General features: G+C 39.5%; 53 protein-coding genes. 47 read left to right on the top strand and 6 right to left on the bottom strand.

Going from position 1 to position 57,671, the window contains the following annotated elements:
* Nucleotides 1–32: 32 nt before the first annotated feature.
* Together LIZ98_RS02925 and argS are read left to right on the top strand one after the other, a co-directional pair.
* Nucleotides 33–479 carry a YwiB family protein gene (locus tag LIZ98_RS02925; protein WP_227138928.1) on the top strand — a complete coding sequence of 149 codons (447 nt, stop codon included), beginning with the start codon at nt 33–35 and terminating at the stop codon, nt 477–479.
* Nucleotides 476–2,149, top strand: a complete 1,674-nt coding sequence (gene argS / locus LIZ98_RS02920) for an arginine--tRNA ligase (RefSeq protein WP_227138929.1) — start codon at nt 476–478, stop codon at nt 2,147–2,149. The genes LIZ98_RS02925 and argS overlap by 4 nt, the downstream gene beginning before the upstream one ends.
* A 120-nt stretch (nt 2,150–2,269) precedes the next feature.
* On the opposite strand, the gene LIZ98_RS02915 is transcribed toward argS, so the two are convergent.
* Both LIZ98_RS02915 and cls read right to left on the bottom strand, forming a co-directional pair.
* Nucleotides 2,270–2,737 carry a hypothetical protein gene (locus LIZ98_RS02915; RefSeq protein WP_227138930.1) on the bottom strand — a complete coding sequence of 156 codons (468 nt, stop codon included), beginning with the start codon at nt 2,735–2,737 and terminating at the stop codon, nt 2,270–2,272.
* Nucleotides 2,738–2,843: 106 nt separating this feature from the next.
* Complete coding sequence (cls, locus tag LIZ98_RS02910) at nt 2,844–4,043, bottom strand: cardiolipin synthase (protein ID WP_227138931.1); 1,200 nt, start codon at nt 4,041–4,043, stop codon at nt 2,844–2,846.
* 370 nt (nt 4,044–4,413) lie between these two features.
* Here cls and LIZ98_RS02905 point away from each other — a divergent pair, with 370 nt between their 5' ends.
* The 9 genes from LIZ98_RS02905 (at nt 4,414) to LIZ98_RS02865 (ending at nt 18,741) form a co-directional block, all read left to right on the top strand.
* Complete coding sequence (locus LIZ98_RS02905) at nt 4,414–6,528, top strand: (Fe-S)-binding protein (RefSeq protein ID WP_227091892.1); 2,115 nt, start codon at nt 4,414–4,416, stop codon at nt 6,526–6,528.
* Between the two features lie 414 nt (nt 6,529–6,942).
* Nucleotides 6,943–8,130: an acetyl-CoA C-acetyltransferase gene (locus LIZ98_RS02900; RefSeq protein ID WP_227138932.1), complete on the top strand. Its 1,188-nt coding sequence runs from the start codon at nt 6,943–6,945 to the stop codon at nt 8,128–8,130.
* Nucleotides 8,131–8,353: 223 nt separating this feature from the next.
* Entirely contained in the window at nt 8,354–9,205 is an 852-nt protein-coding gene (locus tag LIZ98_RS02895) for a 3-hydroxybutyryl-CoA dehydrogenase (RefSeq protein ID WP_227138933.1), read from the top strand.
* Between the two features lie 54 nt (nt 9,206–9,259).
* Nucleotides 9,260–10,390 carry an acyl-CoA dehydrogenase gene (locus LIZ98_RS02890; protein WP_227138934.1) on the top strand — a complete coding sequence of 377 codons (1,131 nt, stop codon included), beginning with the start codon at nt 9,260–9,262 and terminating at the stop codon, nt 10,388–10,390.
* Between the two features lie 47 nt (nt 10,391–10,437).
* Nucleotides 10,438–11,571: an acyl-CoA dehydrogenase gene (locus LIZ98_RS02885; protein ID WP_041844998.1), complete on the top strand. Its 1,134-nt coding sequence runs from the start codon at nt 10,438–10,440 to the stop codon at nt 11,569–11,571.
* Nucleotides 11,572–11,604: 33 nt separating this feature from the next.
* The gene (locus LIZ98_RS02880; RefSeq protein ID WP_227138935.1) at nt 11,605–12,267 is read left to right on the top strand and encodes a TetR/AcrR family transcriptional regulator; all 663 of its coding nucleotides are present in this window, start codon (nt 11,605–11,607) and stop codon (nt 12,265–12,267) included.
* Between the two features lie 148 nt (nt 12,268–12,415).
* The gene (gene icmF, locus LIZ98_RS02875) at nt 12,416–15,694 is read left to right on the top strand and encodes a fused isobutyryl-CoA mutase/GTPase IcmF (RefSeq protein WP_227138936.1); all 3,279 of its coding nucleotides are present in this window, start codon (nt 12,416–12,418) and stop codon (nt 15,692–15,694) included.
* Between the two features lie 653 nt (nt 15,695–16,347).
* Nucleotides 16,348–16,938, top strand: a complete 591-nt coding sequence (gene rpoE, locus LIZ98_RS02870; protein WP_227138937.1) for a DNA-directed RNA polymerase subunit delta — start codon at nt 16,348–16,350, stop codon at nt 16,936–16,938.
* A gap of 195 nt (nt 16,939–17,133) precedes the next feature.
* Complete coding sequence (locus tag LIZ98_RS02865; RefSeq protein ID WP_227138938.1) at nt 17,134–18,741, top strand: CTP synthase; 1,608 nt, start codon at nt 17,134–17,136, stop codon at nt 18,739–18,741.
* A 215-nt stretch (nt 18,742–18,956) separates the two neighbouring features.
* Here the strand turns inward: LIZ98_RS02865 and LIZ98_RS02860 are convergent, their stop codons facing one another.
* Nucleotides 18,957–19,490: a DUF2529 family protein gene (locus tag LIZ98_RS02860; protein ID WP_034773253.1), complete on the bottom strand. Its 534-nt coding sequence runs from the start codon at nt 19,488–19,490 to the stop codon at nt 18,957–18,959.
* A 156-nt stretch (nt 19,491–19,646) separates the two neighbouring features.
* On the opposite strand from LIZ98_RS02860, the gene LIZ98_RS02855 reads away from it, so the two are divergent.
* The 11 genes from LIZ98_RS02855 to prmC all read left to right on the top strand — a co-directional run bounded on the left by LIZ98_RS02855 (nt 19,647) and on the right by prmC (nt 30,477).
* Nucleotides 19,647–20,030, top strand: coding sequence for a response regulator (locus tag LIZ98_RS02855; RefSeq protein WP_108899161.1), 384 nt, complete (start codon nt 19,647–19,649; stop codon nt 20,028–20,030).
* A gap of 174 nt (nt 20,031–20,204) precedes the next feature.
* Nucleotides 20,205–21,062 (top strand): class II fructose-bisphosphate aldolase, encoded by an 858-nt coding sequence (locus LIZ98_RS02850; RefSeq protein WP_034773236.1) that lies wholly within the window; start codon nt 20,205–20,207, stop codon nt 21,060–21,062.
* A gap of 357 nt (nt 21,063–21,419) precedes the next feature.
* The gene (locus tag LIZ98_RS02845) at nt 21,420–22,706 is read left to right on the top strand and encodes a UDP-N-acetylglucosamine 1-carboxyvinyltransferase (protein WP_227138939.1); all 1,287 of its coding nucleotides are present in this window, start codon (nt 21,420–21,422) and stop codon (nt 22,704–22,706) included.
* A gap of 286 nt (nt 22,707–22,992) precedes the next feature.
* A complete protein-coding gene (locus LIZ98_RS02840) occupies nt 22,993–23,874 on the top strand; it encodes a helix-turn-helix transcriptional regulator (protein WP_095141847.1) in 882 nt (293 codons plus the stop codon).
* 14 nt (nt 23,875–23,888) lie between these two features.
* On the top strand, nt 23,889–24,038 hold the full coding sequence (locus LIZ98_RS02835) for a hypothetical protein (RefSeq protein WP_176458919.1): 150 nt from the start codon (nt 23,889–23,891) through the stop codon (nt 24,036–24,038).
* 328 nt (nt 24,039–24,366) lie between these two features.
* Nucleotides 24,367–25,329: a class II fructose-bisphosphatase gene (gene glpX / locus LIZ98_RS02830; protein WP_034773232.1), complete on the top strand. Its 963-nt coding sequence runs from the start codon at nt 24,367–24,369 to the stop codon at nt 25,327–25,329.
* A gap of 528 nt (nt 25,330–25,857) precedes the next feature.
* Nucleotides 25,858–27,156 carry a transcription termination factor Rho gene (gene rho, locus LIZ98_RS02825; RefSeq protein ID WP_082026129.1) on the top strand — a complete coding sequence of 433 codons (1,299 nt, stop codon included), beginning with the start codon at nt 25,858–25,860 and terminating at the stop codon, nt 27,154–27,156.
* Between the two features lie 204 nt (nt 27,157–27,360).
* A complete protein-coding gene (gene rpmE, locus LIZ98_RS02820; protein ID WP_034773224.1) occupies nt 27,361–27,564 on the top strand; it encodes a 50S ribosomal protein L31 in 204 nt (67 codons plus the stop codon).
* A 346-nt stretch (nt 27,565–27,910) separates the two neighbouring features.
* Complete coding sequence (locus LIZ98_RS02815) at nt 27,911–28,558, top strand: thymidine kinase (protein ID WP_034773223.1); 648 nt, start codon at nt 27,911–27,913, stop codon at nt 28,556–28,558.
* Entirely contained in the window at nt 28,551–29,621 is a 1,071-nt protein-coding gene (gene prfA, locus LIZ98_RS02810; protein ID WP_227138954.1) for a peptide chain release factor 1, read from the top strand. Before LIZ98_RS02815 ends, prfA begins: the two co-directional genes overlap by 8 nt.
* Nucleotides 29,608–30,477, top strand: coding sequence for a peptide chain release factor N(5)-glutamine methyltransferase (prmC, locus tag LIZ98_RS02805; protein WP_227138941.1), 870 nt, complete (start codon nt 29,608–29,610; stop codon nt 30,475–30,477). The genes prfA and prmC overlap by 14 nt, the downstream gene beginning before the upstream one ends.
* An 84-nt stretch (nt 30,478–30,561) precedes the next feature.
* Here prmC and spoIIR read toward each other — a convergent pair whose 3' ends face one another.
* Complete coding sequence (gene spoIIR, locus LIZ98_RS02800) at nt 30,562–31,287, bottom strand: stage II sporulation protein R (RefSeq protein ID WP_227091905.1); 726 nt, start codon at nt 31,285–31,287, stop codon at nt 30,562–30,564.
* Between the two features lie 345 nt (nt 31,288–31,632).
* On the opposite strand from spoIIR, the gene LIZ98_RS02795 reads away from it, so the two are divergent.
* The 8 genes from LIZ98_RS02795 to upp all read left to right on the top strand — a co-directional run bounded on the left by LIZ98_RS02795 (nt 31,633) and on the right by upp (nt 39,221).
* Nucleotides 31,633–32,691: an L-threonylcarbamoyladenylate synthase gene (locus tag LIZ98_RS02795; RefSeq protein ID WP_227138942.1), complete on the top strand. Its 1,059-nt coding sequence runs from the start codon at nt 31,633–31,635 to the stop codon at nt 32,689–32,691.
* Between the two features lie 197 nt (nt 32,692–32,888).
* Nucleotides 32,889–33,443, top strand: coding sequence for a manganese efflux pump MntP (locus tag LIZ98_RS02790; RefSeq protein ID WP_227138943.1), 555 nt, complete (start codon nt 32,889–32,891; stop codon nt 33,441–33,443).
* Nucleotides 33,444–33,531: 88 nt separating this feature from the next.
* Nucleotides 33,532–33,963: a low molecular weight protein arginine phosphatase gene (locus LIZ98_RS02785; protein WP_034773215.1), complete on the top strand. Its 432-nt coding sequence runs from the start codon at nt 33,532–33,534 to the stop codon at nt 33,961–33,963.
* Nucleotides 33,964–34,006: 43 nt separating this feature from the next.
* Nucleotides 34,007–35,299 (top strand): methyl-accepting chemotaxis protein, encoded by a 1,293-nt coding sequence (locus LIZ98_RS02780; protein WP_227138944.1) that lies wholly within the window; start codon nt 34,007–34,009, stop codon nt 35,297–35,299.
* Between the two features lie 282 nt (nt 35,300–35,581).
* Nucleotides 35,582–36,022: a ribose 5-phosphate isomerase B gene (rpiB, locus tag LIZ98_RS02775; RefSeq protein WP_034773212.1), complete on the top strand. Its 441-nt coding sequence runs from the start codon at nt 35,582–35,584 to the stop codon at nt 36,020–36,022.
* A gap of 92 nt (nt 36,023–36,114) precedes the next feature.
* A complete protein-coding gene (locus tag LIZ98_RS02770) occupies nt 36,115–36,690 on the top strand; it encodes a TIGR01440 family protein (RefSeq protein ID WP_227138945.1) in 576 nt (191 codons plus the stop codon).
* A gap of 345 nt (nt 36,691–37,035) precedes the next feature.
* On the top strand, nt 37,036–38,295 hold the full coding sequence (locus tag LIZ98_RS02765; RefSeq protein ID WP_227138955.1) for a serine hydroxymethyltransferase: 1,260 nt from the start codon (nt 37,036–37,038) through the stop codon (nt 38,293–38,295).
* A 296-nt stretch (nt 38,296–38,591) separates the two neighbouring features.
* Nucleotides 38,592–39,221 (top strand): uracil phosphoribosyltransferase, encoded by a 630-nt coding sequence (upp, locus tag LIZ98_RS02760; RefSeq protein ID WP_034773209.1) that lies wholly within the window; start codon nt 38,592–38,594, stop codon nt 39,219–39,221.
* Nucleotides 39,222–39,361: 140 nt separating this feature from the next.
* Here upp and LIZ98_RS02755 read toward each other — a convergent pair whose 3' ends face one another.
* Nucleotides 39,362–39,811: an Lrp/AsnC family transcriptional regulator gene (locus LIZ98_RS02755; protein ID WP_216407167.1), complete on the bottom strand. Its 450-nt coding sequence runs from the start codon at nt 39,809–39,811 to the stop codon at nt 39,362–39,364.
* A 249-nt stretch (nt 39,812–40,060) separates the two neighbouring features.
* Between LIZ98_RS02755 and ggt the strand changes: the two genes are divergently transcribed.
* The 17 genes from ggt (at nt 40,061) to murA (ending at nt 57,254) form a co-directional block, all read left to right on the top strand.
* Entirely contained in the window at nt 40,061–41,674 is a 1,614-nt protein-coding gene (gene ggt, locus LIZ98_RS02750; protein WP_375293563.1) for a gamma-glutamyltransferase, read from the top strand.
* A 238-nt stretch (nt 41,675–41,912) separates the two neighbouring features.
* The gene (locus tag LIZ98_RS02745; RefSeq protein ID WP_227138946.1) at nt 41,913–42,488 is read left to right on the top strand and encodes a chromate transporter; all 576 of its coding nucleotides are present in this window, start codon (nt 41,913–41,915) and stop codon (nt 42,486–42,488) included.
* Nucleotides 42,485–43,015 (top strand): chromate transporter, encoded by a 531-nt coding sequence (locus LIZ98_RS02740; protein WP_034773198.1) that lies wholly within the window; start codon nt 42,485–42,487, stop codon nt 43,013–43,015. Before LIZ98_RS02745 ends, LIZ98_RS02740 begins: the two co-directional genes overlap by 4 nt.
* Before the next feature lie 238 nt (nt 43,016–43,253).
* The gene (locus LIZ98_RS02735; RefSeq protein ID WP_227202927.1) at nt 43,254–43,676 is read left to right on the top strand and encodes a hypothetical protein; all 423 of its coding nucleotides are present in this window, start codon (nt 43,254–43,256) and stop codon (nt 43,674–43,676) included.
* A 255-nt stretch (nt 43,677–43,931) separates the two neighbouring features.
* On the top strand, nt 43,932–46,193 hold the full coding sequence (locus LIZ98_RS02730; protein WP_227138950.1) for a S8 family serine peptidase: 2,262 nt from the start codon (nt 43,932–43,934) through the stop codon (nt 46,191–46,193).
* Nucleotides 46,194–46,796: 603 nt separating this feature from the next.
* Nucleotides 46,797–47,186: an ATP synthase subunit I gene (locus tag LIZ98_RS02725; RefSeq protein WP_227138951.1), complete on the top strand. Its 390-nt coding sequence runs from the start codon at nt 46,797–46,799 to the stop codon at nt 47,184–47,186.
* Between the two features lies 1 nt (nt 47,187).
* On the top strand, nt 47,188–47,901 hold the full coding sequence (gene atpB / locus LIZ98_RS02720) for a F0F1 ATP synthase subunit A (protein WP_034773190.1): 714 nt from the start codon (nt 47,188–47,190) through the stop codon (nt 47,899–47,901).
* 269 nt (nt 47,902–48,170) lie between these two features.
* Entirely contained in the window at nt 48,171–48,383 is a 213-nt protein-coding gene (atpE, locus tag LIZ98_RS02715) for a F0F1 ATP synthase subunit C (RefSeq protein WP_034773189.1), read from the top strand.
* Nucleotides 48,384–48,662: 279 nt separating this feature from the next.
* Entirely contained in the window at nt 48,663–49,181 is a 519-nt protein-coding gene (gene atpF / locus LIZ98_RS02710) for a F0F1 ATP synthase subunit B (protein WP_227138952.1), read from the top strand.
* On the top strand, nt 49,181–49,717 hold the full coding sequence (locus LIZ98_RS02705; RefSeq protein ID WP_227091913.1) for a F0F1 ATP synthase subunit delta: 537 nt from the start codon (nt 49,181–49,183) through the stop codon (nt 49,715–49,717). Before atpF ends, LIZ98_RS02705 begins: the two co-directional genes overlap by 1 nt.
* A gap of 22 nt (nt 49,718–49,739) precedes the next feature.
* A complete protein-coding gene (gene atpA, locus LIZ98_RS02700; protein ID WP_108898930.1) occupies nt 49,740–51,254 on the top strand; it encodes a F0F1 ATP synthase subunit alpha in 1,515 nt (504 codons plus the stop codon).
* Between the two features lie 80 nt (nt 51,255–51,334).
* Entirely contained in the window at nt 51,335–52,192 is an 858-nt protein-coding gene (gene atpG / locus LIZ98_RS02695; RefSeq protein ID WP_034773183.1) for an ATP synthase F1 subunit gamma, read from the top strand.
* Nucleotides 52,193–52,263: 71 nt separating this feature from the next.
* Nucleotides 52,264–53,685 (top strand): F0F1 ATP synthase subunit beta, encoded by a 1,422-nt coding sequence (gene atpD, locus LIZ98_RS02690; RefSeq protein ID WP_034773182.1) that lies wholly within the window; start codon nt 52,264–52,266, stop codon nt 53,683–53,685.
* A gap of 24 nt (nt 53,686–53,709) precedes the next feature.
* Nucleotides 53,710–54,117 (top strand): F0F1 ATP synthase subunit epsilon, encoded by a 408-nt coding sequence (locus LIZ98_RS02685; RefSeq protein WP_227091914.1) that lies wholly within the window; start codon nt 53,710–53,712, stop codon nt 54,115–54,117.
* A 653-nt stretch (nt 54,118–54,770) separates the two neighbouring features.
* Nucleotides 54,771–55,028, top strand: a complete 258-nt coding sequence (locus tag LIZ98_RS02680) for a DUF1146 family protein (protein ID WP_034773180.1) — start codon at nt 54,771–54,773, stop codon at nt 55,026–55,028.
* A gap of 129 nt (nt 55,029–55,157) precedes the next feature.
* A complete protein-coding gene (locus tag LIZ98_RS02675; protein ID WP_216407183.1) occupies nt 55,158–55,910 on the top strand; it encodes a YwmB family TATA-box binding protein in 753 nt (250 codons plus the stop codon).
* 33 nt (nt 55,911–55,943) lie between these two features.
* Nucleotides 55,944–57,254 (top strand): UDP-N-acetylglucosamine 1-carboxyvinyltransferase, encoded by a 1,311-nt coding sequence (gene murA / locus LIZ98_RS02670; RefSeq protein WP_041845027.1) that lies wholly within the window; start codon nt 55,944–55,946, stop codon nt 57,252–57,254.
* A 24-nt stretch (nt 57,255–57,278) separates the two neighbouring features.
* On the opposite strand, the gene LIZ98_RS02665 is transcribed toward murA, so the two are convergent.
* Nucleotides 57,279–57,422 carry a hypothetical protein gene (locus LIZ98_RS02665; RefSeq protein WP_227138953.1) on the bottom strand — a complete coding sequence of 48 codons (144 nt, stop codon included), beginning with the start codon at nt 57,420–57,422 and terminating at the stop codon, nt 57,279–57,281.
* Between the last annotated feature and the right edge of the window lie 249 nt (nt 57,423–57,671).

Raw genomic sequence — 57,671 nt, 5'->3', positions numbered from 1 at the left:
GGTATGTCGGCTCCGGTTAAGGATGTGGAAATGTGAAAACATCTGGAACACCAGTGAAAATTACATTGGATATACATATCAATCGAGATGGTCATCATGAGGATTTTGAATTTATTGTATTTGGTCATTATTATAAAAGAAATGCGACCTCTTATTACATTTATGATGAAGTTTGGGAAAATGGAAAAACGCATACGATTGTCAAATATATCGATGGCAAAGTCCCTGAGATACAAATATTACGAACAGGGACTTTGAACATGAGACTCTTTTTTAAAGAAAATGAAGTCATGAAAGGTTCATATAAAACAAATATCGGTACGTTTAAAGTTGAAACAAGTACAAAAGACCTTGAATATGATTGGGATAAACAAATGAAACAAGGAAAGATGAACATAAATTATCATTTTTTTATTGAACAAATTGAAGTGGGTACATATCAACTTCAATTTACATTTAAGGAGGAAAAAGGATTATGAGCATCGTATCGCAGATTCAACAAAATCTGAAGGAAGAAATCAAACATGCTGTTCTCCGGGCGGGATTAGCCGAAGAAAACCAATTACCTGCTATCATTCTTGAAAAACCAAAGGAAAAGGCACATGGTGATTATTCAACAAATATTGCCATGCAGTTAGCACGGATTGCCAAAAAAGCTCCGCGGCAGATTGCAGAGGAAATCATCCATCATGTGAATAAGGAAAATGTATCGGTTCAAAAAATTGATATTGCCGGTCCCGGATTTATTAACTTTTTTATGGACAATCATTATTTAACGCAATTGATCCCGACCATTATTCATGAAGGGGAAAATTATGGGAAGTCCGATTTTGGTAAAGGTGAGAAAATTCAAGTAGAATTTGTTTCGGCTAATCCGACCGGTGACCTCCATCTCGGGCATGCGCGGGGAGCGGCTGTCGGTGATTCGTTATGCAATATTTTAGCTGCTGCAGGATACGATGTGACTCGAGAATATTACATTAATGATGCAGGGAATCAAATCCATAACTTGGCATTGTCCGTTGAAGCCCGCTATTTCCAGGCACTCGGATTAGAAAAGGAAATGCCGGCTGACGGATACCACGGTCAAGATATCATTGAAATCGGGAAAAGTCTTGCCAACGAATATGGTGACAAATTTGTCCATGCCCCTGAAGAAGAACGTTATGAATTTTTCAGGACCTATGCTTTGAATAAAGAAATGGAGAAGTTGAAAAAGGACTTGGAAGATTTCCGTGTGAAATTCGATGTTTGGTACAGTGAAACTTCTTTGTATAAAAACGGAAAAATTGACGAGGCTTTAAAGGCTTTGCAAGAAAAAGGGCAGATTTACGAAAAGGATGGTGCCATTTGGCTGAAAACCGAGGCACTGGGCGATGATAAAGACCGTGTATTAAGGAAATCGGACGGAAGTTATACCTATTTTACCCCTGACCTTGCTTACCATAAAGATAAATTTGAACGAGGCTTTTCTAAAGTGATTAATATTTGGGGAGCCGACCATCATGGCTATATTCCGCGGATGAAAGCAGCCATGGAAGCACTTGGATTCGACCGTAATGCATTGGAAGTAAAAATTATTCAAATGGTGCAATTATATAAAAACGGCGAAAAAATGAAAATGAGTAAAAGAACCGGAAAAGCAGTCACGATGCGGGAGCTTGTGGAAGAAGTCGGCTTGGACGCAACCCGTTACTTTTTTGTCATGAGAAGCTCGGATACGCATCTTGATTTTGATTTGGACTTAGCCGTATCCCAATCGAATGAAAATCCGGTTTATTATGTTCAATATGCGCATGCTCGGATTTGCAGTATTTTACGTCAAAGTGAAGAATTGGGAATCTCGTTCAGTGCGGATAACATAGACTTATCACTGATTACTGAAGAAAAGGAATATGATGTACTAAAAAAATTAGGAGAGTTCCCGCAAGTCATTATTGAGGCTGCGGAAAAGCGGGCACCACATCGAGTTACGAATTATATTCATGACTTGGCGTCGACCTTCCATAGTTTTTACAATGCAATAAAGGTACTTGATCAGGATAACTTGGAACAGACGAAAGCTCGGTTAGCCCTAGTAAAGGCCGTTCAGTTAACGTTGAAAAACGCTCTAACTTTAATTGGTGTTCATGCACCGGAGAAAATGTGATGGAGCAAAAATGACTATACCAAAAAACTTGAAGGAGTGGGACCGGATGTGGTTTCACTTCTTTTTTTCAAAAAAAACAAGGGCGAGCCCTTTGAATAGAAATAACATTGGATTATTTGATTATCTACTCATGATTGCGTTAATGTCCATCTCTACTTTTTTAAACTTTTCGGAGACAATATTAAACACTTGTCGTTGTTCATCCAGCTTGCTGTTCGTATAACTAAAGTTACTCCGAAGTTCTGTACCGAGATTGTTAATTTTAACTTCAAGTTCACTTTGATTTTTTTCGAGATTGCCCATCCGGGTTCCCAGCTTATTCATATTCATTGCCAACTGTTCCTGATTATGTTCAAGCTTATCCATTCGGGATTCAAGCTTGTCCATTCGGGATTCAAGTTTGTCCATTCGGGATTCAAGCTTGTCCATCCGGGATTCAAGTTTGTCCATCCGGGATTCAAGTTTGTCCATTCTTAAAACTAACTGTTCTTGGTTTTGCTCAAGCTTGTCCATCCTTGTTTCGAGTCGGACTTGTCCCTGCTTAATTTCTTTTACCTCGTGTAAAATTTGATTCAAGAGTTCTTCCACGACACCACCTCCCAGCAGTTTTTAATAATTATACCAAATGGATTTACTTTTTTCAGCAAAATTACAGATGTATTTTATGGATTCCGCTTCAAGCAATAAGGGCTGTTTACAACAAAGGTGAAAGAACAAAGGCGATCCATTCTTTTAACACAACATGAAATTTTTGCCTTTCGAGTTTTCGAAAATGAAGCGGGGTTGATTTCGATAAGTCAATTTCAGCAATTTCCAACATGCGCAAAACCAATTCTCGATCGTAAAAAATGCTGTTCATTTCATAATTATAATAAAAACTTCTTTTATCAAAATTTGCTGTCCCGATTGAACAAATATCATCATCAATAATAAAAACTTTGGCGTGATAAAATCCGCTTCGGTACTGATAAACTTTACATCCAAGTTTTAAAAGTTGCCGTAAATACCGATAAGATGCTTCCTTGATAAACGGATGATCACTAATTTCCGGAACAACCAAGGTAATGTCTACACATCTTTTAAGAGATTGTTTTAATTCGGAAAAGGCTTTTTTCCCCGGTATAAAATACGGTGTTCCGATAACAATTTTTCGTTTTGCTGATCGTAACAATTCGCAAATTTTTTCCTCAAGATCCTTGCCCTCAAAAGAATAAAAGCGATGTTTGATATCCCCCTTTGGTAAGACAGGGAAATAGTTCGATTTTTTCATTTTAACATTCGTTGCCGTTTTCCAATCAGTTAAAAACTGTGTTTGTAAATCTTGAACACCTTCTCCGGTAAAACGAACATGGCAGTCTCGCCAAGGATTTAACACTTCATCTCGGTTCACATATTCCTTACCAATATTAAAACCGCCAAGAAAACCAATTTTCCCGTCAATGACAATAATTTTTCGATGATTGCGGCTTTGGGATGTATATAGAAAAAATGGGAACTTCGGCACATGACAAAAGGCGATTTCAATTCCCTTCTTACGCAATTCCTTCATCCGTCTACGGGGAAATTGTAAACTTCCGAGCCAATCAATTAAAAGCCTGACCTCAATCCCCTCATTAACCTTTTTTTCCATTAATTCGAGAACAAGGGTGCCAAACGGGTCATCACGAAAAATATAAAACTGTACGTGAATATGATGCCGGGCTGTTTTCATATCTTGAACCATTTGTCTAAAAAGCTCTGTCCCATTGATAAAAATATCAATATTACTGTGGCGTATTGGAAATTGGTATATATGCATATTCTGTAAGTGTTGCTTCCTTCCAAAATAAAAGTCAACAAAAAGCAAAACAATCACTAGGAAAGGAATGATAAAAAACAGAAAGATAATATGCAAGGGGGCACCCTCCCGTAACGAACAATTTAAATTGAACTTTTGAACTAAAAGGATAGTTTCCCCAAACCGCATTAGGTTATACAATCAAGGGTGAGCCTTAAGAAGTTTTCCTAAAAAACAAATGCCAAAACTAAAAGAATTGTGGTATTATAAATAAAAATCATACTATTTTTTGTGTAAAATCTTCAAAAAACCTTTTTTGGTCCTTAACAAGTCAATTACATAGCAGTTCGTATAAATAATTTTTAAAAAAAACAAACAAAATTATTGACTGAATGCTCATTCATTATATAATAGAAGTAAGTGAATAAGGACTGTTGTTTAAAAAAATCATCATGGGGATTGGGATTACGAAAAAGGGGGAAACATAATGAGCCAATCATTGCTGGCGGTTAACTGGATTGCAACAATTGCTGTAATCGCTTACGGGGTATATTTATTTATCTATCTCATAAAAACAAGACTCTCCTATATTAAATTAGGGAAGAAAGAAGAATTTGACCGTAAATTTAAAGAACGCTTTCAGAAAATATGGGTTTATGTATTTGGTCAAAAGAAATTGCTGAAAGATAAAAAAAGTGGTGCCATTCATGTCATGTTTTTCTATGGATTCATTCTTGTCCAATTTGGTGCCATCGATTTCATTGTGAAGGGGTTAATTCCCGGCGCCCACTTGCCTTTTGGACCATTGTATCCGGGATTCACCTTCTTCCAAGAAATTGTTACGTTCATTATTTTAGTTGCGGTTGTTTGGGCATTTTATCGGCGGTATATTGAGAAACTGGTTCGTTTGAAACGCGGTCTAAAAAACGGACTCGTTCTTATATTTATTGGAAGTTTGATGATATCCGTTTTAGTCGGAAACGGAATGGCGCAAATTTGGCACGGCCATGAACCTACTTGGACAGAACCGATAGCTTCATTAATTGCTACTGGATTTTCCTGGATTGGTGAAACAGCAAGTATTGTTGTATTTTACATAGCTTGGTGGATTCACTTACTCGTTTTACTAACATTCTTAGTTTATGTACCGCAATCCAAACATGCGCACTTAATTGCAGGTCCGGCTAACGTGTTCTTAAATCGGTTAGATAATCCCGGTAAACTCCGGCCGATTGATTTTGAAGATGAAACACAAGAATCCTTTGGTGCCGGGAAAATAACGGATTTCACCCAATACCAATTGGTGGATCTATATGCATGCGTTGAGTGCGGGCGCTGTACCAATATGTGTCCGGCAACTGGTACGGGGAAAATGTTGTCGCCGATGGACTTAATTGTAAAGATGCGTGACCATTTGACCAATTATGGAGCGGCCGTCACATCAAAAACACCTTGGGTACCCGGATTCCTATTTTCGAATTCAGTAGGCAATCAATTGGCCCTGCAAGCAAGAGGCCTCGGGGCACAAGAATCGGCAGCAACATCAATTTATGATAAAAATTTAATCGGTGATATTATTACCGAAGAAGAAATTTGGGCTTGTACAACTTGTCGGAACTGTGAAGATCAATGTCCGGTTATGAATGAACATGTGGATAAAATTATTGACCTTCGTCGTTATCTTGTTTTAACGGAAGGAAAAATGAAACCTGATGCCCAGCGTGCCATTCAAAATATTGAAAAACAAGGCAATCCGTGGGGCTTGAACAAGAAAGATCGGGAAAATTGGCGTGACCTTCGTGATGATGTGGAAATCCCAACGGTAAAAGAACTGAAGAAAAAAGGGGAAGAATTCGAATACTTATTCTGGGTTGGTTCCATGGGGTCCTATGATAACCGAAGCCAAAAAATTGCCCTATCCTTTGCCAGATTGCTAAATGAAGCAGGCGTGAAATTTGCGATTTTAGGAAATAAAGAAAGAAATTCCGGGGATACGGCTCGTCGTCTCGGTAACGAATTTCTCTTCCAAGAACTGGCAACAAAAAATATTGAGGAATTTGAGAAAAATGATGTAAAGAAAATTATCACGATTGACCCGCACGCATACAATATTTTTAAAAATGAGTATCCGGACTTTGGTTTAAAAGCTGAAGTTTACCACCATACCGAAATATTGTATGATCTTGTGAAAAAAGGAAAATTAAAACCAATTTATGAAGTTAATGAAACGATTACCTTCCATGACTCATGTTATCTCGGTCGTTACAATGAAGTGTATGATCCGCCGCGGGAAATTTTGAAAGCCATCAAAGGTGTGAAATTGGTGGAAATGGAAAGAAACCGTGAAACAGGCATGTGCTGTGGTGCCGGCGGTGGTCTCATGTGGACGGAAGAAGATACCGGTCATCGGATTAATGTTGCCAGAACCGAACAAGCGTTAAAAGTAAATCCGGATATTATCAGTTCCGGCTGCCCGTATTGTTTAACAATGTTATCAGACGGAACGAAGGCAAAAGAAGTAGAAGAAACCGTAAAAACATACGATGTGGCTGAAATATTGGAAAAAGCCGTTTGCGGTGAAAGAAAAGAATTAGTTTCGTAAATTTGTCATGAGCAAAAAATAAATTTATTATATTAATAGATAGTGGAGGGGATGGATTAGATTTCCCCTCTACCTTTAGATACATCATCGAGCGAGCGTTCAGTCAATGTGTTTCAAGAGCTTTTCTATCATCTGCATAATTTTGTAACCGTTAACAATAGGGGTGAACGGGCTTTGGAATTGTTTTAGAAGTACAAGAATCTGGGTAGAAAGGAAATTTGTTCAATTTTAAAGAAAACTCGGGCGTCCGAGCCTTTAGGCGATGGCAAAGCCGCAAGAGCACTTATACTTAATTCTTAAAATTTCCAACTACGTCGAATTCGCTTCTTTGCTGGAAATTTATACTTTCTTAACGTATTAAAAAAACTATATACATAGTTTTTAAGATACTTATATTTTATAAGGGGGATTTTTATGGGAAAAACGGTTATTTTAGAAGGGGCAAGAACACCGTTTGGGAAATTAAACGGCAGTTTAAGCGGTTTATCCGCAACGGAATTGGGCGGAGTAGCCATTAAAGGGGCGCTAGAAAGAGCAAACGTTCAACCGGAAGAAGTGGAACATGTTTTGCTTGGTACGGTTTTACAAGGCGGTCAAGGTCAATTACCATCAAGGCAGGCAGCACGGAACGCCAATATCCCGTGGCAAACAAGTACAGAGACGATTAATAAAGTTTGTGCTTCAGGGATGAGAAGTGTTGCTTTGGCTGATTTGCTTATTCGTGCCGGCGAAAAAGAGATAATTGTTGCCGGTGGAATGGAATCGATGTCCAATGCCCCGTATATTTTACCAAAGGCAAGAAACGGTTACCGGATGGGCCATGGACAGCTTATCGACTTAATGATTTATGACGGTCTCACCTGCAGTTTTACCGGTGTTCATATGGGAACATACGGAAACAGTACTGCCGAGGAATTGGGACTGACCCGGGAAGCACAGGATCAATGGGCATTACGCAGTCATGAGCGGGCATGTGCCGCAATCGAGTCCGGAACGCTTCAAGAAGAAATTGTTCCGGTTGAAATTGTGCAGAGGAAGGGGCAGCCGATTGTTGTATCAACAGATGAAGCACCAAGGAAAGATACGTCATTGGAAAAATTAGCCAATCTCAAACCTGCCTTTGATAAAAATGGAACCATCACCGCAGGAAATGCACCGGGGGTTAACGATGGTGCTTGTGCATTAGTTTTAATGAGTGAAGAAAAAGCGGAAAAACAAGGGAAAAAACCGCTGGCAAAAATTCTTGCCAATGCGACGGTAGCGGTAGAGGCAAAAGATTTCCCGAAGACTCCAGGACTGGTTATTAATCTATTGTTGGAAAAAGTCGGTAAAACTGCGAAAGACATTGATCTGTTTGAAATTAATGAGGCATTTTCAGCGGTTACACTTGCGTCCGCACAAATTGCCGGATTGGATTTGGAAAAGGTGAATGTAAATGGCGGTGCCGTTGCTTTAGGACATCCAATCGGAGCAAGCGGGGCGAGAATTATTTTAACATTAGCCTATGAATTGAGAAGAAGAGGCGGTGGCCTTGGAATAGCAGCTATTTGTTCCGGCGGCGGTCAAGGGGATGCTATTTTAATTGAAGTCCCGAAACAATAAGTGGAAGGGTGCTATTTTAAAAACGAACATCGAGGCACGAGTCATTTCTAAAACATGCTGACAGTTGGGTTTTATCAAATACTAGTGGCATATGACCATTCATTATCGAAATCGAAATTTCATATTTTGAAAGCCAACCGGTAACAATGAGCGATATTGCCGGTGGATTTAAATACTAAATGGGACTTAATATAGAAAAATTTTTCAACAGGAGGTAGAACAGATGGATGTACAAAAAATTATGGTTGTAGGTAGTGGCCAAATGGGTTCAGGGATTGCCCAAGTTTGTGCACAAGCAGGCTATGAAGTCATATTACATGACATCAATCAAGAGGCAGTGGACAAAGGGATGGCTGGTATATACGGGCGACTTACAAAACAGGTAGCGAAAGGAAAAATGACCGAAGAGGAAAAGACATCTACCATTAACCGGATGAGTTCATCAACCAATCTTGAGGACGGCTCAACATGCGATGTTGTCATTGAAGCCGTCATAGAAAATATGGAGACGAAAAAGAGTATTTTCCGACAGCTGGATGAAATCACTCCAAAAGATACGATTTTAGCTACAAATACATCATCTTTGCCGATAACAGAGATCGCTTCGGTAACAAGTCGGCCGGAAAAGGTAATCGGTATGCATTTTATGAATCCGGTGCCGGTTATGAAACTGGTTGAAGTTATCCGCGGGCTGGCAACGAGTGATGAAACATATAAAACAATTTATACGATTGCAAGAAATTTGAATAAAGAACCGGTTGAGGTAAATGACTTTCCCGGTTTTGTCTCAAACCGCATTTTAATTCCGATGATCAATGAAGCCATTTATACATTATATGAGGGTGTTGCCTCAAAAGAAGCCATTGACAGTGTCATGAAACTCGGTATGAACCATCCGATGGGTCCGCTAACATTGGCGGATATGATCGGGCTGGATACATGTCTGTTTATAATGGAGACATTGTTTGAAGGTTTAGGTGATGATAAGTACCGGCCATGTCCATTATTACGGAAATATGTAAGTGCCGGTTGGTTAGGCAGAAAAACCGGCCGCGGGTTTTACGTATATAAGTAAACGAAACAAATATTTTCTATTTTTCAAAGACAACACTGAAAGGGGCAAACATATATGCATCTGCAATTTACCGAAGAACAATTGTTGCTCCAGAAAATGGTTCGAGATTTTGCTGAAAAAGAGATTGCGCCCTTTGTTTCAAACATGGAAGCGGGACAGTTTCCCCGACAGCTCATAAAAAAAATGGGGGAACTCGGTTTAATGGGAATCCCGATTCCAATCGAATATGGCGGTACCGGAATGGATTTCACCGCCTATATGATGGCAATTCATGAAATAGCCAAAGTGAGTCCGACACTTGCAGTTATTTTATCCGTGCATACCTCGGTCGGTACCTATCCGATTTTGAACTTTGGGACAGAAGAGCAAAAGCAGCAATATATCCCAAAATTGGCAAACGGAAAGTACCTAGGTGCCTTTTGCTTAACTGAACCGAATGCCGGCTCGGATGTAGGCAGTCTTTCAACAAGGGCGGTTAAAGATGGCGATCATTATGTCATTAACGGCAGTAAGATATTTATAACAAACGGCGGGGAAGCGGATGTATATATTGTCTTCGTAAAAACAAATCCCGCCCTCGGTTCTAAAGGAATTAGCGCATTTATTGTCGAAAAAAATACACCGGGTTTTATCATCGGTAAAAATGAACAAAAGATGGGCTTGCATGGTTCCAAAACAGTCCAAATTATGTTTGATCATCTTCGTGTCCATGAAAGTCAACGGCTCGGCAAAGAAGGAGAAGGCTATAAAATTGCCATGGCCAACCTTGATGCGGGACGAATTGGAATTGCCGCCCAAGCTTTAGGTATTGCAGAAGGGGCATTTTTACAAGCCAACGCTTATGCAAAAGAGCGGAGGCAATTCGGGGTTCCGATTATTGAAAACCAAGGCATTAGTTTTAAATTAGCTGAGATGGCGACACAGATTGAAGCGGCGAAATTACTCGTTTATCGAGCTACCTACTTGAAAGGGACAGGAATAAACTGTTCAAAAGAAGCTTCCATGGCGAAAATGTTTGCTTCCAATACGGCAATGGAGGTAACGACCGAAGCGATCCAAATTTTTGGCGGCTATGGGTATATAAAAGAGTATGATGTGGAGCGCTATTTTCGTGATGCAAAAATAACCCAAATATACGAAGGAACAAATGAAATTCAAAAAGTCGTGATTACAAAATATTTATAATTTTCCATTCATAATCGTATCAGTTTTTAAAAAAAAGGGGGATATCTATGCAATTTACATTATCTGAAGAACATGAAATGATTCGAAAAATGGTCCGTGATTTTGCCATCAATGAAGTAGCACCTACCGCCAGTGAACGGGATGAAGAGGAACGATTTGATCGGGAAATATTTGATCAAATGGCCGAGCTTGGTTTAACCGGAATTCCATGGCCGGAAGAATACGGCGGTATTGGCAGCGACTTTTTAGCCTATGCCATTGCGGTAGAGGAATTATCCCGGGTTTGTGCTTCGACGGGCGTTACATTATCTGCACATACATCGCTTGCAGGTTGGCCGATTTTTAAATTTGGAACAGAAGAACAGAAACAAAAATATTTAAAACCGATGGCGCAAGGGAAGAAAATCGGAGCTTACTGTCTGACGGAATCCGGCTCGGGGTCAGATGCAGGCGGGATGAAAACAATGGCAAGAAAAGAAGGGGATCATTACGTTTTAAACGGTTCGAAAATATTTATTACCAATGGCGGAGTTGCTGAAATTTATGTCGTTTTTGCCACCACGGACCCTGAGTCAAAACATAAAGGGACGACTGCATTTATTGTAGAAAGCAACTTTTCCGGATTTAAAGTAGGGAAAAAGGAAAAGAAAATGGGCATTCGTTCATCCCCGACAACGGAAATCATTTTTGAAGATTGCATTGTCCCGCAAGAAAATGTTTTAGGTGAAGAAGGTCAAGGCTTCAAAATTGCAATGATGACATTAGATGGAGGAAGAAACGGGATTGCGGCTCAAGCAGTCGGTATTGCCCAAGGCGCATTAGATGCTGCCGTTAGTTATGCAAAAGAACGGGTCCAATTTGGGAAACCGATTATCGCCAATCAAGGGATATCGTTTAAATTAGCAGATATGGCAACAAATATTGAAGCGGCAAGATTACTAACATATCAAGCAGCTTGGTTGGAATCGGCCGGACTGCCGTATGGAAAAGCGTCTGCCATGGCTAAATTATTTGCCGGAGATACAGCCATGAAGGTAACGACCGAAGCTGTTCAAGTTTTCGGCGGTTATGGATATACAAAAGAATATCCGGTGGAAAGATTTATGCGTGATGCAAAAATAACTCAAATTTATGAAGGTACCCAAGAAATTCAGCGTTTAGTCATTTCCCGGATGCTCTAATTAAGAAAGTCTTAATGGAAAGCAGGTGGTCCTTTGGCAGAAAAACAAAAAGTCTACGCTTCCGTAAAAGATGAGCGATTGATTAATATTCGCCGGGAGCAAATGGTTAAAGGGGCCATCTCTCTTTTTAAGGAGAAGGGATTTCATCGTACGACGACAAGGGAGATTGCCCGCAAAGCCGGTTTCAGTATTGGAACCCTTTATGAATACATTCGTTCCAAGGAAGATATTTTATATTTAGTTTGTGATCAAATATATGATGAAGTTCAGTCGAAAATTCAGGACGCACTTGATTTGAAAAAAGTCACCATTGAAACGATTCGGGAAGGAATTACTTCATATTTCCTGGTGATTGATGAATTGCAGGATGAGGTTTTGGTGTTATATCAAGAGGCGAAATCATTGACAAAAGAATCGTTGCCATATGTTTTGAAAAAGGAAATGCAAATGGTGGCTATGTTTGAACAGTTGATTCAATTGTTTAGTGAAAACTACGGCCTGCTTTTAAAGGATAAAGAAATAAAATTGTTGGCTCATAATATTTTTGTTCATGGGCAAATGTGGAGCTTCCGCCGGTGGGCATTACAAAAAATATACACACTAGATGAATATACCAATATGCAGGTTGAACTGTTTATCCAAGGGGTGCAAACTTTCTCCGGGAAAAAGGGTGATCATCCATTTAAGCCAGCTTAAACGCAAGGCAAAAAGCATTTTTCGTGTTGCGGGTATAAATCTGACCAGAAAACAATTTTTGACACGTAGTTCAAAAAGTATTCGTTACTACGAGTTACGGGTTTTAATTAAGAACATTTTTTCATGTAAGGGGATAGGGGGAGAAAGCATGGAGACAAAGGTTTACCAAGCAAAACATCCGATTCGCTTTGTGACAGCATCCAGTCTGTTTGATGGTCATGATGCGACCATTAATATTATGCGGCGGATTCTTCAAGTGAGTGGAGCCGAGGTCATCCATCTGGGACATAACCGCTCTGTTGAGGAAATTGTTAACGCCGCCATCCAAGAAGATGTTCAAGGAATTGCGGTTACTTCTTATCAGGGTGGACACATGGAATTTTTTAAATATATGTATGATCTCCTTCATGAAAAGGGTGCCGGACAAATCCGGATTTTTGGCGGTGGTGGCGGTGTAATTCTGCCAAAAGAAATAAAAGAATTACATGAATATGGAATCGCTCACATTTTTTCACCGGAAGATGGACGTGTGCTCGGGTTGCAGGGAATGATTAACCTCATGCTCGAACAATGTGATTTTCCAACAATCAATGAGGAAGTAGCCAACCAAGTTGTGAATTTACAAAACCAAAACCAATATGCAATTGCCAAAATGATTACATTGGCGGAATATTTATCAGACAAACGGATCGCAACAAATGTTGGTGAATTGGCTCCAGGACTTGAAACGATTTTAGAAAAGGTCAAGGAAGCGGAAAAAGCGGTACCGGTTCTTGGTATTACCGGTACAGGCGGGGCCGGAAAGAGTTCCCTAATAGATGAATTGGTCCTTCGTTTTTTAAGTGAATTTCCCGAAAAAAAATTGGCCATTTTGTCGGTTGATCCTACGAAACAAAAAACCGGCGGTGCGCTTCTTGGTGACCGCATTCGAATGAACGCCATTTTTTCACCGCGTGTATTTATGCGTTCTTTGGCTACCCGTGACTCCAAAAGTGAATTGTCACTCGCCATTCGAGATGCTTTAGCAATTACAAAAGCATCCGGATTTGATTTTGTCATTGTTGAAACAAGCGGGATCGGCCAAGGTGATGCCGAAATTCGCGCAATTAGCGATGTCGCCCTCTATGTCATGACAAGTGAGTTTGGAGCACCGTCCCAATTAGAAAAGATCGATATGATTGACTATGCTGATCTTATCGCCATTAACAAATTTGAAAAAACAGGATCAGAGGATGCAAGAAGGCAAGTACAAAAACAGTATCAACGCAGTCATGAACTTTTCCATGAAGCGCCCGAAAAAATGCCTGTTTATGGAACCATCGCCAGTCAATTCAACGATCCGGGAACAAACGCATTATTTGCAGCTATCATTGAGAAATTTAATGAGGTGCTGCACTTGGGCTGGTCAACAACCTACTCCAAAAAAGAGGTTGTTGAAAAACATGATATTATCATCCCAAACAGTAGACGGTATTATTTACGGGAGATTGCTGATAGTGTCAGAAATTATCATAAAAGGGTTGAAGAACAAGTTGAATATGCCCGAAAACTTTTCCAAATCGAAGGTACCATCGAGCTAACTAAAGGAAATGAAACAGAAGGGGCGCTCATTGATTCATTAGAAGCTTGGAAAAACAAGATGGCCGACAAGCTGAATGATACTTCGAAAAAAATTATTGAAAACTGGGATCAAACAAAAGAAACATACGCAAAAGACCGGCTGGTGACTATAGTCCGTGATAAAGAAATAACGACTGAATTACGAACAAAAAGTCTTTCAGGTTTATGGATACCGAAAGTCGCTTTACCGAAATACAAGGATTATGGGGAAATTCTACGTTGGGTATATAAAGAAAATGTTCCGGGTGCATTTCCTTTTACGGCTGGAGTGTTCCCGTTTAAGCGGAAAGAAGAAGACCCGAAACGTCAATTTGCCGGAGAAGGGACACCGGAGCGAACCAATAGGCGCTTCCATTATTTGTCAAAAGATGACCCGGCCAAACGACTAAGTACGGCGTTTGATTCCGTTACATTGTACGGTGAGGATCCGGATTATCGACCTGACATTTATGGAAAGGTTGGCGAGAGCGGTGTCAGTGTTTGTACCTTAGATGATATGAAAAAATTGTATCAAGGATTTGACTTATGCCACCCGTTAACATCCGTTTCGATGACCATTAATGGACCGGCGCCGATTATTCTTGCTATGTTCATGAATACCGCCATTGAACAGCAAGTTGAACTTAAGGAAAAAGAATTAGGGCGACCATTAACCGAAGAAGAATATGAAAAAGTTAAAGCCTACACATTGTCAACCGTTCGGGGTACGGTACAAGCGGATATTTTAAAAGAAGACCAAGGGCAAAATACATGTATTTTTTCGACTGAATTTGCCTTACGTATGATGGGGGATATTCAACAATATTTTATCAATCATCATATCAGAAACTATTACTCGGTATCCATTTCCGGTTACCATATTGCCGAGGCCGGTGCCAATCCGATCACCCAGTTGGCCTTCACCTTGGCGAACGGCTTTACGTATGTAGAATATTATTTAAGCCGTGGCATGCATATTGATGACTTTGCTCCAAACTTGTCATTCTTTTTCTCAAACGGGCTCGATCCGGAATATAGTGTTATCGGCCGTGTAGCAAGGAGAATTTGGGCGATTGTCATGAAAGAAAAATATGGGGCCAATGAACGGAGTCAAAAATTGAAATATCATGTCCAAACATCCGGTCGCTCCCTACATGCCCAAGAGATTGATTTTAATGATATTCGCACCACTTTACAGGCATTAATGGCGATTTATGACAATTGCAATTCACTCCATACAAACGCCTATGATGAAGCAATTACAACGCCGACAGAAGAATCCGTACGTCGGGCGATGGCCATTCAAATGATTATTACAAAAGAATATGGGCTAGCCAAAAATGAAAACCTGTTGCAAGGTTCCTTCATCATTGAGGAATTAACAGATCTTGTTGAAGAAGCAGTATTACAGGAATTTGAGCGGCTGAATGATCGCGGTGGTGTCCTCGGGGCGATGGAGAGTCAATATCAACGCGGAAAAATTCAAGATGAATCACTTTATTATGAGACGAAAAAGCATTCGGGGGAAATGCCGATCATTGGTGTGAACACATATTTAAATCCGAATCCGCCAAAAGAAGAAGAAATAAATAATATCCAAGTAGCCCGGGCCTCAAAAGAAGAAAAAGAAACTCAAATTAAAAACTTAATGAAATTTAAAGAACGAAATCAAGATAAAGTGGAAGATGCATTGCGGAAACTAAAACAGGTGGCCCTTTCCGGGGGGAATATTTTTGAAGAATTGATGGAAACGGTAAAAGTCGCCAGCCTCGGGCAAATTACCAATGCCCTGTACGAAGTCGGCGGTCAGTATCGAAGGAATGTATAAACCGGATACGGCAAAAAATGATAACTAAAATAAGATATTAAAAGGGGAGTACCGACTCATATGATGCAAAGTCGGAATCCCCTGCTTTCATTTTTCAGTTTTTCAGGTGTGAAGCCAACGCTTTTCAGAGTCAGTTTAGCCGGGTATAATTAAAGAAGTGAACTTTAAAACTAACTTTAATGTTTCACCATACGAATAAAAATATTTTCGCCGGACATCTAAAAATTGACAATAAATTGTTGTATAATAAAATTGGTAGGAAAGAAGGAAATAGGGATTTTATAAATAAGATTATCTCTACCCCAAGATGTCGTTATTGGGAAGTGAAATGAACTTGAAATATCTTCTAATCGTCGTTATAATTATTCTCTCTATATATGGAATATCTTTTTTCTATGATATGCAGCTGGGTGCTATTCCATTTTTAATTCTCTCTATATTTTTTATCTATATTGCCTGGCAAGAATATAAAAAAGGAGACTAATTCCACGCCATAAAATATCATTATTTGACGAATGACACAGACTAGCATAAACAGATAACTTTTGTTTATAATGAATAATATGCATGAAGAGTGGGTATCCAGTTTTTATAGCAATCATTCCATAAAGAAATCTTTTCTGTTTTTTTTAAGAGAGAAAGGACGTGCACAAGTGAGTTTAGAAAATTTAACCCAAGAACAATTACAGGAAATGTCATTAATCGAAATCGCATATGAACTTTTGTATGACAGAAAACAACCTATGCACCTAAATGATTTAGTAGATGAGGTTGCTAAATTATTGGGTGCAACAAAGGAAGAAGTCCAGGAAAATATTGCTCAATTTTATACGGATTTGAACATTGACGGTCGGTTTTTAAATGTCGGCGGTAATATTTGGGGATATAAAGGATGGTATCCGGTAGAACAATATGAAGATGATTTTGTTCCGACAGTCCGTTCGAAAAAGAAAAAGGCAAAAGTTGATGAAGTGGAAGACGATTTTGAGGAATTGGAAGAGGATCTTTTTGAATACGAAGAAGATTTAGATGAATTCATCGATGAGGATGAAGATGAAGATGAGGATGAATTTGTAGAAGAAGATGACCTTGAAGATATTGATGATGTATTTGAAGATGACGAAGATATTGTTGAGGAAGAAGATGAGGAACTAATCATCGATGAGGAATTTGAGGAAGAGTTGGACGATGAAGAAGATATAGATGAAGATGAATACATTGATGAAGAAGACGAAGAATTGTGAGCACCTTCTTGACATTTTAACTTTTCCTATGTATTATTCTATTTGGGCTCAATAAAAATATATTTGTTCATTTTAAAAAAGCAAATAGCTCCCTTACATCAGTAAGTGGGGCTTTTTTGTTTTTTCTTTTTTTTATAAAGTAACCACTGGTTTTGTAAACTATGATTAGAAAAAATAGTAAGGAGAGATTTCATTATGACAAAATATGTATTTGTCACAGGCGGGGTTGTTTCATCTTTAGGAAAAGGGATTGTTGCAGCATCACTCGGCCGCTTACTAAAAAATCGCGGTTTAAAAGTAACCATTCAAAAATTTGACCCATATATCAATGTGGACCCGGGAACCATGAGTCCGTATCAACATGGTGAAGTGTTTGTTACCGATGATGGTGCAGAAACAGACCTCGATTTAGGCCATTATGAACGTTTTATCGATATTGATTTAAATAAATATTCTAATGTTACGACAGGAAAAATTTATTCACGGGTAATAAAAAAGGAACGTCGCGGGGATTATCTTGGGGCTACTGTTCAAGTCATTCCGCATATTACGAATGAAATCAAAGACCAAGTTTATCGTGCCGGAAAAGAAACAAATGCTGATGTTGTCATTACAGAAATTGGCGGGACCGTCGGAGATATTGAATCATTACCATTTTTGGAAGCCATTCGCCAGTTAAAGAGCGATCTTGGTTCATCTAATGTTATGTATATTCACTGCACGCTTGTTCCATATATTAAAGCAGCCGGTGAAATGAAAACAAAACCAACACAACATAGTGTAAAAGAGTTACGCAGTCTCGGGATTCAACCAAATGTCATCGTTGTACGAACAGAAATGCCAATTTCCCAAGAGATGAAAGATAAAATCGCTTTATTCTGTGACATCGATTCGCAAGCAGTAATTGAATCAAGGGATGCGGATACTTTATATGAAATTCCCCTTTCTATGCAGTCCCAAGGTTTGGATACCATTGTTTGCAATTATTTAAAAATCGTCAGCCATGAACCGAATATGTCCGAATGGGAAGCATTGGTAAATAAAGTTCGAAACTTGTCCAAAACGGTCAAAATTGCCTTGGTCGGTAAATATGTTGAATTACAAGATGCCTATATATCGGTTGTAGAGTCATTAAAGCATGCCGGTTATGTATTTGACTCGGATATAGATATTCATTGGATTAATGCTGAACATGTGACTGAAGAAAACGTGGCGGAATTACTTGGTGATGCAGACGGTATTTTGGTACCGGGCGGTTTTGGTGATCGCGGAATTGAAGGGAAGATTACAGCAATTCAATACGCTCGTGAAAACAAAGTTCCTTTCCTTGGGATATGCTTAGGAATGCAATTAGCTTCCATTGAATTTGCTCGTCATGTCGTTGGATTAAACGGTGCTCATAGTTCTGAAATTAATCCGGACACAAAACATCCGATTATAGCACTTTTACCGGAACAAGAAGATGTAGAAGATATGGGAGGAACATTACGCCTTGGCCTTTACCCATGTAAAATTGTAGAAGGAACGAAGGCATTTAATGCCTATGAAGATGAACTCATTTATGAACGTCATCGTCATCGCTATGAGTTTAATAACCAATACCGTCAAATAATGGAAGAAAAAGGTTTTGTTTTTTCAGGAGTTAGTCCGGACGGCCGTTTAGTTGAAATTATTGAGTTAAAAGATCATCCATGGTTCGTCGCATCGCAATTTCATCCGGAGTTTAAATCGAGACCGACAAAACCACATCCATTGTTCAGAGAGTTTATCCGTTCATCTTTAAATAATCGGGAAGGAAAATAAGTTTGTTCATTCGGCATCCTTCGCCAATTCTAAATTAGAAAGAGAATTGTTCGAAAAAATAATGAAACTACCATAGGTTCGCACCCAAAAAGCTTATTCACTACATTTAGTGAAATTTTTCTTTAAGCCTTTTTGGGTGTTTTTTAATAGAGGGGCTATTATGGACAAAATGCGAAATCATCAAGCGAAAACTGTCCAATAAACCGGTTATTATGTTAAGAACCAAATGCATAATCTTCCATTATTTCATCAATTCGGAATTTTAACGAATGATAAACATATAATGCGGCTATCGCATGCGGATACATCGTTCTGCCACCCCGCTCATCCGGAACAAGGCCGGTGTCAATATGGAGATTGATACATACATCAGCTAAATTTTCTACTGGATTTACGTCTTTCACAGATATTGAACCGACAACAACAAACGGCACCTGAAGCGAACGCAGTTTTTTAGCCAGCACCACAACTTGCTCATTAGCAATATTTCGTGAAAAAATTAACACACGATCCGCCGTCGATAGCTGTTCAAATGTATCACCGGTCCATTCTTGCACTCTTTGCAAAGGCTCTTGTCCATATTTAGCCTCCAAAAAAACACTTCTCAAATCATTTTCACCAAAAATATAAATCGAACCTTCACCAACTAATGCCTGAGCCAACAATCTGGCTGCATCCTCTATATCAAGTTCTTGTTCACTAATTTTTTGTAAACGCCCAATCAATTGCGTAGTAAATATTTTCGACAAACCGCTTCACTCCTTTCACCCCATTTTAACAAAAACACCTTCTTTAAAAAAGAATAAATCTATAACGAAGAAGGAATAGTTAAGTTTTTGTCGAATATAAATGAGGGGGAATCAGGTTCGATGAAGGGAATTTTAAAGGATAGGGGAGAAGCGAAAATGGATAATGGAAAAATTTTAATCGTGGATGATCAGTTTGGCATTCGCTTATTACTTAATGAGGTATTTAAAAAGGAAGGTTATCAAACTTATCAAGCGGAAAACGGCCAAATTGCTTTGAAACTTGCGGGTATGCATTTACCTGACCTAGTTGTTTTGGATATAAAAATTCCGGGAATGGATGGAATTGAAATTTTGAAACGAATGAAAGAAATAGATCCATCCATTCATGTAATTATTATGACCGCATACGGAGATCTGAAAATGATTCATAAGGCAAAGGAATTAGGGGCACTTACCCATATTGCAAAGCCTTTTGATATAGAAGAATTGGCTAAAACAGTTAAGGAAATTTTATCGGATAAAATATTAGAAAAGATATAAAATATAAATGGTGTTCACTAAATTTTTTATTTTGTAGTTTTAATCACATGGTAAAATGTTTGTGATTTTGGTATCATAATAATTGTATGAAATAAGAGCCATTTTCTATTGAACATTTACATATTTTTTCATGGATATGGAAATTGGTAATTTGATGTAGGAGGAGATTGCATTATGCCGTTAGTATCAATGACCGAAATGTTGGAAAAAGCAAAAGCAGGCAAATATGCTGTAGGTCAATTCAATATCAATAATCTGGAATATACACAAGCAATTCTACAGGCTGCTGAAGAAGAAAAATCCCCGGTTATTCTGGGTGTTTCTGAAGGTGCCGCACGTTATATGGGCGGATTCAAGCTAGTAACAGCAATGGTAAAAGCTTTAATGGAAGAGTATAAAATTACGGTTCCTGTTGCCATCCATCTTGACCATGGTTCCAGCTTTGAATCATGTGCAAGAGCAATTCACGCAGGTTTCACATCGGTAATGATCGATGCAAGTCATCACCCATTTGAAGAAAATATTCAAATCACTTCAAAAGTTGTTGAATTGGCTCATTTGCACGGGATATCTGTTGAAGCTGAGTTAGGAACTGTCGGCGGTCAGGAAGATGATGTTGTTGGCGAAGGAATTATCTATGCGGATCCGAACGAATGTGTTGAACTGGTTAATCGTACCGGTATTGATGCTCTAGCACCGGCTTTAGGTTCTGTACACGGTCCTTACCATGGTGAACCAAACTTAGGTTTCAAGGAAATGGAAGAAATTGCAAAATTAACTGGAAAACCACTTGTTCTTCATGGCGGAACCGGTATTCCAACACATGATATCCAAAAAGCTATCTCACTTGGAACTGCAAAAATCAATGTGAACACAGAAAACCAAATCGCTTCTGCAAAAACAGTTCGTGAAGTACTAGCGAAAAACGCTGATCTTTACGACCCAAGAAAATATCTTGGACCGGCAAGAGAAACCATTAAAGACACGGTAAAAGGTAAAATGAAAGAATTTGGCTCTGTCGGTAAAGCTTAAGTTGTTGAATTGGCTTTAGCACTGACCAATCGAATCATAAATTTTAAGGCTATCCGTATAACGGGAGTACAACGTCCCGATCAGGATAGCCTTTTTTATAGTACTGGCAAATATTTTGAAAGCTGCTAGTAGTTGCGTGTATAATTAATACTTATCTACTCTATTTATATATATTTAATATCAAAAAAATAATATAGTTGAACTAGTCATGCAGAAATGTTATAACGTAGACAGAACTGTGTTAATAAATCCTAATTTGGATAATATGTAATTAATTGATAAAATAGAAGCAGTGGAGAAAACGATTACTTGATTATAAATGAATCTGTCATACCTATAGTAGGAAGGGAGATAACCATGGATAAAATAAAAGTCATTGGTGGAAAAACATTAAAAGGATCTGTCAAAATAAGCGGTGCAAAAAATAGTGCCGTTGCATTAATCCCGGCAAGTATTCTCGCTGAATCTCCTGTAACCATCGAAGGATTACCGGAAATTTCAGATGTTGAAATCTTGAAAAAATTGTTAGAAGAAATCGGTGGTGTTGTACACTTAGAAGATCAAGATATAACAATCGATCCATCAATGATGACATCAATGCCGCTCCCGAATGGCAAGGTGAAAAAACTGCGCGCTTCCTATTATTTAATGGGTGCCATGCTCGGACGTTTCAAAAAAGCTGTCATTGGTTTGCCGGGCGGCTGTCATTTAGGTCCCCGTCCAATTGATCAACATATTAAAGGCTTCGAAGCGCTTGGTGCAAAAGTAACGAATGAACAGGGCGCCATCTATTTACGTGCCGATGAATTGAAAGGAGCACGCATTTATCTTGATGTAGTCAGTGTCGGGGCGACGATCAATATTATGTTGGCAGCAGTTCGGGCAAAAGGAAAGACAGTAATTGAAAATGCTGCAAAAGAACCGGAAATTATTGATGTTGCTACATTGTTAACCAATATGGGGGCAAAAATTAAAGGTGCCGGTACCGATATTATCCGGATTGAAGGAGTAGACCATTTACACGGATGCCGCCATACGATCATTCCCGATCGTATTGAGGCGGGTACATATATGATTTTAGCCTCGGCAATGGGTAGAGGAGTTCTTGTCGACAATGTTATTCCCTACCATCTGGAGTCGCTCATTGCAAAATTAAGAGAAATGGGTGTGTCTGTTGAAACATCAGATGATCAAGTCTATATCTCAAAGGCGAAAAAGCTCGTTGCCGCTGATATAAAGACATTGGTATATCCCGGATTTCCTACCGATCTTCAGCAGCCGATGACAGCATTACTAACTAATGCGGAAGGAACTAGTGTGGTGACAGATACGATCTATTCTGCCCGATTCAAACATATTGACGAATTAAGAAGAATGAATGCAAATATTAAAGTGGAGGGCAGATCAGCCATTATTACTGGTCCCGTCCAATTAAACGGAGCGAAAGTAAAAGCGACTGATTTACGTGCCGGTGCATCACTTTTAATAGCCGGTTTAATGGCACGGGGGTTGACGGAAATAACCGGTGTCGAACATATTGATCGCGGATACAGTCATGTTGTCGAAAAGCTTCAAGGTTTAGGGGCCAACATTTGGAGGGAAACACTGACGGAAGAAGAAATGGAGCAGGTGAAAAACTCCTGATGTTTGTCATAGCTAGGGGTTGACCGAGGCGATTGAAAAAATACTTGACCATGTCCTTCTCAAAAAATTCATAGTAAGAGGTTAGTTGAACATCCCGGTTCTCCTTTCACTCAGAAGTCGCTTGACATCATGACCCGTCCAATCTTCTTTATCCCCGAACCGGAAAGAATATAGTGCGACAAAAACCCGATTATCCCGGGTTTTTTTGCATTTTTAAGAAAGAAAGCAATTTATATCAAAAAGTCTTTTGTTCTTTTTGTTATCTTATAGTCAAGGAGGTCCGGAGATGAGCTACAGTCCCATTATTCAAAAAACGATTCAATATATCGAGAATCATTTGCAGACAGATTTATCGTTGGACGGGGTTGCCAAACAGGCCGGTTTTTCAAAGTATCACTATCACCGGATCTTTCAACGTGAAGTAGGAGTTTCCATTTCTGAGTATATTCGCTATCGGCGGATTGCCAATGCGGCTAACTTGTTGCTTTACACGGATAAAAAGATTATAGACATTGCTCTACTCTATTGTTTTGAATCACAAGAGGCTTTTACCCGTTCCTTTAAACAGTATTACCGTCTGCCCCCGGGTCAATATCGGAAAATCATGAGTAAATTGCTATTTCAAAAGGAGGAAATAAAGTTGAAAAATGATCAATTATTAAAAGGATGGATATTAAGCGGCTCTCATCCATCTCATTATGAAATGGGCATTGACAGGGAAGTATTCCATAAAGGGAATGCATCGGGATATTTAAAATCTGTCACAGTAGAAGAAATAGGAGAGTTTGCAACGATGATGCAGGAATTCAAAGCAGATAAATATTTGGGAAAAAGATTAAAGCTTTCCGGTTTTATCAAAACAAAAGGAGTGGAAGGGTTCTGCGGGTTATGGATGCGGGTAGATGATCATCTTCATGACGTCCTGCAATTTGATAATATGAGTAATCGTCCGATAAAGGGAGACAACGAATGGAACCATTACGCCATTGTCCTGGACGTTCCGGAAAATAGTGCTGTAATTGCTTTTGGCGTGCTTCTTTCAGGGAAAGGGCATGTATGGGTGGATGAAATCGCATTTGAAGAAGTTGACAATCATACACCTACAACCAATATCGATTTCACCAGCGAGTTATTGGATGAACCCGTCAATTTATCGTTTGAAGAGTAAGGGAGGGCACAAGAATGGTCAAAACAAGGAAGCAAGAAATAAGTTTGTTAGTGGGATCGATTGTTGTAATGACCATAATAGCTTTAAAATTTCTTGTGGGAGATGTTATTTTTAGCTTAGTAAAAGAATGGGTTCTTAGCTTTGTAAACGAATGGATTTTTTAGCTTCATATCAAGGGTGTTCATCAAGTCGATAATTCGATAATGAGACACCCTTTTCATGTTAAATTTATTATGATCCACGATTGGGATTAACTTACCTTGAATTCTTTACGGTGATAAAGAAAAATACATGAAATAATCGGATAAAAGAGTCTTAAGATGGGGGCCAATCAATAATTAATAGCATTTGAAGATATGACTGAATCTTAGTCGCCAGATAGACACCTCATTCTTCTTTATATATTTTTTACAAATGTGTCCTACAAAATAAAAAATGTGCTATAATATATTGGACATATGTTTAAAAAATAGTTTTCAGGGGGATTACCGGATGGAAAGAAGTTTGTCAATGGAATTAGTTCGAGTGACGGAAGCCGCCGCATTAGCATCAGCCAGATGGATGGGACGGGGAAAGAAAAATGAAGCGGATGATGCTGCAACTCAAGCAATGCGACAAGTTTTAAACACAGTCCCTATGAAAGGAACCGTAGTCATTGGCGAAGGGGAAATGGATGAGGCCCCAATGCTTTATATAGGTGAGAAACTTGGTACAGGAAATGGCCCGTGTGTTGATATTGCCGTTGATCCGATTGAAGGAACAAATATCGTAGCCTCCGGGAGCTGGAATGCGCTTGCAGTTCTTGCCATTGCCGATGAAGGGAATTTGTTACATGCGCCTGACATGTATATGGATAAAATTGCCGTCGGTCCCGAAGCTGTCGGACAAATCGATATTAATGCACCGGTTATCGATAATTTACGTGCGGTAGCAAAAGCAAAAAATAAAGATATTGAAGACGTTGTTGCAACAATTTTGAATCGACCGCGTCACGAAAAAATTATCCACGAAATCAGGGAAGCCGGTGCACGAATTAAACTTATTAATGAGGGAGATGTTGCCGCAGCGATTAACACCGCGTTTGATCATACCGGTGTCGATATCCTGTTTGGAATTGGCGGCGCACCGGAAGGAGTTATTGCTGCGGTTGCTTTGAAATGTCTGGGCGGAGAGTTACAAGGTCGACTCCAGCCGCAAAATGATTCAGAAGTTGAGAGATGTAAACAAATGGGTGTCGATTATAACAAGACATTACTAATGGATGATTTAGTTTGCGGGGATGATGCAATTTTTGCGGCAACAGGAATTACCGATGGAGAATTGCTCAAAGGTGTTCAATTAAAAGGTGCTTACGGATTAACTCATTCTGTCGTTATGAGGGCAAAATCAGGAACCGTTCGTTTTATTGACGGAAGACATAGCTTTAAGAAAAAACCGGACCTTGTTATGCAATAAAGAAAATTGGGCGTCTATACGACTTTGAAACTTTTTTCGGTAGTTGATTAATCAGGGTGTTAAGCGATTTTGAAACCTTTTCAGTAATAAAAGACGTAAATGCTTGTTGCGAAAAAAACTTGGACGACAAAATGCGTGTTGAACTTTTTTCGGTTGGAAAAGCACGAATAAAACTCATTTTAGCTTGCTTTCATCCAGTATGTGATAAATCCCAATCATGTAAATTAAACCATGGTTGGGTATTTTTAAGAATTTTGTCAAAAAAAGTAAAAAAATTTTCTCGACTTAAGGCATATTACTACTTTAGCTTCTTAAAAGAATATGGTAATATAGTTTTGGACTATTTGCCAAACAGTAGAGAAAATAATTTCCCTTTGAATACCAATAATTCTATGAAGAAGTAAACAAGCTGCCCCAACAGCTTACCAAATCATCACTTCTTTATTCCCTTCAAAAGAACAACCCAATTTATTAACAAACAGAAATAAATAAACATTCTATGTAAATTTGAAAAGCGTGGTGTAGATTTTGGAAGAAGTAAATGTAAATGTAAATATTGCTCAGTTGGAGAATATGAAACTGAAAGAGTTGTACGAGCTTGCACGGAAATATCAAGTTTCTTATTACAGTAAATTGACCAAAAAAGAACTGATTTTTTCAATTCTTAAGGCACGTGCAGAGCAAGAAGGTTTCTTTTTCATGGAAGGTGTTTTGGACATTATCCAGTCAGAGGGCTTCGGTTTTTTACGTCCGATCAATTATACGCCAAGCTCAGAAGACATATATATTTCCGCATCGCAAATTCGCCGTTTTGATCTCAGAAACGGGGATAAAGTATCCGGAAAAGTACGGCCGCCAAAGGAGAATGAACGGTATTTCGGACTTTTACATGTAGAAGCGGTAAACGGCGAAAATCCTGAAACTGCGAAAGAACGGGTTCATTTCCCGGCACTTACTCCGCTATATCCGGACCGGCAAATCAAGTTGGAAACCGAACCTCATATCTTGTCGACACGGATTATGGACTTAGTTACACCGGTTGGTTTTGGACAACGGGGTTTGATTGTTGCTCCGCCTAAAGCAGGGAAAACCGTTCTATTAAAACAAATTGCCAATAGTATTACAAGAAACCATCCGGAAGCAGAGTTGATCGTTTTACTGATTGACGAACGACCGGAAGAAGTAACCGATATTGAGCGCTCCGTAAAAGCAGAAGTCGTCAGTTCAACCTTTGATGAAGTTCCGGAAAATCATATTAAGGTTGCTGAGCTTGTGCTTGATCGGGCTATGCGTTTAGTTGAACATAAACGGGATGTTATCATTTTACTGGATAGTATCACAAGACTTGCCCGTGCCTATAACTTAGTAATTCCGCCAAGTGGACGGACACTTTCCGGGGGAATTGACCCGGCAGCTTTCCATCGTCCAAAACGATTTTTCGGAGCTGCTAGGAATATTGAAGAGGGTGGCAGTTTGACTATTTTGGCAACGGCATTAATCGATACCGGTTCTCGTATGGATGATGTTATTTATGAAGAATTCAAAGGAACCGGTAATATGGAGCTACATCTTGACCGGGCACTCGCAGAAAGAAGAATCTTCCCGGCAATTGATATTCGGCGATCCGGCACACGGAAAGAAGAATTGTTATTACCGAAATCCCAACTGGAAATCTTATGGGCACTTCGCAAATCATTATCCGATACGCCTGATTTTGCTGAGAAATTTATAAGAAAATTGCAGCAATCGAAAACAAACGAGGAATTCATTACAACATTAACGGATGAATTAAAAAATAATGGAGTTTCGAAACGGGCATTATCATAGAAGATTTTCCTTGTTTTAAAACGAGCATTATCATAGTAAGTGGACTTTGAGCAAAAAGATCAAATGGTATTGTTTTACAGCAAACGATTATTGCTTTTTAGGAGGCAACTTGCTATAATAGTAATAGTGTTTTTTTAACGATACCTTTATGGATGAGAAATAACTCTGTTTCAGAATGATTCAGGGCAAAAGGAGTGAAATAGGATGAAAGCAGGAATCCATCCAAATTACAAACGTGTAATGGTAAAATGTGCTTGCGGTAATGAATTTGAAAGTGGATCAGTTAAAGATGAAGTACGTGTAGAAATTTGTTCTGAATGTCACCCATTCTATACTGGTCGTCAAAAATTTGCTACTGCAGATGGTCGTGTTGAACGCTTCAACAAAAAATACGGTCTTAAACAATAGACGGTATGGTCCATTTGTGTGGCTATATGTTTCGGATATAAAACAGGCAAGAAGTTCTGATCACTTGCCTGTTTTTTTATACGTCCATTAGTGAAAATTCCATCAGCGGAGGGTTTCTTCATTCCCTCATGATGGTTAGTTGAACGAATCGGACGAATGCCGGCAGTTCAATCAGCACCTATTTTTTTGTAAATTAGAATCATAAGGTGGGAGTCTTACTACCCGTTAAAAGTGGGATAAAGCGAAAAAGGGGTTTCCATCAACGAATGTATCGATTATTATATAGATTGGGAACCAATAATAAGAAATAGACTCGTCAATTGTGATGGAAGGAGCAGCAATCAGCATGTATGTAATGAAGCAATCAGGATGGGTAGAGGTCATTTGTGGCAGCATGTTTTCCGGAAAATCCGAGGAATTAATCCGAAGAGTCCGTCGCTGTCAGTTTGCCAAACAAAAAGTAGAAGTTTTTAAACCGAAATTAGATGATCGCTACAGTAAAATAGAGGTCGTTTCCCATAACGGAGATGCCATTCATGCTCATCCGGTGAGTGATGCTGATGATATATTTGACTTTATAACAAAAGATACCGATGTTGTCGCCATTGATGAAGTACAATTTTTTGATGATCGGATTGTAGACATTGTCCAGGAATTAGCGAATGAGGGCTATCGGGTCATCGTAGCCGGACTGGATTTAGATTTTCGCGGGGAACCTTTTGGACCAATGCCGAAGTTGTTAAGTATCGCTGAACAAATAACTAAATTGCAGGCAGTTTGTACAATTTGCGGATCACCGGCCAGTCGTACACAACGATTAATTAACGGAAAGCCGGCATCTTATTACGATCCGGTCATTATGGTAGGAGCAACAGAAAGTTATGAGCCACGTTGTCGTCATCATCATGAAATCCCGGATCTCCCGAGAGAAAAATTAAGAGTGCGGCCGATAAAAATATATGGAAGGGGTGAAGTAACGGATGTCGATGTTTGATCGATTAGCTGCTGTGGAAGACCGTTATGAAAAATTAAATGAATTACTTAGTGATCCGGATGTAGTTAGTGATCCGAAGAAACTGCGGGAGTATTCAAAAGAACAGTCAGCTATTCAGGAAACCGTGCAAACCTATCGTGAATATAAACAAGTTAAAGAAGAACTCCAAGATGCAAAATTGTTGTTGGAAGATAAACTGGATGCGGAAATGCGTGAAATGGTCAAAGAAGAGGTTGCCAGCCTGGAGGAACGTGCTGAACAACTGGAGGAACAATTAAAAATTTTATTGATTCCAAAAGACTCGAATGATGATAAAAATGTCATTATGGAAATCCGTGGTGCAGCCGGTGGTGAGGAAGCGGCGTTATTTGCCGGAGATCTGTTCCGTATGTACAGTCGTTATGCTGAGAGTCAAGGTTGGAAAATTGATGTTATCGAAGCCAATTCCACCGGTTTAGGCGGATATAAAGAGATTATTTTTATGATCAATGGCCATGGTGCCTATTCGAAATTAAAATATGAAAATGGCGCTCATCGTGTCCAACGCGTGCCAACAACAGAATCAGGCGGCCGCATTCATACATCGACGGCTACAGTCGCTGTTCTGCCGGAAATGGAAGATGTCGATGTGGAAATAAATGAAAAAGATATTCGCTTTGATACGTTTGCTTCAACGGGCGCCGGTGGGCAAAGTGTTAACACGACGATGTCCGCAGTCCGTTTAACGCACATTCCAACCGGCATTGTTGTTACTTGCCAAGATGAGCGTTCCCAAATTAAAAACCGCGAAAAAGCCATGAAGGTATTACGTGCCCGGATTTATGATAAATACCAACAAGAAGCGCAAGCCGAATATGATGCAAACCGGAAATCTGCAGTCGGAACCGGCGATCGTTCTGAGCGGATTCGTACCTATAATTTTCCGCAAAACCGTGTAACGGACCATCGAATTGGTTTAACTATCCAAAAACTCGATCAAATTTTGGAAGGCAAATTGGAAGAAATTATTGAAGCATTAATTTTAAATGAACAGGCGGAAAGATTAAAAAATGAAGCAAGCTGATGGAAAGTATATTTTTGAAGCTCTCAACTGGGCTTCTTCTTTTTTAGAGGAACATGATCGGGATAAAAATGTGTCGGAACTCGCTCTACGCCATGTATTACAGATGGACCGTACCCGACTATTGCTGAATTTGCGGGAAAAGTTGAGCTTATCTGAGTGGATCGCTTTCCAAAAATTGATTTATCAACATGTTGACGGTTCTCCAATTCAATATTTGCTTGGTTACGAGGAATTTTTTGGAAGGAAATTTGTCGTAAATCCGGATGTATTAATTCCCCGTCCCGAAACTGAAGAATTGGTCCTTGGCATGCTGGAAAGAGTGAAAAAATATTTTGGAACCTGTCAAGGATTAGACTGTATTGATATTGGAACGGGGAGCGGTGCCATTGCGATTACTTTAAAGCTGGAAATGCCGGAATTGAATGTCATTGCCTCCGATGTATCAAAGGGAGCATTGGTTATAGCTGAGGAAAATGCGAAAAGGTTCGGTGCTGATATTCAGCTGGTTGAAGGGGATTTATTGGAACCGTTTATCGGGAAAAAGCGGTTTGACATCATTGTTTCGAATCCGCCTTATATTCCGCTTAGTGATCGTGGAAGCTTATCAACAGTTGTCAAAGATCACGAGCCGCCTTCCGCTTTGTTTGGCGGACTGGATGGCCTGGATTTTTATCGAAAAATTATTCAGCAACTGCCACATGTAATCAAAGAAAAGGCATTAATCGGTTTTGAAATCGGTAGCGGCCAAGGACAAGCCATTAGGGAACTCGTCCGCGAACTATTCCCTCTTATAGATATTGAAATCGTGAATGATATCAATGGCAAAGAACGAATGGTGTATGGTTATATTGAATAAAGGTTTTTTATACTCTACAAACAAAAAGGTAAGCTCTTTGGAAACGACGGGTTTTCTACCATACGGTTTTCCAAAAGCTTACCCTTATTTAAATAAATCAAATATATTTTCAATGAATTCTACTAAAAAGAATTTTACTTCTACATCCTCTTCATTTTCTTCCACATATAGTTGTTCATTTGATTGATCGTCTGAATTTGATTTTGCCGTCACGTCATTTTTTTTCTCTTTATGTGTAGTCAGGTCTATTTTCGTGTCATCTGAAACATTTTTTCCTTTATCCTCAAATCCATCGCTCACCGCAGTCCCGCTTGAAAAATCCAAGAAACAAAGCGGTGGAAACAAGACACACCACCAATTGGCCCCGGTCCCTTCCCCAAGCGTTATTAACACTGCTTCATATTTCCCGGCTGGATAAAGAAAATTACCATATAGTTTTGTCGGAAAATCCACTTCCCCAAAACGAATTTGAACTTTCTGATTTACCCCGTTTTCTTCCAATACCTCTTTTGCCGTTGCCTCAAGAATATCTAAATTTGTAATGATTTTTTCTCTTGCCGCTTCCATGGAGGTTAATTCGCTAACCCATTCGGTAATTTGGGCATTTACTCGATCCCGAACAATTCTTTTAATCCTTTGATCTTGTTCGGAATTACTATTTGCTAAAATTCGTAGTCGAATGGCTTCATTTGGGATAACTACTACATCTTCCTCTTGTGCAAAACTTTTTGGTAAATATAAACTAAACATACTGGCCATCGTAACCAATATGAAAAAGAATGCAATTGCATGTATCGTTCTTTGCCTCATCGAACTCCTCTCCCTTCAGTAACCCATTGTTGACCAAATCTATCAATCTTATTCATTTACCATTTAAAAAAATGCAGGGAGTAGTGTTTCTGTCATGATTGTTCATTCCTTACTTTTATTTTTTGCACTTTTTTCCTATACTTATAAAAAGAAGTTCTAGATAAACAGTGCTCGCCTGTGGATAAAAGGATGGTTGAGGGCATATTTATCCACATTTTAAACATATTTATCCACAGTTTTGTGGATAGTTTCATTGACTTTCACTAATTTTATGGAGTTTCATTCATATTTTTGTGGATGATAACAGTCGAACGATTATAATTTTCAACAAAGAAGGAGAAAAACATGTTAACAAAAATATGGACTGTGGATAACACTGTGGAAAATTTATACACATATCCACAGATTATTGAAGCGGCAGAGGTATTACAAAAAAATGAAGTGGTGGCATTTCCGACAGAAACGGTGTATGGCTTAGGGGCAAATGCATTAAGCGATGAAGCTGTTAATAAAATTTATGAAGCAAAAGGCAGGCCAAGTGATAATCCACTAATTGTTCATATAAGTAAAATGGAAGATGTGGATAAATATGTGGAAGAAATACCGGAACAAGCTAAAAAATTGATGAACGCATTTTGGCCCGGTCCGCTAACAGTCATCTTAAAAGTAAAACAAGGAATTTTATCAAACAAGGTAACGGCAGGACTTCCAACCGTAGGAATTCGTATGCCCAACCACCCTGTTGCCTTAGCGTTAATTGAAGCGAGCGGGTTACCGATTGCTGCTCCAAGTGCCAATCTTTCCGGTAAACCAAGCCCTACGAAATTCCAACATGTGTATAAGGATCTAAATGGGAAAATTGCCGGGATTGTGGACGGAGGTGAAACCGGGGTTGGTGTGGAATCAACGGTCATAGATTGTACAGAACCAATCCCGGTTATTTTGCGTCCGGGTGGTACAACAAGAGAGGAGATTGAAGGGATTATCGGTTCGGTTGGCATGGATCGGCAAGTGAAGGAAGAAGTGGAAAAACCGAAATCACCTGGGATGAAATATACCCATTATGCACCGGCAGCACCGATGTATCTGGTGGATGGCAGCTCGGCTTTTTTACAAGAAACGGTGGATTCGATGCGAAAAATCGGCAAACGGGTTGGCATATTGACGACGGATGAACGGGTAAATACATATCAAGCCGATTTGGTCGTCAGTTGTGGGCAAAGAGAGCAATTATCCACAGTGGCTCATCATTTATATGATGCATTACGCCAATTTGACCAAGAAGAGATCGATATGATTTACGGAGAAGTTTTTCCCCGTGAAGGAATTGGTGTTGCAATTATGAACCGCTTATTAAAAGCAGCCGGTCATCGAATAATTAAAGAACACAACTCAAACCGTTGATTAACTTTATAGACAGTTTGAGCCTGTTTTTCGTCAAAACTGTCCAATAGCGCGGCTTTCCCTCCGTAGCAGTTCCCCGAAATATGAGCTGTTTTGTCCAAGAGAAAGTCGCGATGAAAAGCATGTCTATTCCCCCAAAAACCTGCATATGTTTATAAAAGCTAGTCCAAGAGTACGTTCTGGGTAGGGGGAATTACATGTCTACTGTTACAGGTGAAGTATTTACACTGTCGTTGATGGCTTTTGCGTTGGGGATGGATGCATTCTCAGTAAGCTTAGGTATGGGAATGGCCTCGATAAGGTTAAAACAAATTGTAAAAATTGGCCTGACTGTCGGGTTATTTCATATCTGGATGCCGTTGATTGGAATGCTGACCGGGAATTTTTTATCCGAACAATTTGGAGCACTTGCCACGTATGCCGGTGGGATATTATTGATCCTCATTGGTTTCCATATGTTTATGTCCGGTTTTAAAAATGATGAAAAAAGAAGTTTTAAACCGATTGGTATCGGCTTATTTTTATTTGCCATCAGTGTCAGTTTGGATAGTTTCTCTTTAGGATTAACGCTGGGAATTTTCGGTGCCAAGACAATAACTGCAATAACGTTATTCGGCTTTTTTGCAACTATTTTAACATGGGCCGGACTATTGTTAGGCCGTAAAATGAAAGGAATTATTGGTCAATACAGTGAAGCTTTTGGCGGTACCATTCTTTTATTCTTTGGTATTAAACTAATCTTTCCTTTTTAAATATGAAACTATTCTCTCACTTCAGCCTTCCTGCAAAAAACTTTTAATATGAACACCATTCTCGTATAATAAAATAGGGGGATTGGATATGAAAAAAATATTATTTATTTGTACCGGGAATACATGTAGAAGTCCAATGGCAGAGGCAATTGCAAGAAAGCTTGATAAAAACCTGGAAGTCAAATCAGCAGGACTTTTTGCTGTACAAGGATCTGACATTTCGCCGTTTGCAAAAGAAGTTTTACAAGAAAATGACATAGTCCACCAACACCAATCCACTCCATTTACAAAGGAAGTTGCCGATTGGGCCGATCTTATTTTGACGATGACGAAATCCCACAAAGATTATATCGTTGGTCAATATCCCGATTTACGACATAAAGTTTTTTCTTTAAAAGAATTTGTTAAGGCAGATGGAATGGATGTCAGTGATCCGTATGGCGGTTCTATTGATACATATCGACGTACATACCAGGAATTATATGACTTAATCACAAAGCTGGAGGATCAATTGCATTAGGTGTATAAAATAAATTATCAATGTCTTCAAAGGGGAGGAGCACATGAACAGAAAAAAATATAAATTTAGTCTCCGCAAAAAGCTAGTCTGGTTTACAACATTACTGGCATTGATTACTTACTCAACAAGTGCTTTTTTTATTTATATTCTTTACCCCTTATTCTTTGAAAATATCATTAATCAGTTTGTCTTCACAATTGGAACATTAGCTCTCGGAATTATTTGGTCAGGTATATTAGCTTTTTTGGCCGCGTTCTTTATTGTTCGTCCGTTAAAAGATTTAGAGCAGGCTGCCATGCAAGCGGCAAGTGGAGATATTACAAAAGATGTAAAGGTTTCCAAATCAGATGATGAAATTCGGGCTGTCGGATTAGCGTTTAACTATATGCTTGAAAACTTGCGCAAAATGGTTAGGCAGATTGAGAATAATTTTTCTGAAACCAATGAAAAAGTGCTTTTAATTTCACGAGAATCAAGAAAAGCAACGGAACAAGCCGAAAATATTGCAAAGACCATTACAGAAATATCAAAGGGTGCTGAGAATTCCGCTGAGTCAATTCAAAACACGGCAGAGTCAATTGAAGATGTGATAAAAATCGCGATGGAAGTGCAGACAAAAGCGAAAAACTCTGAAAAAGAATCGAATGAAATGCTTGATGTTTTGCAAAAAAGCAGACAAGCTATTTCTTCACTCATCACCGGGATTGAAGACTTGGCTCTGGCTAATAAAGAGTCATTGGAATCGGTTCATCGCTTGGCTAAAAATGCGGAACAGGTGGAACAAATCATTCATCTTGTCGGGGATATTGCCAACCAGACGAATTTGTTGGCACTGAATGCCTCAATTGAAGCGGCACGTGCCGGTGAACATGGCCGAGGTTTTGCGGTTGTTGCAGAAGAAGTTCGGAATTTAGCAGATGAGAGTGCCAAAGCGGTTAATGGAATTTCCGAACTTTTAAATAATATTCAAAATGAAGTGAAACAAGTTCTAAACCAAATTTCCGGTCAGGTCAAATCCGTCGATCAAGAAGTAGCTAAAGGGGCCGGTACAAATCAAATGATGGAAGATATGACGGCAAAGATTTATCAAGTTGCCGAGGCCGTGAAAAATATTTCCATATTAGTTGACCAACAAATGACCAGTATTCACAATACATCAATCCAATCTCAGGAAGTATCAGCCATTGCCGAAGAGACCTCTGCGGGTGCTGAGGAAGTGGCCGCTTCTACCCAGGAACAAGCATCTGTAATTACTAATGTAGAAGAAATTGCAGTCGAATTAAAAGAACTTGCCAATAAATTGAAAGAAACGATAACACAATTTAAAATCGCTTAAATGTTACAATGACGATGCGATCGAAAAATACGAAAGGGAAACAAAAATCGTTTCCCTTTTTTAATATGGTAGACAAAATTATGGCATCACCAACTTATCTTTTTTAAATATTTTTTAAAAAAAGCATAAAATACCGGTGGAAATTTTAGGTTTCAGGGGCCCTCCATTTTTGTAGCCCTTGTTTTCCAAGCCTGTAAGTATACCGGATATTTTCAGTTGTGATAAAATGAAGATAAAGATTCATACTAGAAGGTACATACACGAATAGTAGAGGTGATAAGGATGAAGGTAGCCGTTGCAGCAGATCATGGCGGTGTCCATCTGAAAGGTGAAATCGTAAGTTTATTGGAAGAGCTTGGAATTGAATATGAAGATTTCGGTTGCGATTGTGAAACATCGGTTGATTATCCGGACTATGCCCTACCTGTTGCGGAAAAAGTGGCAAACGGGGAATTTGACCGGGCCATTCTCATTTGTGGAACAGGAATCGGTATGAGTATTGCAGCGAATAAAGTCAAAGGCATCCGCTGTGCGCTTTGTCATGATGTTTTTAGTGCAAAAGCAACCCGTGAACATAATGATACAAATATTTTGGCTATGGGTGAACGGGTTATCGGCCCGGGACTGGCCCGTGAGATTGCAAAAACATGGTTAACAACTGAATTTCTCGGAGGAAGACATCAAAGACGTATTGGAAAAATTGATGAATATGAAAATAAATAAGATGGGACCGGAATTACACATTTTTAAGTAAACCCATTGTTTTTAAAATGCTATTTTCTAGATAGTATGAAAAGTATGAGGTGAACGAAAGAGTGGAACGGATCGAACAATGGAGGGAAGAGGCTAAGCAAATTTTTTCAGAGTTTGCCGAGAAAATCGATGTAAAGAAAAATCAAATTCTTGTCGTAGGCTGTTCAACTTCTGAAATCATCGGGAAAACCATTGGCACGAAAGGATCAATCGATGTAGCAGAAATGATTTATCAGGAATGTAAGCGATTTGCCGATTCGACAGGGGTCAGCCTTGCCTTCCAATGTTGTGAGCACTTAAACCGAGCGTTGGTAGTCGAACGTTTGACAGCGGAACGTTATGGATTGGAGGAAGTTTCAGTCATCCCCGTTCCAAAAGCAGGTGGGTCAATGGCGGCCTATGCTTATCGGCAATGTTCCGATCCGGTCGTTGTTGAACAGATAAAAGCAGATTTTGGAATTGATATCGGGGACACTTTTATAGGGATGCACTTGAAACACGTCGCTGTTCCGGTACGAGTTTCGAGAAACCAAATTGGCAGTGCTCATGTCACCCTTGCAAAAACAAGACCAAAACTAATCGGAGGGGAAAGGGCCGTATATCAATTAGATCATGACGATTCCACTTGCCTAACATAAATAGTTTTTAAAATCAGGGTCCTGCTCATAACGGAATATTTTTTCCTAAAGAGCAGCGACCCTTTTTATATATTTTTCCAAAACACGAACATTTAGTGTAGAATTTCTGTAAAAAATAGATAGTTTCCGAATATCAAAAAACATGTTACAATAATAGAGCATTCAAATTTTTTCTAATTTCGTAATATGTACATATTTTTGGTTCACTGCCAAAAGCCTTTGCTCAAAGTATGAACGAAGTATTTTCCTTAAAACCCTTTTGGGTACGATTCATATTTTTGGCAAAAGGTGAAAAATGAAATCGCCAAACGGCAAATCGAAAACAACTGGAAGGAGATAAAGAAAATGAGTCATATTGCTAAGCAAGACCCGGCTGTTTTTCAAGCAATTCAGGATGAGTTAAAAAGACAACAAAACAAAATTGAGTTAATTGCTTCTGAAAACTTTGTTTCTGAAGCGGTTATGGAAGCCCAAGGATCTGTTTTAACGAACAAATATGCGGAAGGGTATCCGGGGAAACGGTATTATGGTGGCTGTGAATATGTTGATGTTGTGGAAGACCTAGCGAGGGACAGAGCGAAACAAATTTTTGGAGCGGAACATGCCAACGTTCAACCACATTCCGGAGCACAAGCAAACATGGCTGTCTATTTTTCTATTTTACAACCGGGCGATACGGTTCTTGGGATGAATCTGTCCCACGGTGGCCATCTCACTCACGGTAGCCGGGTAAATTTTAGCGGGAAACAATATCATTTTGTCGATTATGGTGTCGATGAAAAAACGGAAACAATTGATTATAACGATGTATTAGAAAAAGCCCGGACCCATAAACCGAAATTAATTGTCGCCGGTGCCAGTGCTTACCCGCGGGTCATCGATTTTAAAAAGTTCCGCGAAATTGCGGATGAAGTTGGTGCCTATTTCATGGTGGATATGGCTCACATCGCCGGCCTTGTTGCTGTCGGACTTCACCCTAATCCGGTTCCTTATGCGGATTTTGTCACGACGACCACACATAAAACTTTGCGCGGACCACGGGGCGGAATGATTCTTTGCAAAGAAAAATATGCAAAACAAATCGATAAGTCAATTTTCCCGGGGATACAAGGCGGTCCGTTGATGCATGTAATTGCGGCTAAAGCGGTAGCCCTTGGTGAAGCATTGCAACCGGAGTTTAAAACATACATCGAAAACGTAGTCACAAATGCAAAACAACTCGGTGAAACATTGGTGGAAGAAGGGTTAAGACTTGTTTCCGGCGGTACGGATAATCATCTTTTACTCGTTGACTTGCGGTCGCTCGGATTAACCGGAAATGTTGCGGAAAAAGTATTGGATGAAATTGGGATCACATGCAATAAAAATACGATTCCTTATGATCCGGAAAGCCCGAATGTCACAAGTGGTATTCGTCTCGGTTCGGCAGCAGTTACTTCACGCGGTTTTACGAAAGAAGATATGGTCGAAGTGGCCAAAATCATTGCAACAACCTTGAAAAATTATCAAGATCAAGCTGTTTTGGAAGCTTCCCGGGGACGCGTTCAGGCTTTAACAGAAAAACGTCCATTGTATGTAAATGTCGTTCAGGGAAACGAATCCTAAAAAATTAATAAATCACTTCTTAATACAGCCTCCGAATAGGGGGCTTTCATTTTGGCAATTTATCGTAGAAAAGTTAAATTGAGTTAATATGAGTAAAATAATTTTCCAAGATTAGTGAAAGATTTTATTAGGAAAAATAATTATACACATACATATAATTGTGCTAATCTGAACAAGACAAATGCTTAACTAATATGATAAGATAAAGAAGGAATTGTAGAACTTTGTATTTTTTTGTAAAATAAAGCGAGTCCGTATGCAGGAAAATTTAAAATCTAAAAAAGGGGCTGTTTTCTATGGGAAAAGTTTACGTTTTTGACCATCCTTTAATCCAACATAAGCTTACATACATACGAAAAAAAGAAACCGGGACCAAAGAATTTCGTGAATTGGTTGACGAAATTGCGACATTAATGGCTTTTGAAGCAACAAGAGACCTGCCCTTGGATGAAATCGAGATTGAAACGCCGGTTGCAAAAACGAAAGCAAAAGTACTATCAGGGAAAAAATTAGGGATTGTTCCGATTTTACGTGCCGGAATGGGTATGGTTGACGGGATATTAAAATTAATTCCTGCCGCAAAAGTCGGACATGTCGGATTATACCGCGATCCGGAAACATTAAAACCGGTGGAATACTATGTGAAATTTCCTTCAGACATTGAAGATCGGGACTTCATTGTTGTGGATCCAATGTTGGCTACAGGCGGATCAGCTGTCGAAGCGATTAACAGTTTGAAAAAACGCGGGGCGAAACATATTATTTTCATGTGTCTAATTGCCGCACCGGAAGGATTGAAAGCATTGGAAGAAGCCCATCCGGATGTCGATATTTACATCGCTGCCCTTGATGAAAGACTGAATGAAAAAGGGTACATTATCCCGGGCTTGGGAGATGCCGGCGACCGGTTGTTCGGGACGAAATAAGAGGAACAAAAGGGTTGTCAGGATGATTGTCGTCAAGACAGCCCTTATTGTGTAAAAATTGTTCCTCTTTAATTAACATTTACAAATAATCCGTCAGGGTAGCCCTCATTCGATAAAAAAACCATCCCCCAAATTGGATTTCACAACTTATATCCGCTCCGACTTTTAAATCGCCGCAAAATAACCGAACTTTCCACTCGAGTAATCCCCTCAACAGAATAAAGCTCAGTGTTGATGAATGATTCTAGCATTTTAAAATCCTCAACTAAAACGTGCATATGAAGTGTACTTGGGCCGGTCATTTGGTAAATACTGGCAACGTTTGGGTTTGCTGCCAAATTCTCAGCTACTTTAATCAGTTGCATCGGTTCCACATCCACCTCAAAGAATGCGGATACTTGTTTCCCTGCATTTTCTGAATTAATAACAACGGTAAATTTTTCAATAATCCCCCGTTCTTTTAAACTTTCAATTCGATCTTTAACGGCCACCCGGGAAAGGCCGACTTTTTTTGCCAATTCAACGTAGGAAATTCGTCCATCTTTCGTTAGTTCATTCAATAGCTTCTTATCGACATCATCTAACTTCATTGCGACATCTCCTTTCAAACTACCTTTTTCATATAATAGCAGAAAATTTTTCATGTAAGAATGTGTTGAACAACCCATATGAAATATATTATCAAATAAAAATAACAAAATGTAAGTCATTATTTAAATTAACTTTTAAAATGGAAACTATAATATAATAAATTTTTATTTTTGTCTGATTTATTATTGACAAAATCTTAATTTGTTTGTATCATTCAATATAATTCAGAAAATAAGGGGGAGAGGTTCGTGATTTCATTTAACCATCTGTCCAATCCGTATTCAATTCCTAGGAATGCTACCTATGCAAGAAAGGGGATAGTTGCTACATCTCAGCCCCTCGCTGCACAAGCCGGATTGGAAATTTTAAAAAAAGGCGGGAATGCCATTGATGCGGCAATTGCCACGGCAGCTTGTTTGACTGTTGTTGAACCGACATCGAATGGTATTGGTGGTGATGCATTTGCCTTAGTTTGGACAAATGGAAAGTTATATGGTCTGAATGGGAGTGGGCCGGCGCCAAAATCGATTTCCATCGATGCTGTGAAAGAACGGGGATTTAATGAGATTCCAACCCATGGCTGGATTCCGGTGACGGTTCCAGGTGCTCCCGGTACTTGGGCAGAGCTGTCGAGGCGGTTTGGCAAATTACCGTTATCGGAGGTATTAAAACCTGCAATCGAGTATGCAAGTGAAGGATATCCAATCTCCCCAACTTTAGGAAGATTTTGGGAACGGGCTTTTTCTATTTATAAAAATAAATTAACAGAGGACCACTTTCAGCATTGGTTTGAAACCTTCGCACCAAAAGGGCGGGCACCACGGGTCGGCGAAATTTGGGCATCACCCGACCATGCAAAAACGCTGCAATTAATCGCAGAAACGAATGCTGAGTCGTTTTACAGAGGTGAGCTGGCGGAAAAAATTGCCGCATTCTCTAAGGAAACAGGAGGATTTTTAAAAGATGAAGATTTAGCCAATTATCGACCGGAATGGGTGGAGCCAATTAATGTTAACTATCGTGGCTACGATGTATGGGAAATTCCGCCGAATGGGCAAGGTATCGTTGCACTTTTAGCATTAAATATTTTGAAAGGTTTTGAGTTTCATGAAAAAGAATCCGTAGATGTGTATCATAAACAAATTGAAGCTATGAAACTTGCATTTAGCGACGGGCAGAAATTTGTAACAGAGAAAAATAAAATGTCTGTGACACCGGAACAACTATTAAGTGAAGCATATGCCGAGACAAGGAGAAAACGGATTGGTGAGGAAGCACAGTTCCCTGAAGCGGGTGATCCTTCCGGCAGTGGCACGGTTTATTTAGCAGCGGCTGACAAAGACGGAAATATGGTTTCCTTCATTCAAAGTAATTACATGGGATTCGGTTCCGGTTTAGTTGTACCGGGGACAGGAATTGCTTTACAAAATCGGGGACATAATTTCTCCTTTGATCCGAGTCATGCGAATGCGTTAGAAGGCGGGAAACGTACATATCATACGATTATCCCGGGATTTTTAACAAAAGGAAATGAAGCGGTCGGTCCGTTTGGTGTGATGGGCGGATTCATGCAACCACAAGGACATGTCCAAGTTATCATGAATACGATTGATTTCGGGTTAAATCCGCAAGCTGCCCTTGATGCACCAAGATGGCAATGGATGAAAGGTAAAGTTGTTGAATTTGAAAATCGTTTTCCGCACCATATTATCCAAGAGTTGGAAAGAAGAGGACATCAAGTTAATATTCAATCTGAGTCGAACAACTTTGGCAGAGGGCAAATCATTTGGCGGGATGAAAAAACAGGTTGTCTCATTGCCGGCAGTGAGTCAAGAACAGATGGAACGGCAGCTGCATGGTGATTGAAATTTAACATAAACTAGTTTTGGGTAGAGGATCAATGTTGATGTAGCCTCATGCTATCTTGCGTGAATGAAAATTAACATAAACTAGTTTTGAGTAGAGGATCAATGTTGATTTAGCCTCAACTAATCATAATTGAAATTTAACATAAATTTGCTTTGGGCAGAGGACCGATATGTTATTTTAAATACAAGGTAAAACAAAGTATTTTACATTGAACAGATAAAGGTGTGTAACATGAAAAAACAGCGAGACATTTTTATTGCTTTTTTTCGCTCGGGAATTTTGGGATATGGTGGGGGACCGTCGTCCATTCCACTCGTTTACAAGGAAGTTGTGGAGCGATTTAATTGGATGAATGCGGAAGAGTTTGGAGATATTCTTGCCCTTGCCAATACATTGCCGGGACCCATTAATACGAAGATGGCCGGTTATATCGGCTACCGGGTGGGCGGATACGTTGGAATGGTCAATGCGATTTTGGCGAATATATTACCGACGATTGTTGCGATGATTCTATTATTTGCTTCCATTGATAAAATAAAACAATTTAATTGGGTGAACGGGATGATTGCAGCGATTATTCCGGTTGTCGGTGTCATGATGGGGACGTTAACCTGGCAGTTTTTAAAAAATACAAAGAAGGATTTTGGTACCGGAAAAACAATTGTCCTAAGTGTTCTTATTTTAATCGTTCTGCAATTCTTCCATATTCATCCGGCCATTGTAATTGCCGTATTTCTTATTGCTGCATTCGTCCAAAGGGATAAGGAGGAACAGGTGGTCAAAAAGAAAGAGAGGACGGGCGCATGATCTATTGGAATATTTTTCTGGCGTTTTTTATCCCCGGAATTTTGGGTTATGGTGGCGGACCGGCCTCAATCCCCTTAGTTGAAAATGAAGTGGTTGATCGCTATGGCTGGTATACCGTCCAGGAGTTCAGTCAAATTTTGGCATTGGGAAATTCTTTACCGGGGCCGATTGCGACAAAAATGGCCGGTTATATTGGCTATGATGTTGGCGGTGTCTTAGGCGCCATTATCGCTGTTTTTGCTACGGTTGCCCCATCGCTAATTTTAATGATTATTTTATTGAAGATTTTGTTAAAGTATAAAAATTCTCCAAAAGTAAAACGATTGACGAGCTATGTTCGCCCGATTATTGCGATTTTACTTGGTGTGATGGCATGGGACTTTTTTGTTGAATCATATGAAGGAATTGGTATTTGGCAAACAGTCGGGATTGGAGTGATAAGTTTTTTTATGATTGAACGTTGGAGAATTCACCCGGCTATTGTGATTGTTGCCGCTTTTGTTTATGGCGGGTTGGTTTTGGGGTGATGGCCAAAAAATGAAGTTTCTCGGCTCAAAGTGGTGACGAGAACGGGTGTCGTCGCCAAAAAGTGGAGTTTCCCACGCAAAAAAGTCGACGAGAAGGGGTCTCGTCGCCAAAAAATAGAGTTTTTCGCCCCAAAATGATGACGAGAATGGATCTCGTCGACAAAAAAGAGATTTTTCCGCCTCAAAATGCCGACGAGAAGGGGTGTCGTCGCTAAAAAATGGAGTTTCCCGCACCAAAATGGTGACGAGAAAGGATCTCGTCGTCAAAAAAGAGATTTTTCCGCCTCAAAATGCCGACGAGAACGGGTTTCGTCGCCAAAAAATGGAGTTTCCCGCACAAAAATGCCGACGACAAGAGGTCTCGTCGCCAAAAAATAGAGTTTTCCGCCCAAAAATGGTGACGAGAACGGGTGTCGTCGCCAAAAAATGGAGTTTTCCGCCTCAAAATGCCGACGAGAACGGGTCTCGTCGCCAAAAAGTGGAGTTTTTCGCCTCAAAAAGACGACGAGAACGGGTCTCGTCGCCAAAAAGTGGAGTTTCTCGCCCCAAAATGATGACGAGAATGGATCTCGTCGTCAAAAAAGAGATTTTTCCGCCTCAAAAAGTCGACGAGAACGGGTTTTACCAATTTATTGGTTTCCAAGGTGCGAAACTCAAGTAATAAATCTGACACTGCAGACTAGATGTGGTCTGCCATTACCTAAGATAGGAAACCAAATAAAATTTAACCGCAGACTAAGTGGCACGTAACCAATCAAACTAAACGCATTCGTAACCGCAGACCAAGTGGCACGTAACCAATCAGACCAAACACATTCGTAACCGCAGACCATGTGGCCGTTTCTAATCAAACCTAATAAATCCAAATTTCCCAGACATACTAATAGGAAAGTTATTCAATCAGGGAGGTTTGATTATGAAAATAGCCCGCAAATGTTTCGTTCTCTGCTTAATTTTTTCTATCTTCGTTTTATCTGCCCCAATAAACATAAAGTACGTGTGCGCAGGAAAATATGAAAGACCTGCCCTTCCTCAAGATCAAGATACGCAACAAACGGTCATCGTAAAAGTAAATAAACCGATGACCGAAAGTGAAGCGAAACAACTACTCCGATCCTACCCGGACCTGAAGTTAAGGTATCATTTTCAAAATATATTTAACGGTTTTTCTGTAATGGGTCCGAGTAGCCAAATAAAAAAATTGGCCGAAAAAACCTCCATTGAAAACATCTATCCGTCCTATACATACAAACTGGATATAAGTCCCTATCCGCAAATTTCAAACGGTACTTTCAACAGCATTAATTATATTGGTACAAGTAAAATTCGCCATCTCACCGACAAAAATGGAAACCACTTAACAGGAAAAGGAATTAAAGTAGGTATTATTGACACAGGAATCGATTACACACATCCGGATTTACGAAAATCATATGTCAAAGGGTATGATTTTGTCGATAATGATCATGACCCGATGGAAACAGTCGATATGGGCCCAAATAATACGTTTCACGGGACCCATGTGGCTGGTGTGATTGCCGCAAATGGAAAAATGACAGGTGTCGCACCGGAAGCGGAAATCTATGCCTATCGCGCCTTAGGACCCGGTGGATTTGGGACAACAGAGATGATTATTGCTGCCGTTGAACAAGCCATCAAGGACCGGGTTGATGTGTTAAACCTTTCCTTGGGCACAAGTATCAACGGACCGGATTTGCCAACCAGTCTTGCCTTAGATAAAGCGGTGGAAAACGGGATTGTCGCAGTCACATCAAATGGTAATTCAGGACCGGATTTATGGACGGTAGGTTCTCCGGGGACTTCCCATCGAGCAATTTCGGTCGGTGCAAGTACGCCGGAGATTCAAATACCGTATGTAGACTATTATGGTCAACAATTTCGCCTCTCCCCTCTTACCGGTTCAAAGCCATGGAATCTCGATCGATCATATATGATAGTTGCCGGGGGATTAGGAAGAGAAAAAGATTACCAAGATATAGATGTGAACGGGAAAATTGTTCTCCTTAAGAGAGGAAAACTAACTTTTTCTGATAAAGTCCGTACGGCTGAAAAATATGGGGCAAAGGCGGTCATCATCTATAATAATGAAGATAAAGCGGTTTTAGGAATGTTGGATGGTGAAATGAATTTGCCGGTTGCTTTCCTATCAAAAAAAGATGGAGAACATCTTCTGAAACTTATGGAAACGAGCAATACGCCGGCAAAAATAGTAAATAAAACCGAACAAGATAGGCTGGCGGACTTTAGTTCCCGCGGGCCGGTTACATTTAGCTGGGAAATAAAACCGGACGTCGTTGCCCCGGGTGTTGCGATCGAAAGCACTGTGCCGGGCGGATATAAACCGCTGGCAGGAACAAGTATGTCTGCCCCGCATGTTGCCGGGGCAAGTGCCATTCTGAAACAAGCAAATCCGGACTGGACCCCGGAACAAATTAAAGCAGTCCTCATGAGTACAAGCAAACCACTTTTAAATGAAGCAAATCAATTGTACCAGTCATTTGAACAAGGAGCCGGGCGGATTCAAATGGAGGAAGCATTACGTACCGAGACGATCATTCAGCCTGCTGCCCTTCAATATGGAAAAGTAAAAGGGAAAACATTTGAAGAAACGAAGAAAATGATAACGGTAGAAAATGTTAGTGATCACGCCATTCGCTGTACATTTTCTACACCACTCCGCTCTGATACTATTGCATGGGATTTGCCGAGTCCATTTTACTTAAAGCCAAAAGAGAAAAAACAAATAACCATTGGTATAGAAGTAAAAAACCAACATAAGAAAAATGAGATTTATAATGGGTTCATTGACATGCACAGCGGAAGCCAAACCATTCATATCCCGTATTTATATGTTGTTGCTGAACCGGACTATCCGCGAATTATGCAATTCTCCTTTGAAAAATCGGAGCGGGAGGACATCTATAAATATGAAACATATTTGCCGGGCGGCGCCGATGAATTTGGGATTGCTCTGTTTGATCCGGATACGTATCGATTTATCGATTACTTGGATTGGGAAAAAAATGTCCGGCGCGGCTTAATTACAAAAACAATTAAACAAGAGAAAGATTTGCAAAAGGGGACCTATATTGCTGTAGCGTTTGCAAAAAAGTCCGGAAAGGAAGACTTCATTGAACAACTGATAGAAATACAATAATCCGGGATATTTCATAATTTATCCACACATTGTTAAAATGTTACAAATTTGTGAATGATAACTGATTCTCGAAAAAGAGACCGATATTTTCTATGTATATAAATTGACATAAAAACTAGACTATTGTAGTCTTATTTAGTGTATGGTGATAGGGTTTTCAACTTATTTACAGTTGAAAATCCATCGTAATAATGAAATTTCTTTCGTTAAAATATGAACTACTTGAATACATCATTTATTTGTAAAATTATGGTTTTTTGTATGGCGATTTTTGTTCTTTTATGAACTTTTTTGACGGAAATGAAAACTTCTGGACAAAAAAAATTAGTGGAAATTTCACATTCCCATATAAATGCTATTGTATAATATCATTTAAGCCCCTTTTCAAAACCTTTTATTAGTTGTAATCTCGTTATCGGGTTGTAATCTATAGAAGATAACCGCTCAGAAAATATGATTTTGAAATCTGAACATCAACATAATCATTTATTCCTAAACTACAATATAAATTTTTTTCAAATAGCATTTTTTAGGTGTAAAATAAGGTTGGTGTGCTTGAAAATATTTGTGCGGCCTAACCCGGACTTTAGGAGAAGTATAAAAATGCCTGATATTCAATTTTTATATAATCGCTATCGAAAATATATGTTTTACCTTTTAGCTATTTTTGTTTTTGGATGGGGTTTTACATCATTCAAGGAAGTATTTCTGGGTTTCATACTGGGTACAGCTGTCAGTTTTATTAATCTATGGTTATTATATAAAAAAACGATACGTCTGAGTGAAGCTGTCGCAAAAGGTAAGGCGGTTTACTCTATCGGTTCCCTTTCGAGGTTTGCTTACGCAGCATTAGCAATTTTAATCGCTATACAATTTCCTAATGATATAAATATTTTATCTACTTTAATTGGGTTATTGACATCTTACCTTGTCATGGCCCTCGATTCTCTCATTTTATTTATAAAAAAAGGTTACAGGAAGAGAGGTGAGTAACGTGCATCATGAGGAACCGGTTAGGGAATTGTTTTGGGGTTTGACATATAACCCGTCAAATATTTTGATGATAACAATTTCCTCACTAATAGTATTTTTAATCGCTTTATTATGTACACGCAAACTCGCAATGAAACCAACCGGAGCTCAAAACTTTATTGAGTGGGTGATGGATTTTGTAAAAGGAATTATTCAAAGCAACCTAGACTGGAAAAATGGCGCCAGATTCCATCTTTTGGCTTTAACATTGATCATGTATATTTTCGTGTCAAACATGCTTGGGTTGCCATTTGCCGTTGTTTATGGCCATGAGCTATGGTGGAAATCACCGACAGCCGATCCTCTTATTACGATGACATTGGCCGTTATGGTACTCGGCTTAACTCATTATTATGGTGTGAAGCTGCGTGGAGCTAAGAATTACTTACTTGGATATACGCAACCGATGAAAGTCATGACACCAATAAAGATCGTTGAGGAATTTTCAAACACATTAACACTCGGTCTTCGTCTTTACGGAAACATTTATGCAGGTGAGACGCTTCTTGCTTTACTTGTCTCTTTAGGAACAAGCGGCATTATCGGGGGGGTTTTAGCTTTCCCATTAATGATGGTATGGCAAGGGTTTAGTATTTTTATCGGAGCTATCCAATCATTTATTTTTACCATGTTAACAATGGTCTATATGGCCCATAAGGTTAGTGCAGACCATTAATATAAATATCATTTTCAGGCGATCAACTTCCCTTCTTGAAACGTGATAACGTTTAGGCGGGAGATGCATCGTCACAGAACAGAAAAGCAGCTGTAGACATAACTGTCTTAAGCTTTACCGGCGGAGTGAACACGCCCCAAAGAATGAGAATCCTAGATAACTAAATGCCTTTGGAAACCCCTGCTTCAAATTTAACTAAATAAGTGGCGGGTAGTTCACGAACATGAAAACAATACACATTTTTATAAATTAAAGGAGGATTTTATTAAATGGAAACATTAGCAGCAGCAATTGCAGTTGGTTTGGCAGCATTAGGTGCCGGTATCGGTAATGGTTGGATCGTTTCAAAAACTGTAGAAGGGATGGCACGCCAACCAGAATCTGCAGGTCTATTACGTACGACTATGTTCATTGGTATCGGTATGGTAGAAGCGATTCCGATCATGGGTGTTGTAATCGCCTTTATCGCACTATTTTCATAAAGTTAACTAAGCTTTATAAAAGTAAATGGCGGAGATCATTCATAAGAACCTTCGCCATTCCTTTATGTTACATGTAAAATAAGCCGGTTTTTGAAAATTAAACAATTGTTTAGGTTTCTAAACTTATTGTACCTACTGAGATTATACTTGACGCAATGATGCTTCTATAATCTCTTATCGATTGCAACAATCTTTTAAAGAATAGCCTAAAAATATGAATGCGTAATTGATAAATTTACAATGTATTTATGGTGCTTCTTGAAGGGAGTGAATGGTAGCGTGTTAACAGATGGTTTCGTATTAGGTGCTGCATCAGGAGGCTTTACAGTGCTCGATTCTTTATACCAACTTCTGGCATTTTTAGTCCTCATGTGGCTTTTGAAAAAATATGCATGGGCTCCATTAATGAAAATGATGAAAGATCGTGAAGAGCATATCGCCAGTGAAATCGATCAAGCGGAGGCTGCAAAAAAAGAAGCAAAAGAACTTTTGCAACAGCAACAAGAAATGTTAAAAAATGCTCGCCAAGAATCGCATACTTTTATTGAAAATGCGAAAAAGCAAGCAGAATCTCAAAAAGAAGAAATTATCCGTGCAGCACGAGAAGAAGCAGAACGGCATAAAGAAGCCGCACGCTTGGAAATTCAACAAGAAAAAGAGAATGCGGTGGCAGCCTTAAAAGAGCAAGTCGCATCTCTATCCGTTTTAATCGCTTCGAAAGTAATTGAGAAAGAATTAAGCGAAAAGGATCATGCCGAGTTGATTCAAGAGTCTATTAAAAAGGCAGGAGAAGAGTAATGAGTAAAACCGTTGCAGGAACAAAGTATGCTGTTGCTCTTTTCCAGTTGGCTCAAGAAAAAAATCTGGTGGATCAAATTGAAAGTGAACTGCTAATTATCAAAGAAGTTTTCGGTTCCAATAAAGATATTTTGACATTTTTAAAGTCACCGCAAGTTTCAAATCAGGAAAAACACAATGCGTTGAAAAAAGCTTGTGCTGACTTTTCACCATATGTATTAAATACGTTGCTTTTGTTAACCGACCGTCATCGAGTCGATTCGATAATTCCAATGATCGATGCATATATTGAAATGTCCTATGATCAAAAAGGAATTGCAACAGCGAAAGTGGAATCAGTCCGTGCACTTACAGACGAAGAAAAATTAGCGATTTCAAGCGTATTCGCCAAGAAAATGAATAAAGTATCACTGGAGATAGAGAACGTTGTTAACAATGATTTACTAGGTGGTTTAAAAATTCAAATTGGAAATCGCATCTTTGACGGAAGTTTGCGTGGTAAACTAGACGGCCTCAAACGCGAACTATTAGGATAAATCGTAATAAGGGGTGAAATGAATGAGCATTAAAGCTGAGGAAATCAGTACACTGCTTAGACAGCAAATTGAAAACTATCAAGCTGAAATGAAAGTAACCGACATCGGTACGGTCATCGAAGTTGGTGACGGGATTGCTCGTGTCCACGGATTAGATAATGCCATGAGCGGCGAGCTTCTAGAGTTCGAAAATGGTGTAATGGGTATGGCCCAAAACCTTGAACAAAACAATGTCGGTGTTATTATATTAGGGCCTTTTACAGATATTCGTGAAGGTGCTCAAGTTAGACGGACAGGACGGATTATGGAAGTTCCTGTCGGTGAAGAATTAATCGGACGTGTCGTAAACCCACTTGGACAACCGGTTGACGGATTAGGTCCGATTCATACAACAAAAACCCGTCCAATTGAAAGTCCGGCTCCGGGTGTTATGGACCGGAAATCCGTTCATGAACCGTTACAAACCGGGATTAAAGCGATTGACGCACTTGTCCCAATCGGTCGTGGACAACGGGAATTAATTATTGGTGACCGTCAAACAGGGAAAACAAGTTTGGCTGTTGATACAATTCTTAACCAAAAAAATGAAAATATGATTTGTATTTATGTCGCCATCGGGCAAAAGGAATCAACTGTTCGGAATACGGTTGAAACTTTCCGTAAATACGGTGCTTTAGACTATACCATTGTCGTTACCGCTGCTGCATCTGAGCCTGCTCCATTACTTTATCTGGCTCCATATGCCGGTGTAGCTATGGGAGAAGAGTTCATGCATAACGGAAAGCATGTATTGGTTATTTACGATGACCTTACAAAACAAGCAGCAGCCTATCGGGAACTTTCTCTATTACTACGCCGTCCGCCGGGTCGTGAAGCCTATCCTGGTGACGTGTTTTATTTGCATTCCCGTTTATTGGAACGTGCTGCAAAATTAAGTGATGCTAAAGGTGCCGGTTCGCTAACTGCACTACCATTCGTTGAGACACAAGCTGGGGACATCTCGGCTTACATTCCGACGAACGTTATTTCCATTACCGATGGACAAATTTTCTTACAATCTGACCTCTTCTTCTCAGGAGTACGTCCTGCCATTAACGCCGGTTTATCCGTATCCCGGGTTGGAGGTAGTGCACAAATAAAAGCGATGAAAAAGGTTGCAGGAACATTACGTCTTGACTTAGCTTCTTACCGTGAACTTGAAGCATTCGCGCAATTTGGTTCCGATTTGGATAAAGCAACACAAGCGAAACTGGCACGTGGTGTACGTACAGTTGAAGTATTGAAACAAGATTTACACAAACCGATTGCGGTTGAAAAACAAGTAGTCATTTTATACGCATTAACACGCGGATTTTTGGACGATATTCCGGTAGAAGATATTCGTCGCTTTGAAAATGAATTATACAGCTGGATCGATCAAAACAAACCGGCCGCTGTCGAACATATTAAAACGACTCGTGAACTTCCGGCAGATGAGGAATTGACACAACTGCTTAATGATTTCAAAAAAACATTTGCTGTGTCTGAATCAAAATAACCGGTTCGTGATCGAGGGGAAACTTCTCCACTTATCGAACGTGTAACAATGCTTATCAATCAATGAGGTGGTGAGGAAAAGTGGCCAGTTTACGGGAAATAAAAGGACGGATTAATTCAACGAAAAAAACAAGCCAAATCACAAAGGCGATGCAAATGGTGTCTACTTCCAAAATGAGCCGTGCCGAAATGAATGCTAAATCATTTGTCCCTTATATGGAAAAAATTCAAGAGGTGGTCGGCAGTATTGCTCATGGTACGACAGATGCTGTACATCCCATGTTAATCCATCGTCCGGTAAAAAAATCAGCTTATCTTGTCATTACCGGTGACCGCGGATTAGTTGGTGCTTATAATAGCAATATCATCCGCCGAGTCAACCAACTGTTACAAGAACGTCATAAATCAAAAGATGAATACGGCTTGATTACAATCGGACGGGTGGGTCGTGATTTCTATAAAAAACAAGGTCATAACATCCTATTAGAAATTACCGGGTTAAATGACCATCCGAATTTCAATGAGGTTCAGAGCATCACCAGTAAAACCGTAGATATGTTTTCTGACGGTACCTACGATGAGCTATATATCATTTATACCCACTATATTTCGGTTATCCAACATGATGTTATTGTGAAAAAGGTTTTGCCATTAACCGATATTGCACCGGCTGCAAAACCGTTTATCTATGAGTTTGAACCGAACGTAGAGGAAATATTGGAAGTCTTGTTGCCTCAATATGCCGAAAGTCTAATTTTTGGAGCATTACTTGAAAGTAAAGCAAGTGAGCATGCGTCCAGTATGATGGCAATGAAGAATGCGACGGATAATGCAATGGAACTAATCAATACGTTAACAATCAGCTATAACAGGGCCCGCCAAGCACAAATCACTCAAGAAATTACCGAAATTGTGGCCGGGGCTTCCGCATTAGAATAAATTTCAAATAAACGATAATCATACACTTTTCAAATGAACGGACAAAAGTAACATAGTCAGGAGGGAAAAAGATGAATAAAGGGACAATCCTTCAAGTAATGGGTCCGGTTGTCGACGTTAAATTCGAAAATGGACAGTTGCCAAAAATTTATAACGCATTACGAATTCAACATAAAGCCCAAAACGATGCAGACGTTGACATCGACTTAACATTGGAAGTCGCCTTACATCTAGGTGATGACACTGTTCGTACAATTGCGATGGCATCAACGGACGGTTTAGTACGCGGTATGGAAGTAATTGATACCGGTGCTCCTATTTCTGTTCCGGTTGGTGATGTCACATTAGGTCGGGTATTTAATATTTTAGGTGAATCGATTGATTTAGATGGTGAATTGCCGCAAAATGTTCGCAGAGATCCGATTCATCGTCCTGCGCCAAAATTTGAAGAACTATCTACCAAAGTTGAAATTCTCGAAACCGGGATTAAAGTAGTAGACCTACTTGCCCCTTATATTAAAGGTGGGAAAATCGGCCTATTCGGTGGTGCCGGTGTAGGGAAAACAGTTTTAATTCAGGAATTAATTAATAATATCGCCCAAGAACACGGTGGTATTTCCGTATTTGCCGGTGTTGGTGAACGGACACGGGAAGGAAACGACCTATACTATGAAATGAAAGACTCCGGTGTTATTAAGAAAACCGCGATGGTATTCGGACAAATGAATGAGCCGCCTGGTGCCCGGATGCGCGTAGCTTTAACGGGACTGACGATGGCTGAATATTTCCGTGATGAACAAGGACAAGACGTGCTATTTTTCATTGATAACATTTTCCGTTTCACTCAAGCCGGTTCCGAAGTTTCTGCCTTGCTTGGTCGGATGCCGTCTGCAGTAGGTTACCAACCGACATTGGCGACGGAAATGGGTCAATTGCAAGAACGGATTACATCAACAAATAAAGGTTCTGTCACATCTATTCAAGCGATTTACGTTCCGGCCGATGACTATACGGACCCGGCTCCGGCAACAACTTTCGCTCACTTGGATGCAACAACCAACCTTGAACGGAAACTATCTGAAATGGGTATTTACCCGGCTGTGGATCCACTTGCATCAACATCACGTGCATTGGCACCGGAAATTGTTGGGGAAGAACATTATTCCGTAGCTCGTCAAGTTCAACAAACATTGCAACGTTATCGGGAATTACAAGATATTATTGCAATCTTAGGTATGGATGAATTAAGCGACGAAGACAAATTAATCGTTCATCGTGCGCGTCGTATTCAATTCTTCCTATCACAAAACTTCCACGTTGCTGAACAATTTACAGGCCAACCCGGATCCTATGTTCCTGTAAAAGAAACCGTTCGTGGCTTTAAAGAAATTTTAGAAGGTAAATGGGACCATCTTCCTGAAGAAGCATTCCGCCTTGTAGGTACAATTGAGGATGCCGTTGAAAAGGCAAAATCTATGGGCGTTGAAGTGTAATTTGGATTATGAGGAGGATAAGAAATGAAAACCGTATCCGTAAGTATCGTTACTCCTGATGGTCCGGTCTATGAATCAGATGTAGAGATGGTCAGCACAAAAGCGGCCAGCGGTGAACTCGGTATTTTGCCGGGACACGTACCAATGGTGGCACCACTTGCCATTGGTGCTGTACGATTAAAAAAAGACGGTCATACTGATTTGGTTGCGGTTAGTGGAGGATTTCTGGAAGTACGTCCGGATAAAGTAACAATCCTTGCCCAAGCTGCAGAAAATGCCAATGAAATCGATATTGATCGTGCCATACGAGCAAAACAACGGGCTGAAGAACGTCTTCGGAAACAAAAACAATCCGAAATCGACTACAGACGAGCCGAACTCGCCCTAAGACGTGCATTAAATCGAATAAATGTCTCCCAAAATGCAAGATAACGGAACGTACACGTTTATCCGGAAAAGTCCTCTTAGCCAACCGCTAAGGGGATTTTTTTGTGTGTTAAGTATAATTTCCAGCAAGGTAGTGCAGTGAGAAATTTTAGGTTTTAAGTATAGTTCAAAGGAAAAGCTTCAAAGCAACACACCACGCTCGAAAAAATTATATATTTTTCCGATGAACTACGTCTTTGCTTTCCCCTAAAGGTTCGGCAGTCGCCGAGTTTTGCGGAGCGCAACAGGTGCTGAGCGAGCTCCCTATACTTCAGTGTATATTCTATTTTTCCGCGGATTTTAGCAACTCAATTGTTGTGGATATATCGGTGAATATTGTGGACAAATGCATTAGAAAAGTGGATATCTTAGCTTAATTTGTGGATAATCCTTGTAAAATATGTGTATAAATGGGTTGAGAAAATAGAAGTTGATAAAAATTCGATAGTATTTTCCCGTAAAATAATTCACACATTGTGGATAATTTTAATAGAAAGACGTAACAAGTTTCCAGAAACTGTAATCACCTTCATTTAAACGAAATATTTCACAAAATAATTTCCTTTTTGGAAGAAAAAAGTAATTTATAAATTTATTTGCTATGTTAAAATATACATTGTATGTACTAGCCATTCAAAATTCAAAAAGGAGTGTGTGCTATGCTTTCAAATGTCGGGGTTTTCAGTATATTAAGTATTGTCGCTAATTTAATTTTTATTGCCCTGGCATGGTGGGCATTGCAATCATTGAATTTTGAAAAGTTTATTCGAAAAAATCGGGTAACGCAAGGGCGGCTCCTATATATTTTATTAGCGATAGCCATAGGGTCAATCGTAGCTAATTTTTTTCTGGATTATATCGTTTGGTCCAGACAAATTCCCTACATAATGAACATGGATGAAAGTAATTTGAAATAAATAGGTGTCGGGCGTTTTACAGATATTCACATGATTTTTTCAGGAGTAAACCGTGTCAAATTGTGACGACTTTTACCATGTATGACATCCCCCTTTTTAACCAACAATGGTAGTAAAGGGGAGAGGAACATGAGTAAAAGGTTTTATTTACAAATGACAGTATGTACGCTATTTTTCATTTTTATTCTTATTTTTTCTGGTAAAGCTAACTCTGTAACAAATGATTCGGATTTGAATAAAATGATGGATATAATCAGTAAACATAATGGAAATATCGAGGAATGGTCAGTCCTTGCTAGGGAAGAATTGGAATTGGATTTTTCCTATGCAGATTTTGAAAAAGTTGCCGATCAGTGGCAAAAAGAAATTCCAGACTTTACTTGGGAAAAACAAATCAGTCAAGATCGGTTGATTTTAACTGGAAAATCCTCTGACCAATCACTTCCGTATGCTGAAAAAATCCAACTCACAACCGAATTAAATGGTAAAAATATCCAAGGATTCATCCTTTATGAAATAAAAGGGTCGGAATGGAACGAAAAAGTCAGTCATCTTGTAGATGAACGACAAGAGTATTTTTTACCAAAATTTTTTCACAAAAGTCCATCCTTTTTTTCTTGTATAAAGGGAGAGTTCAATGATATGATTGATAAGTCTTTGCTGGAAAAATCAATGACAATTATTCATGACTTTAATGGAAAAATGATTGAAAACTTAGTGGAGAATAATTTTGTTTCTCTGACAGTAAACAGTCCACTGTTTACAAAGGAAATCCCCACTGAAGCGGGATCCTTTGATTTGCAGATTTCGTTGAGAAAAACAGCGAATGAAGATAAAACAACCTTTGTAATTGGAACACCGATATTGACAATTGAATATTAATATAACAGATATTGGACGCGGAGGGGAATACATTTGGATAAAATCATCGTCCGCGGCGGGAAGAGATTGAACGGCACCGTAAAAGTAGAAGGAGCCAAAAATGCCGTTTTACCAGTAATCGCCGCTTCACTACTTGCAAGTGATGGAAAAAGTATCATTCGGGATGTACCGTCTCTCTCGGATGTGTATACAATTAATGAAGTTTTAAGATATTTAAATGCGGAAGTTGAATTTCAAAATAATATGGTTCACATTGATGCAACAAGAGAGCTAACCGCGGAAGCTCCTTTTGAATATGTTCGAAAAATGCGAGCCTCTGTATTGGTTATGGGACCACTCTTAGCCAGACTAGGTCGTGCCCGTGTAGCGTTACCCGGTGGATGTGCAATCGGTACAAGACCGATTGACCAACATTTAAAAGGCTTTGAAGCGATGGGAGCAGTTGTTAAAGTTGGTAATGGCTTTATTGACGCAAGAGTGGATGGCAAACTAAAGGGAGCGAAAATTTACTTTGATATTCCAAGTGTTGGCGCAACTGAAAATGTCATGATGGCCGCAGCACTGGCGGAAGGAACAACCATTCTTGAAAACTGTGCCAAAGAACCGGAAATAGTCGATTTGGCAAATTATTTAACAAGTATGGGCGCAGTTGTTAAGGGGGCAGGTACAGAAACCATCCGTATAGAAGGTGTAGATCGACTATATGGTGCAGACCATACGATAATCCCGGATCGAATTGAAGCAGGCACATTTATTACAGCTGCAGCAATTACCGGGGGAAATGTTTATGTAAAAGGAGCGGTACCTGAACATTTATCTTCTTTAGTCGCAAAGTTAGAGGAAATGGGTGTAGAGTTTATTGAAGAAGCTGAGGGAGTCCGTGTAATCGCACCGGATAAATTGAAAGCTGTCGATATTAAAACAATGCCATACCCAGGTTTTCCTACTGATATGCAAGCTCAAGTGATGGCCCTCTTACTGAAATCAGAAGGCACGAGTATGATTACAGAAACGGTTTTTGAAAATCGTTTCATGCATGTTGAAGAATTCCGTCGTATGAATGCCAATATTAAAATTGAAGGCAGATCGGTTATCATTAATGGACCTTCAGATTTACAAGGAGCAGAAGTCGCAGCTACTGATTTACGTGCAGGAGCGGCTCTTATTATTGCAGGTCTTGCTGCTGATGGAATTACCCGCGTAACAGAGCTCCAACACTTAGACCGCGGTTATGTCAACTTCCACGGTAAACTGGCCGCCTTAGGAGCGGACATTGAACGAATTTATGATGTGGAAAAAGAAGAGGAGGCAATGGTCGCCAAACTAGCTGCCAATGTTAAATAACATATGAAATGAAAAAGGTTGGTTCTAATGAAAGCCAACCTTTTTTATCGTTATTTTGAGGTGGGAGTTGGCAAATTTTGGCGACGAAACAGTCCAGTCATATCTCGTCGCTGTTTTGAGCCGGGAGAAACGCCCGAATTTGACGACGAGAGCTGTTCTCGTCACCATTTTTAGTTGAAAAACGCCCAAATTTGGCGACGAGAGCCAATCTCGTCACCATTTTGATGCGGAAAATGATCTATTTTGGCGACGAGGGCCGTTCTCGTCACCATTTTGATGCGGAAAATGCTCTATTTTAGCGACGAACCCTAATCTCGTCACCATTTTTAGTTGAAAAACGCCCAAATTTGGCGACGAGAGTTAATCTCGTCACCATTTTTAGTTGAAAAACGCCCAAATTTGGCGACGAAAGCCAAT

Origin of the sequence: Caldibacillus sp. 210928-DFI.2.18 (assembly GCF_020554505.1) — a bacterium.
Taxonomy (GTDB): domain Bacteria; phylum Bacillota; class Bacilli; order Bacillales; family Caldibacillaceae; genus Caldifermentibacillus; species Caldifermentibacillus hisashii.
Note: the sequence above shows the minus strand (reverse complement) of the source record. Positions and strands in the feature narration are given on the sequence as shown.

Excerpts from the sequence above, each read along its gene's own strand:
- LIZ98_RS02680 (WP_034773180.1), top strand. The coding sequence starts at position 54,771 with ATGCTTTCAAATGTCGGGGTTTTCAGTATATTAAGTATTGTCGCTAAT.
- LIZ98_RS02725 (WP_227138951.1), top strand. The coding sequence starts at position 46,797 with ATGCCTGATATTCAATTTTTATATAATCGCTATCGAAAATATATGTTT.
- atpE (WP_034773189.1), top strand. The coding sequence starts at position 48,171 with ATGGAAACATTAGCAGCAGCAATTGCAGTTGGTTTGGCAGCATTAGGT.
- prmC (WP_227138941.1), top strand. The coding sequence starts at position 29,608 with ATGAAGCAAGCTGATGGAAAGTATATTTTTGAAGCTCTCAACTGGGCT.
- LIZ98_RS02835 (WP_176458919.1), top strand. The coding sequence starts at position 23,889 with ATGGTCAAAACAAGGAAGCAAGAAATAAGTTTGTTAGTGGGATCGATT.
- LIZ98_RS02795 (WP_227138942.1), top strand. The coding sequence starts at position 31,633 with ATGTTAACAAAAATATGGACTGTGGATAACACTGTGGAAAATTTATAC.
- LIZ98_RS02675 (WP_216407183.1), top strand. The coding sequence starts at position 55,158 with ATGAGTAAAAGGTTTTATTTACAAATGACAGTATGTACGCTATTTTTC.
- LIZ98_RS02665 (WP_227138953.1), bottom strand. The coding sequence starts at position 57,422 with ATGGTGACGAGAACAGCTCTCGTCGTCAAATTCGGGCGTTTCTCCCGG.
- glpX (WP_034773232.1), top strand. The coding sequence starts at position 24,367 with ATGGAAAGAAGTTTGTCAATGGAATTAGTTCGAGTGACGGAAGCCGCC.
- LIZ98_RS02740 (WP_034773198.1), top strand. The coding sequence starts at position 42,485 with ATGATCTATTGGAATATTTTTCTGGCGTTTTTTATCCCCGGAATTTTG.
- LIZ98_RS02730 (WP_227138950.1), top strand. The coding sequence starts at position 43,932 with ATGAAAATAGCCCGCAAATGTTTCGTTCTCTGCTTAATTTTTTCTATC.
- LIZ98_RS02905 (WP_227091892.1), top strand. The coding sequence starts at position 4,414 with ATGAGCCAATCATTGCTGGCGGTTAACTGGATTGCAACAATTGCTGTA.
- LIZ98_RS02765 (WP_227138955.1), top strand. The coding sequence starts at position 37,036 with ATGAGTCATATTGCTAAGCAAGACCCGGCTGTTTTTCAAGCAATTCAG.
- upp (WP_034773209.1), top strand. The coding sequence starts at position 38,592 with ATGGGAAAAGTTTACGTTTTTGACCATCCTTTAATCCAACATAAGCTT.
- atpA (WP_108898930.1), top strand. The coding sequence starts at position 49,740 with ATGAGCATTAAAGCTGAGGAAATCAGTACACTGCTTAGACAGCAAATT.
- LIZ98_RS02685 (WP_227091914.1), top strand. The coding sequence starts at position 53,710 with ATGAAAACCGTATCCGTAAGTATCGTTACTCCTGATGGTCCGGTCTAT.
- prfA (WP_227138954.1), top strand. The coding sequence starts at position 28,551 with ATGTTTGATCGATTAGCTGCTGTGGAAGACCGTTATGAAAAATTAAAT.
- LIZ98_RS02755 (WP_216407167.1), bottom strand. The coding sequence starts at position 39,811 with ATGAAGTTAGATGATGTCGATAAGAAGCTATTGAATGAACTAACGAAA.
- LIZ98_RS02745 (WP_227138946.1), top strand. The coding sequence starts at position 41,913 with ATGAAAAAACAGCGAGACATTTTTATTGCTTTTTTTCGCTCGGGAATT.
- LIZ98_RS02780 (WP_227138944.1), top strand. The coding sequence starts at position 34,007 with ATGAACAGAAAAAAATATAAATTTAGTCTCCGCAAAAAGCTAGTCTGG.
- LIZ98_RS02845 (WP_227138939.1), top strand. The coding sequence starts at position 21,420 with ATGGATAAAATAAAAGTCATTGGTGGAAAAACATTAAAAGGATCTGTC.
- LIZ98_RS02895 (WP_227138933.1), top strand. The coding sequence starts at position 8,354 with ATGGATGTACAAAAAATTATGGTTGTAGGTAGTGGCCAAATGGGTTCA.
- LIZ98_RS02785 (WP_034773215.1), top strand. The coding sequence starts at position 33,532 with ATGAAAAAAATATTATTTATTTGTACCGGGAATACATGTAGAAGTCCA.
- LIZ98_RS02865 (WP_227138938.1), top strand. The coding sequence starts at position 17,134 with ATGACAAAATATGTATTTGTCACAGGCGGGGTTGTTTCATCTTTAGGA.
- LIZ98_RS02855 (WP_108899161.1), top strand. The coding sequence starts at position 19,647 with ATGGATAATGGAAAAATTTTAATCGTGGATGATCAGTTTGGCATTCGC.
- LIZ98_RS02815 (WP_034773223.1), top strand. The coding sequence starts at position 27,911 with ATGTATGTAATGAAGCAATCAGGATGGGTAGAGGTCATTTGTGGCAGC.
- LIZ98_RS02840 (WP_095141847.1), top strand. The coding sequence starts at position 22,993 with ATGAGCTACAGTCCCATTATTCAAAAAACGATTCAATATATCGAGAAT.
- LIZ98_RS02850 (WP_034773236.1), top strand. The coding sequence starts at position 20,205 with ATGCCGTTAGTATCAATGACCGAAATGTTGGAAAAAGCAAAAGCAGGC.
- LIZ98_RS02900 (WP_227138932.1), top strand. The coding sequence starts at position 6,943 with ATGGGAAAAACGGTTATTTTAGAAGGGGCAAGAACACCGTTTGGGAAA.
- atpD (WP_034773182.1), top strand. The coding sequence starts at position 52,264 with ATGAATAAAGGGACAATCCTTCAAGTAATGGGTCCGGTTGTCGACGTT.
- LIZ98_RS02890 (WP_227138934.1), top strand. The coding sequence starts at position 9,260 with ATGCATCTGCAATTTACCGAAGAACAATTGTTGCTCCAGAAAATGGTT.
- LIZ98_RS02705 (WP_227091913.1), top strand. The coding sequence starts at position 49,181 with ATGAGTAAAACCGTTGCAGGAACAAAGTATGCTGTTGCTCTTTTCCAG.
- rpmE (WP_034773224.1), top strand. The coding sequence starts at position 27,361 with ATGAAAGCAGGAATCCATCCAAATTACAAACGTGTAATGGTAAAATGT.
- LIZ98_RS02790 (WP_227138943.1), top strand. The coding sequence starts at position 32,889 with ATGTCTACTGTTACAGGTGAAGTATTTACACTGTCGTTGATGGCTTTT.
- spoIIR (WP_227091905.1), bottom strand. The coding sequence starts at position 31,287 with ATGAGGCAAAGAACGATACATGCAATTGCATTCTTTTTCATATTGGTT.
- rpiB (WP_034773212.1), top strand. The coding sequence starts at position 35,582 with ATGAAGGTAGCCGTTGCAGCAGATCATGGCGGTGTCCATCTGAAAGGT.
- LIZ98_RS02735 (WP_227202927.1), top strand. The coding sequence starts at position 43,254 with ATGGTGACGAGAAAGGATCTCGTCGTCAAAAAAGAGATTTTTCCGCCT.
- argS (WP_227138929.1), top strand. The coding sequence starts at position 476 with ATGAGCATCGTATCGCAGATTCAACAAAATCTGAAGGAAGAAATCAAA.
- icmF (WP_227138936.1), top strand. The coding sequence starts at position 12,416 with ATGGAGACAAAGGTTTACCAAGCAAAACATCCGATTCGCTTTGTGACA.
- LIZ98_RS02885 (WP_041844998.1), top strand. The coding sequence starts at position 10,438 with ATGCAATTTACATTATCTGAAGAACATGAAATGATTCGAAAAATGGTC.